Origin of the sequence: Sinorhizobium sp. FG01, assembly GCF_002531875.1 — a bacterium.
GTDB lineage: Bacteria > Pseudomonadota > Alphaproteobacteria > Rhizobiales > Rhizobiaceae > Sinorhizobium > Sinorhizobium fredii_C.
The window spans coordinates 1-56,188 of record NZ_NWTB01000022.1; the positions used below are offsets into that span (position 1 = coordinate 1).

At 62.1% G+C, this 56,188-nt stretch carries 57 protein-coding genes and 1 riboswitch (1 of these 58 cut by a window edge); of the genes, 25 read left to right on the forward strand and 32 right to left on the reverse strand.

Going from position 1 to position 56,188, the window contains the following annotated elements; genetic code table 11:
• Positions 1 to 185: 185 nt before the first annotated feature.
• From CO656_RS26115 to CO656_RS26130, 4 genes are all read right to left on the reverse strand, one after another.
• Complete coding sequence (locus CO656_RS26115) at positions 186 to 1,832, reverse strand: recombinase family protein (protein ID WP_158255702.1); 1,647 nt, start codon at positions 1,830 to 1,832, stop codon at positions 186 to 188.
• A gap of 173 nt (positions 1,833 to 2,005) precedes the next feature.
• Complete coding sequence (locus CO656_RS26120) at positions 2,006 to 2,365, reverse strand: hypothetical protein (RefSeq protein WP_097527698.1); 360 nt, start codon at positions 2,363 to 2,365, stop codon at positions 2,006 to 2,008.
• A 178-nt stretch (positions 2,366 to 2,543) separates the two neighbouring features.
• Positions 2,544 to 3,311, reverse strand: a complete 768-nt coding sequence (locus tag CO656_RS26125; RefSeq protein ID WP_097527699.1) for a hypothetical protein — start codon at positions 3,309 to 3,311, stop codon at positions 2,544 to 2,546.
• Between the two features lie 483 nt (positions 3,312 to 3,794).
• Complete coding sequence (locus tag CO656_RS26130; RefSeq protein WP_097527700.1) at positions 3,795 to 4,529, reverse strand: WYL domain-containing protein; 735 nt, start codon at positions 4,527 to 4,529, stop codon at positions 3,795 to 3,797.
• A gap of 72 nt (positions 4,530 to 4,601) precedes the next feature.
• Here CO656_RS26130 and CO656_RS26135 point away from each other — a divergent pair, with 72 nt between their 5' ends.
• Both CO656_RS26135 and CO656_RS26140 read left to right on the forward strand, forming a co-directional pair.
• Positions 4,602 to 4,925, forward strand: coding sequence for an antibiotic biosynthesis monooxygenase (locus CO656_RS26135; RefSeq protein ID WP_097527701.1), 324 nt, complete (start codon positions 4,602 to 4,604; stop codon positions 4,923 to 4,925).
• A 46-nt stretch (positions 4,926 to 4,971) separates the two neighbouring features.
• Positions 4,972 to 6,048: a DNA alkylation repair protein gene (locus tag CO656_RS26140; RefSeq protein ID WP_210421643.1), complete on the forward strand. Its 1,077-nt coding sequence runs from the start codon at positions 4,972 to 4,974 to the stop codon at positions 6,046 to 6,048.
• 449 nt (positions 6,049 to 6,497) lie between these two features.
• Here the strand turns inward: CO656_RS26140 and CO656_RS26145 are convergent, their stop codons facing one another.
• The 3 genes from CO656_RS26145 to CO656_RS26160 all read right to left on the reverse strand — a co-directional run bounded on the left by CO656_RS26145 (position 6,498) and on the right by CO656_RS26160 (position 10,966).
• Positions 6,498 to 8,189, reverse strand: coding sequence for an ISL3 family transposase (locus CO656_RS26145; RefSeq protein WP_097527755.1), 1,692 nt, complete (start codon positions 8,187 to 8,189; stop codon positions 6,498 to 6,500).
• Positions 8,190 to 8,933: 744 nt separating this feature from the next.
• On the reverse strand, positions 8,934 to 9,758 hold the full coding sequence (locus tag CO656_RS26155; RefSeq protein ID WP_097527704.1) for a phosphoenolpyruvate hydrolase family protein: 825 nt from the start codon (positions 9,756 to 9,758) through the stop codon (positions 8,934 to 8,936).
• Positions 9,755 to 10,966 (reverse strand): Tm-1-like ATP-binding domain-containing protein, encoded by a 1,212-nt coding sequence (locus CO656_RS26160; RefSeq protein WP_097527705.1) that lies wholly within the window; start codon positions 10,964 to 10,966, stop codon positions 9,755 to 9,757. The genes CO656_RS26155 and CO656_RS26160 overlap by 4 nt, the downstream gene beginning before the upstream one ends.
• A 132-nt stretch (positions 10,967 to 11,098) precedes the next feature.
• Here CO656_RS26160 and CO656_RS26165 point away from each other — a divergent pair, with 132 nt between their 5' ends.
• From CO656_RS26165 to ugpC, 7 genes are all read left to right on the forward strand, one after another.
• The gene (locus CO656_RS26165; protein WP_097527706.1) at positions 11,099 to 11,764 is read left to right on the forward strand and encodes a GntR family transcriptional regulator; all 666 of its coding nucleotides are present in this window, start codon (positions 11,099 to 11,101) and stop codon (positions 11,762 to 11,764) included.
• A 78-nt stretch (positions 11,765 to 11,842) separates the two neighbouring features.
• A complete protein-coding gene (locus CO656_RS26170; protein ID WP_097527707.1) occupies positions 11,843 to 13,096 on the forward strand; it encodes an extracellular solute-binding protein in 1,254 nt (417 codons plus the stop codon).
• A 59-nt stretch (positions 13,097 to 13,155) separates the two neighbouring features.
• The gene (locus CO656_RS26175) at positions 13,156 to 14,091 is read left to right on the forward strand and encodes a sugar ABC transporter permease (protein ID WP_097527756.1); all 936 of its coding nucleotides are present in this window, start codon (positions 13,156 to 13,158) and stop codon (positions 14,089 to 14,091) included.
• Positions 14,088 to 14,915 carry a carbohydrate ABC transporter permease gene (locus tag CO656_RS26180; protein ID WP_097527708.1) on the forward strand — a complete coding sequence of 276 codons (828 nt, stop codon included), beginning with the start codon at positions 14,088 to 14,090 and terminating at the stop codon, positions 14,913 to 14,915. The genes CO656_RS26175 and CO656_RS26180 overlap by 4 nt, the downstream gene beginning before the upstream one ends.
• 2 nt (positions 14,916 to 14,917) lie before the next feature.
• A complete protein-coding gene (locus tag CO656_RS26185) occupies positions 14,918 to 16,009 on the forward strand; it encodes a Gfo/Idh/MocA family oxidoreductase (protein WP_097527709.1) in 1,092 nt (363 codons plus the stop codon).
• A gap of 15 nt (positions 16,010 to 16,024) precedes the next feature.
• Complete coding sequence (locus CO656_RS26190; protein WP_097527710.1) at positions 16,025 to 16,405, forward strand: cupin domain-containing protein; 381 nt, start codon at positions 16,025 to 16,027, stop codon at positions 16,403 to 16,405.
• 22 nt (positions 16,406 to 16,427) lie between these two features.
• The gene (ugpC, locus tag CO656_RS26195) at positions 16,428 to 17,519 is read left to right on the forward strand and encodes a sn-glycerol-3-phosphate ABC transporter ATP-binding protein UgpC (RefSeq protein WP_097527757.1); all 1,092 of its coding nucleotides are present in this window, start codon (positions 16,428 to 16,430) and stop codon (positions 17,517 to 17,519) included.
• Positions 17,520 to 17,738: 219 nt separating this feature from the next.
• Here ugpC and CO656_RS26200 read toward each other — a convergent pair whose 3' ends face one another.
• Positions 17,739 to 19,484 carry an adenylate/guanylate cyclase domain-containing protein gene (locus tag CO656_RS26200; RefSeq protein WP_097527711.1) on the reverse strand — a complete coding sequence of 582 codons (1,746 nt, stop codon included), beginning with the start codon at positions 19,482 to 19,484 and terminating at the stop codon, positions 17,739 to 17,741.
• Between the two features lie 468 nt (positions 19,485 to 19,952).
• Between CO656_RS26200 and CO656_RS26205 the strand changes: the two genes are divergently transcribed.
• Entirely contained in the window at positions 19,953 to 20,207 is a 255-nt protein-coding gene (locus CO656_RS26205; protein ID WP_097527712.1) for a type II toxin-antitoxin system Phd/YefM family antitoxin, read from the forward strand.
• A complete protein-coding gene (locus CO656_RS26210) occupies positions 20,204 to 20,626 on the forward strand; it encodes a type II toxin-antitoxin system VapC family toxin (protein ID WP_097527713.1) in 423 nt (140 codons plus the stop codon). The genes CO656_RS26205 and CO656_RS26210 overlap by 4 nt, the downstream gene beginning before the upstream one ends.
• A gap of 201 nt (positions 20,627 to 20,827) precedes the next feature.
• Here CO656_RS26210 and CO656_RS26215 read toward each other — a convergent pair whose 3' ends face one another.
• From CO656_RS26215 to CO656_RS26330, 24 genes are all read right to left on the reverse strand, one after another.
• Positions 20,828 to 21,739, reverse strand: a complete 912-nt coding sequence (locus CO656_RS26215; RefSeq protein WP_097527714.1) for an ABC transporter permease — start codon at positions 21,737 to 21,739, stop codon at positions 20,828 to 20,830.
• Positions 21,736 to 22,836: an ABC transporter permease gene (locus CO656_RS26220; RefSeq protein ID WP_097527715.1), complete on the reverse strand. Its 1,101-nt coding sequence runs from the start codon at positions 22,834 to 22,836 to the stop codon at positions 21,736 to 21,738. The genes CO656_RS26215 and CO656_RS26220 overlap by 4 nt, the downstream gene beginning before the upstream one ends.
• Positions 22,833 to 24,368, reverse strand: a complete 1,536-nt coding sequence (locus CO656_RS26225) for an ABC transporter ATP-binding protein (protein ID WP_097527716.1) — start codon at positions 24,366 to 24,368, stop codon at positions 22,833 to 22,835. Before CO656_RS26225 ends, CO656_RS26220 begins: the two co-directional genes overlap by 4 nt.
• Before the next feature lie 3 nt (positions 24,369 to 24,371).
• Entirely contained in the window at positions 24,372 to 25,469 is a 1,098-nt protein-coding gene (locus CO656_RS26230; RefSeq protein WP_176536700.1) for a BMP family ABC transporter substrate-binding protein, read from the reverse strand.
• Positions 25,470 to 25,494: 25 nt separating this feature from the next.
• Positions 25,495 to 26,874 carry an amidohydrolase gene (locus tag CO656_RS26235; RefSeq protein ID WP_097527718.1) on the reverse strand — a complete coding sequence of 460 codons (1,380 nt, stop codon included), beginning with the start codon at positions 26,872 to 26,874 and terminating at the stop codon, positions 25,495 to 25,497.
• 1 nt (position 26,875) lies between these two features.
• Positions 26,876 to 27,535 carry a glutathione S-transferase family protein gene (locus CO656_RS26240; RefSeq protein ID WP_097527719.1) on the reverse strand — a complete coding sequence of 220 codons (660 nt, stop codon included), beginning with the start codon at positions 27,533 to 27,535 and terminating at the stop codon, positions 26,876 to 26,878.
• Entirely contained in the window at positions 27,532 to 28,362 is an 831-nt protein-coding gene (locus tag CO656_RS26245; RefSeq protein ID WP_097527720.1) for an aromatic ring-hydroxylating dioxygenase subunit alpha, read from the reverse strand. The genes CO656_RS26240 and CO656_RS26245 overlap by 4 nt, the downstream gene beginning before the upstream one ends.
• Positions 28,363 to 28,373: 11 nt before the next feature.
• Complete coding sequence (locus CO656_RS26250) at positions 28,374 to 29,027, reverse strand: Rieske 2Fe-2S domain-containing protein (RefSeq protein WP_097527721.1); 654 nt, start codon at positions 29,025 to 29,027, stop codon at positions 28,374 to 28,376.
• A gap of 118 nt (positions 29,028 to 29,145) precedes the next feature.
• Positions 29,146 to 29,430: an acylphosphatase gene (locus CO656_RS26255; protein WP_245428546.1), complete on the reverse strand. Its 285-nt coding sequence runs from the start codon at positions 29,428 to 29,430 to the stop codon at positions 29,146 to 29,148.
• 198 nt (positions 29,431 to 29,628) lie between these two features.
• Positions 29,629 to 29,763 carry a hypothetical protein gene (locus CO656_RS31325; protein ID WP_272938881.1) on the reverse strand — a complete coding sequence of 45 codons (135 nt, stop codon included), beginning with the start codon at positions 29,761 to 29,763 and terminating at the stop codon, positions 29,629 to 29,631.
• A gap of 22 nt (positions 29,764 to 29,785) precedes the next feature.
• On the reverse strand, positions 29,786 to 30,370 hold the full coding sequence (locus CO656_RS26265; protein ID WP_097527723.1) for a HupE/UreJ family protein: 585 nt from the start codon (positions 30,368 to 30,370) through the stop codon (positions 29,786 to 29,788).
• A 24-nt stretch (positions 30,371 to 30,394) separates the two neighbouring features.
• Positions 30,395 to 30,934 carry a hypothetical protein gene (locus CO656_RS26270; protein ID WP_097527724.1) on the reverse strand — a complete coding sequence of 180 codons (540 nt, stop codon included), beginning with the start codon at positions 30,932 to 30,934 and terminating at the stop codon, positions 30,395 to 30,397.
• A gap of 10 nt (positions 30,935 to 30,944) precedes the next feature.
• Positions 30,945 to 32,150: an agmatinase family protein gene (locus CO656_RS26275; protein ID WP_097527725.1), complete on the reverse strand. Its 1,206-nt coding sequence runs from the start codon at positions 32,148 to 32,150 to the stop codon at positions 30,945 to 30,947.
• Positions 32,143 to 32,949, reverse strand: coding sequence for an ABC transporter ATP-binding protein (locus CO656_RS26280; RefSeq protein WP_097527726.1), 807 nt, complete (start codon positions 32,947 to 32,949; stop codon positions 32,143 to 32,145). The genes CO656_RS26275 and CO656_RS26280 overlap by 8 nt, the downstream gene beginning before the upstream one ends.
• The gene (locus CO656_RS26285; RefSeq protein WP_097527727.1) at positions 32,946 to 33,770 is read right to left on the reverse strand and encodes an ABC transporter permease subunit; all 825 of its coding nucleotides are present in this window, start codon (positions 33,768 to 33,770) and stop codon (positions 32,946 to 32,948) included. The genes CO656_RS26280 and CO656_RS26285 overlap by 4 nt, the downstream gene beginning before the upstream one ends.
• A gap of 83 nt (positions 33,771 to 33,853) precedes the next feature.
• On the reverse strand, positions 33,854 to 34,936 hold the full coding sequence (locus CO656_RS26290; protein WP_097527728.1) for a putative urea ABC transporter substrate-binding protein: 1,083 nt from the start codon (positions 34,934 to 34,936) through the stop codon (positions 33,854 to 33,856).
• A gap of 94 nt (positions 34,937 to 35,030) precedes the next feature.
• Positions 35,031 to 35,139: riboswitch (guanidine-I (ykkC/yxkD leader) on the reverse strand.
• Positions 35,140 to 35,403: 264 nt separating this feature from the next.
• Positions 35,404 to 37,209, reverse strand: coding sequence for an allophanate hydrolase (gene atzF / locus CO656_RS26295; protein ID WP_097527729.1), 1,806 nt, complete (start codon positions 37,207 to 37,209; stop codon positions 35,404 to 35,406).
• Positions 37,210 to 37,213: 4 nt separating this feature from the next.
• Positions 37,214 to 37,561, reverse strand: coding sequence for a cupin domain-containing protein (locus CO656_RS26300; RefSeq protein ID WP_097527730.1), 348 nt, complete (start codon positions 37,559 to 37,561; stop codon positions 37,214 to 37,216).
• On the reverse strand, positions 37,554 to 38,222 hold the full coding sequence (locus CO656_RS26305; protein ID WP_097527731.1) for an isochorismatase family cysteine hydrolase: 669 nt from the start codon (positions 38,220 to 38,222) through the stop codon (positions 37,554 to 37,556). The genes CO656_RS26300 and CO656_RS26305 overlap by 8 nt, the downstream gene beginning before the upstream one ends.
• Positions 38,222 to 39,766: an ABC transporter ATP-binding protein gene (locus CO656_RS26310; RefSeq protein ID WP_097527732.1), complete on the reverse strand. Its 1,545-nt coding sequence runs from the start codon at positions 39,764 to 39,766 to the stop codon at positions 38,222 to 38,224. The genes CO656_RS26305 and CO656_RS26310 overlap by 1 nt, the downstream gene beginning before the upstream one ends.
• Positions 39,763 to 40,479, reverse strand: coding sequence for an isochorismatase family cysteine hydrolase (locus tag CO656_RS26315; protein WP_097527733.1), 717 nt, complete (start codon positions 40,477 to 40,479; stop codon positions 39,763 to 39,765). Before CO656_RS26315 ends, CO656_RS26310 begins: the two co-directional genes overlap by 4 nt.
• Before the next feature lie 12 nt (positions 40,480 to 40,491).
• Positions 40,492 to 41,418: an ABC transporter permease gene (locus CO656_RS26320; protein ID WP_097527758.1), complete on the reverse strand. Its 927-nt coding sequence runs from the start codon at positions 41,416 to 41,418 to the stop codon at positions 40,492 to 40,494.
• The gene (locus tag CO656_RS26325; protein ID WP_097527734.1) at positions 41,418 to 42,548 is read right to left on the reverse strand and encodes an ABC transporter permease; all 1,131 of its coding nucleotides are present in this window, start codon (positions 42,546 to 42,548) and stop codon (positions 41,418 to 41,420) included. The genes CO656_RS26320 and CO656_RS26325 overlap by 1 nt, the downstream gene beginning before the upstream one ends.
• A gap of 14 nt (positions 42,549 to 42,562) precedes the next feature.
• Entirely contained in the window at positions 42,563 to 43,705 is a 1,143-nt protein-coding gene (locus CO656_RS26330; RefSeq protein WP_097527735.1) for a BMP family ABC transporter substrate-binding protein, read from the reverse strand.
• Between the two features lie 337 nt (positions 43,706 to 44,042).
• Here CO656_RS26330 and CO656_RS26335 point away from each other — a divergent pair, with 337 nt between their 5' ends.
• The 14 genes from CO656_RS26335 to dhaK all read left to right on the forward strand — a co-directional run.
• The gene (locus CO656_RS26335; protein ID WP_176536698.1) at positions 44,043 to 44,720 is read left to right on the forward strand and encodes a GntR family transcriptional regulator; all 678 of its coding nucleotides are present in this window, start codon (positions 44,043 to 44,045) and stop codon (positions 44,718 to 44,720) included.
• 219 nt (positions 44,721 to 44,939) lie between these two features.
• Positions 44,940 to 46,265 (forward strand): ABC transporter substrate-binding protein, encoded by a 1,326-nt coding sequence (locus CO656_RS26340; protein ID WP_176536697.1) that lies wholly within the window; start codon positions 44,940 to 44,942, stop codon positions 46,263 to 46,265.
• Between the two features lie 81 nt (positions 46,266 to 46,346).
• A complete protein-coding gene (locus tag CO656_RS26345) occupies positions 46,347 to 47,315 on the forward strand; it encodes a sugar ABC transporter permease (RefSeq protein WP_179864843.1) in 969 nt (322 codons plus the stop codon).
• The gene (locus CO656_RS26350; protein WP_097527738.1) at positions 47,312 to 48,265 is read left to right on the forward strand and encodes a carbohydrate ABC transporter permease; all 954 of its coding nucleotides are present in this window, start codon (positions 47,312 to 47,314) and stop codon (positions 48,263 to 48,265) included. Before CO656_RS26345 ends, CO656_RS26350 begins: the two co-directional genes overlap by 4 nt.
• Positions 48,262 to 48,474, forward strand: coding sequence for a hypothetical protein (locus tag CO656_RS26355; protein WP_097527739.1), 213 nt, complete (start codon positions 48,262 to 48,264; stop codon positions 48,472 to 48,474). The genes CO656_RS26350 and CO656_RS26355 overlap by 4 nt, the downstream gene beginning before the upstream one ends.
• Positions 48,475 to 48,477: 3 nt before the next feature.
• A complete protein-coding gene (locus CO656_RS26360; protein WP_097527740.1) occupies positions 48,478 to 49,575 on the forward strand; it encodes an ABC transporter ATP-binding protein in 1,098 nt (365 codons plus the stop codon).
• Positions 49,568 to 50,575 carry an ABC transporter ATP-binding protein gene (locus tag CO656_RS26365; protein WP_097527741.1) on the forward strand — a complete coding sequence of 336 codons (1,008 nt, stop codon included), beginning with the start codon at positions 49,568 to 49,570 and terminating at the stop codon, positions 50,573 to 50,575. The genes CO656_RS26360 and CO656_RS26365 overlap by 8 nt, the downstream gene beginning before the upstream one ends.
• A gap of 40 nt (positions 50,576 to 50,615) precedes the next feature.
• Positions 50,616 to 52,250: a dihydroxyacetone kinase subunit DhaK gene (locus CO656_RS26370; protein ID WP_179864844.1), complete on the forward strand. Its 1,635-nt coding sequence runs from the start codon at positions 50,616 to 50,618 to the stop codon at positions 52,248 to 52,250.
• Between the two features lie 59 nt (positions 52,251 to 52,309).
• Entirely contained in the window at positions 52,310 to 52,933 is a 624-nt protein-coding gene (gene dhaL / locus CO656_RS26375; protein ID WP_097527743.1) for a dihydroxyacetone kinase subunit DhaL, read from the forward strand.
• On the forward strand, positions 52,930 to 53,328 hold the full coding sequence (gene dhaM, locus CO656_RS26380; RefSeq protein ID WP_097527744.1) for a dihydroxyacetone kinase phosphoryl donor subunit DhaM: 399 nt from the start codon (positions 52,930 to 52,932) through the stop codon (positions 53,326 to 53,328). The genes dhaL and dhaM overlap by 4 nt, the downstream gene beginning before the upstream one ends.
• Positions 53,328 to 53,672: an HPr family phosphocarrier protein gene (locus CO656_RS26385; protein WP_097527745.1), complete on the forward strand. Its 345-nt coding sequence runs from the start codon at positions 53,328 to 53,330 to the stop codon at positions 53,670 to 53,672. Before dhaM ends, CO656_RS26385 begins: the two co-directional genes overlap by 1 nt.
• Positions 53,656 to 55,260 carry a putative PEP-binding protein gene (locus CO656_RS26390; RefSeq protein WP_097527746.1) on the forward strand — a complete coding sequence of 535 codons (1,605 nt, stop codon included), beginning with the start codon at positions 53,656 to 53,658 and terminating at the stop codon, positions 55,258 to 55,260. Before CO656_RS26385 ends, CO656_RS26390 begins: the two co-directional genes overlap by 17 nt.
• Positions 55,261 to 55,671 carry a hypothetical protein gene (locus CO656_RS26395; protein ID WP_097527747.1) on the forward strand — a complete coding sequence of 137 codons (411 nt, stop codon included), beginning with the start codon at positions 55,261 to 55,263 and terminating at the stop codon, positions 55,669 to 55,671.
• Between the two features lie 124 nt (positions 55,672 to 55,795).
• Positions 55,796 to 56,188, forward strand: partial view of a dihydroxyacetone kinase subunit DhaK gene (gene dhaK, locus CO656_RS26400; RefSeq protein WP_097527748.1) — the 5' portion only. Its footprint extends 603 nt past the window's final position; the window shows 393 of its 996 coding nt (coding positions 1-393); its start codon is at positions 55,796 to 55,798; the stop codon falls past the right edge of the window.

Genomic DNA, 56,188 nt, shown 5'->3' on the forward strand with positions numbered 1-56,188 from the left:
CCTCAAAACGGCCCGCCAAGCGCGGGCCTTTTTGCGTTCGCCTCCCCGCGCAACCCCCGCTGAAGCCGGCACAAGCCTCGCAGCGGTTGAGGAATTTTGTTTTGTCGGCCAGCGACTTGAACGCGCCCGCTGAACGCATGCGGACGTACTCCGCCGATTGCTGATCCCGCAGTTCCCGTGAAACTTCACGCCAGGCTTCCTGGGCGGCCAGGATGGCTGCGAGGCGGCCATGGATGGTCAGCTCCGCCGATTTGCCGTCCGCCGATGGTGCGATCACCACTTTCTGGATAAGTTGGCGGGGCCAGAGATATCCAGCTCTCCTCGACACCGTTCTCCCGCGTTGACAGCATGGTCCTGACTGCCGCAATCGCACTTCTGAGCAGGCCGCCATTGAGCGCCTGCGTCGCAGTAGGGGAGTTAGTAGGTGGAGCAGTAGCCAACTGCTTTGATAGCGTCAGGCGTTGCTGTTCCAAGTCATCCAGCATCTGATCGAGGGCGGGGATGGCAGCGTGCCCGGCCATCAGACGTTCTGCGATCTTCTCACCGATGGCCTTTTGCTTTGTCTCGATCGTGCTGATCTCGGTACGTAGCCGATCTGGTTCCATTGTGGCTCGTTGCTGACCGTGTGTGACAGCCGCTTTGATCTCGCGGTTGATCCGATCGAGATTGTCGGTACCCAGAAGATTGTCGGGCAGGGCCGAGACGACCCGCTCTTCGAGTTCGAAGCGGCTGATCGTCTTGCTGTTCGTGCAGACAATCCCGCCGAGGTGGTCGACCGGCAACTTCTTCTGCCTGTTGGTACAACCGTATCGGTCCCGGGCCATGATCGCGTAGGGACCGAAGCAATGGGCGCATTCCAAGATACCGCTCAGCAAGTATTGCGGCCGGTGGCCTCTGTTCAGGCGGTTTGTGGTCGTCCGGGAAAAGCTCTGTTCGACCTCCATCTGCCGCTTCTTGACGGCGGTCCAGAGGGCATCGGAGACAATCCGCAGATCGGGCTGTTCAGTGACGATCCATTCATCGCGGGAGTTAGGACGCGCTACACGCTTCTCGGTATCTGGGTTCTTGCGGTATTCGCGCCGGTTCCAGACGACACGGCCAATATACAGTTCATTGTTCAAAATGCCGCTGCCACGGCTGACATGTCCACGGATCGCAGTATCACGCCACTTCGCTCCCCGTGGTCCGGGCACGGGGGGGACGCGACTGTTGAGTTCTATGGCCAGCTCCTTCGGCGAGCGGCCTTTGGCATATTCCTCGAAAATCCAGCGGATGATCCGGGCTTCGGCTTCGTCGATCTCGCGCAGACCCGGAATGCGGTCTCCGCGTTCATCATAGGCCTGCTTGACACGGTAACCATAGGCAATCCCGCCGGCAGCCTTGCCCTTCTGGACCGTCGTTCTCATACCTTCCCGGGTGCGGTAGCGCCCTTGTTCAACCATTTCCTGGCTAAGCACTGCGCCGATGTTCATCTCGATGTCGGAAATGCGGGCATTGGCTCTCGCGGTCCAAAGCTCGACATCGTGATAGCTCAGCTTCTTGCCGATCTGCGCGCTGTGGGCGACGTCACGCGAGAGACGATCCGTCGACAGGCATAGCACGATGTCGATTCCGCCATGTTCAACGCGCCGTAGCAGTTGCTGGATGCCGGGCCGCCGCTTGTAGCTCGTGCCGCTGACGGCGCTATCTTGATATGTCTCTACGAGGTGCCAGCCGTGCTGATCGATGGTCGCCTGGCAGCGTTCGATCTGTGTCTCGATCGACTGCTCATCCTGGCGATCGGTCAGCGTGCGTAAACAATGACGTTTTTGCTCATGTAGCCCCCTGATCACCCGGTACCTAGGGAGAAGACCGGGTGGATACAAGCGACAGGTCTTACGGCGGGTTCAAATACCGTCGCGTCGCGCCGATTCCATCGCAAACCCCGTTATATGAAGTAATGGGGGGAGCGATGGACTTTCCGTGAGAACGCCGTTTGGTCCCTGAGACAGGATCAAGAGGCCCCCTACATCGCAATATCGGCCACACCGCCTGCGACACGATTGCCTGAAAATAGATGTGGCTTTCGGCGGAAATCCCAGTTGCCTTCGACATACCTGTCGATGAGATCGCCCAGGACCCGGTCTGAGGCCGCTGGATCAAATCCCTGCTCAACCAGCTTCTCGAGTATAGCTTCCTCGACCTTATTCATCCGAGCCGGATTGCCTTCCCGCTCGGCGAGTTTCGCAGTGTTGACAATCAACCACTGCAACGCGATCCGGGCGATATCGTCGCGGCCGGGGCGGCGCAGTTGCTTCTGCTGGTCGCGATATTCCTGCTGCCGCGCTCTCTGTTCTCGCAGCCGTGTCGCTCTGGATTTAGCCATCACCGCTCCCCGCAAACGCCGTTCGACCGAGAATCGAAAGTATCGTTCGTTGAATCGGTGACTGTCGGTGTCGAGGCGGGCAATATTGCGTGGAGCACGGCAAACAAACGCGTCGACGCATGGCCACTGACGGGGCCCGCTGCACACCTATTGATGTCGAAAGCTGGAATGGTCTTCGTCACGGCCATTCAATCCCGTCCAAATGGCGTACAACGGCGATCTCAGCAAATCCCTGACGGAGGGCCTTGCTCATCCAATCGCAAGCTTCAGTCTCCGAAAAGCGACCAGGCTCATACGGCACGAAGAAGCTTCGACGATACCTCGCCTGCTGGACTGACATCCAGTAGAAGCCCTCAAACCAAACAGTGTTGTCTTCATTACGTAGATCTGATCGTATGAACGCTGCGGTAGCATCCCGGGTTATCGTCTGAATCGCTTTGGCCATATCTTTTGTGACGGAGACGACGAAGCGCGGAATGCGCCCGTAGTCCTCGTCGAAAATTTGCATCTGATACGGATAGTCGAGAATGCATCCGCGATCGTTGAACACCAGTGTTCTGTAGATGTCGATGTAACCGGCAAGGTCCGGATGGGGCTGCACCAATTTGCCCAGAAGTCGCATCGAACACGCATCGAAGCGGCTCAAGGTCCTTCTCGCGAGGCTCCGTAGCTCGGCCTCGTGTTCCTTGCACTGCGCGGAAACCCATTCGCGGTTAAACGGTTGATCGGTCCGAGCATCGACCTTTATGTCCGTCGGCGTGAGGGTCACGGTGACGTCCGTGCCGACAGGCACCGGCTGGCTGACGTAAATGACGGCCTTGTCACCTATAAGCGGCAGGATACGGTCGAACGAGGCTGAATGGTTGGGCGCATCGATGTGCGCCTGGTCGCGCAATTGATGTATGGAATTAAATGTCGACGAATTGAAGTCGCGGCTCAGTTCCATGGCGTGACCTCCATGCCGACCGAAAGATAGAGATTGGCAATTCTCTTCGACAAGGCACACGGAGTCTTATGCACGCACGCAGGCGTGACGGTGTTCAAGTTATTGTTCATGCTGGGGAAATTTGCGTTGATACTGATACTAGGCTGCGGCCAGTCCTTAAACCTGTCAAGCGAAAAAAGCCGCCGACAGGCTCGGTAGATCAGGAGCTGGCCTGCATACCCGACATCCAAATGATCGGATTCGAGTCTCCCCGAACGCCTATGTGACAATCCACATTGGCCACCAACAGCTCACGACCACCATAACGGAGTGGCTCTGCGGACAAACGCCGTCTCGCTCTGAATCGATGATATCGAGACGGGAGTCCACAGCGTTGCGTACGGCGTTTGAATGTGAATCCTCGCCGAGGGGTCACGCGAGGTCGCGCAACGCGATCGATGTGTTCGGCACCGAAGATGTTGGTCCAGACAGCTGCGGCCGATCCTACGGACTGATGGCTTTGATGCCTTCGACGGCGTCCGCGAAATCCTCCGAAGGGCGAAGCCTGAAGGTCTCTTCAGAAATTCTGGCTAGCCGAATGCGGTCGCACCGGAAGCTCCGTACTCCCTGGCGCGATCGATCCCATGCGATGACATACCAGACAGGATAGTTCAGGAGCAGGATTTGCGGTTCGATCTGGCGATCAGAGATTTGCCCTGCCGCGTCCTCGTAACTGATCTGCAGCGCCTTCAATTCCAGAAATGAGGAAAGCAGATCGCCGCTCTCCGGCGCGGGCATGGCGAAGCCTTGCAGGACCGCCGGAGACGCGGGGCCGCCGACGAGAATTCGTTTGCGAAGACCTGAAATCCTGTCCTTGAGGGACGGAGAGAACGAGGCCGTCAGCTTTCTTCTGATCGAACCGAGATTGGCGATCAGCCATGGCGATTGCAGTTGCTCCGCGATGGCGAGGCTCACGAGCAGATCGACGGCTTCCCGATATGTCAGCGACAGGCGTCCCACGCTCCAGTGGCGATCCAGCCGGACGCCGCCCCCTCGACCCCGATCTGTTTCCACAGGAAGGCCGCGTTCACGAAGGATCGAGAGGTCACGCGCCAGCGTCCTGACGCTTACTCGCAATTCGGATGCGAGCCCCCCGAGCGTCATCGGCTCGTCCGCCTTTAGACGACTTGCAAGCACGTCCAGACGTTCGAGGCGGTTTGGAGTTGAGGCACGACCCATTGATCAAATATGACACAAAATGACCTCTATTCCAGTAGGACCTTGGCCGGAAACAAGCAACAGGAGTTCAATATGTCCGACGCCATCGTCGAAATCGCCACCATCCGCCTCAAACCGGGCGTTACCGAACAGCAGCTGGTCGCAGCCTCCGACTCCTTCCAGCGCTTTCTCGCAGGGGTGAACGGGTTCTTGCGCCGCGAACTGCTCAAGCACGGAAATGGCGAGTATGCCGACCTTGTGCATTGGCGTGATCAGGCTGCAGCCGACGCCATGACGGCAATGGCAGGCACCTCGTCCGAATGCATGGCATATTTTGCGCTAATGGACATGGACGGCATGGGCCCAGCCGAAGGCGTCCGGCATTACGCGAGTCTCGCGGCGTACGGCGGGACCTGACATGGAGCCGTTGAAGAACCTATTCTCTCCGGAGCTCGTCGGCTGTATGGCAGGCCATCTCAAGAGACGGCATCCTAAGGCCGACGAGGTCACTTTCGCGGCTACGGTCCTGCAAGAGCTCCCGCCCCTCGAGCTAAAGGAGCGCGCGCAGCTCATCGCCGACCAGCTGATTCGGGTGCTACCGACGGATGCCGGAGAGCGCCACGCGAGCTTGTTGAGCATGTTGCACCCAGACGAGCACGAGCACGCCAACGCGGTATCGGACGCTGATGGCCTGTGTGGGTGGGCCGTCCTGCCGATGACCCTCGTGGTCGGCCAACATGGCCTTACCGACTTTCGCGGAGGTCTCGAAGCCCTGAGGGAGATGACCAAACGGTTCAGTTCCGAATTCGCAGTGCGGTACTTTCTGATCGAGGACCAGTCGACAGCCCTCGACATCATGTCGCGATGGATAGCCGACCCGAACCGCCACGTCCGGCGACTGGTGTCGGAGGGAACACGGCCGCGCCTTCCATGGGCGATGCAACTGCCTGCTCTGGTCCGCGATCCCGCTCCGGTGCTGCCGCTCCTGCAGTCGCTACGCGACGATCCCGAGCCCTATGTGCGTCGATCCGTATCCAATCACCTCAATGACATTGCCAAGGACCACCCGGGGCTTGTCGCGGATCTCGTCGAGAAGTGGATCGTGTCTGCATCACCCGACAGGCGCTCGCTTCTCCGCCACGCCTGCCGCACACTGATCAAACGCGGCGATTCTCGGGTCCTTGCGGCATTCGGCCAACATCCGCCAAGAGTGAGCTGCGGCGCGCTAGAACTCTCCTCCACATGCCTCGCCATGCCCGGAGTCCTCGGCATGTCGGTGGAGATTACATCGCTGGCAAAGGACGTCCAAGATCTCACCGTCGACTATGTCATTCACTTTCGCAAAGCCAATGGCTCCTTGGCACCTAAGGTGTTCAAGGGATCAGTCTTCTCCTTACGCCCGGGAGAAGCCCGCCGTTTTCGGCGCTCGCATCGATTTTCGCAGATCACGACACGCAGACACTACGGTGGAAGCCATGGCGTCAGCCTCCGGATTAATGGCGAGGACACAGACGTCGTGATGTTCGACTTGAGGGTGTAAGAGAATTGGACCTCCGGTGATTGGCACGCTCGACATCAGGCCGGAGCCGAAGCGCGTCGCGTCCCAGTGAGACGCGACTTCCTGAGAATTTCGGCAAACTCCGCTCACGCGTAGAGGGCGTTAACGCCGTGATATTGGCCTGACCCAATCCCGATGCGCTCGGCATACACAATCAGCTTGTCTGGGAGCTCGAACCCCGAATCCCGAGCCCAGCGAACCATAATGCAAAAGAACGCGCCGGCTGTGGGGAATGCACCGCCGATGAGATAGTCGCCGTCCAGCCACTCCGCGATCAGCGACAGCCGTTCGGTGATCGCCCGTCATTTTGCTGACGCAAAAGCCAGTTGAGGGCGAGAATGCTGCCGTTGAATCACAGAATTTGAGGATGAACCCTTAAACGTGAGATTGCGGCTGTTTCAGCCAGGTTTGGCATTTAAAGCGGGTCTTCCTCACTTTGTGTGGTGATGAGAATTGTTGAGCGGCAGCATGCGTGCTCTGAGGAGCTCCGGGCCTGCTCTGCCATACATCGCGCGTTTGATCGTCTTCAGGCGGTTGATCTGGCCTTCCGCCTGGCCGTTGCTCCAGGGTAGTTCGATGGCGTTGCGGACGGCGCCGATGTCACGATGCAGGACCCGCGCGAACCGGACAATCGTGGCGAGCCCGGAGTGGACGGCATCGCCGATCCAAGTGTCGAGCTTGCTCGATTCACGGCTCCGGAGAATGCCACGAAATCGTAGGGCAAGGCGGCGCCTCAGGGCAAACTCATGTGATCCCTGCTTCAGCGCATCGACCTTCCGCGCCTGATTGATCGTCAGCATGCCTCGCGGCTTCATGCAGAGGGCAGCTGCGACTACCGGCGAGATCACATGGCCGGTCTCCGGATCCCGTATCGGAACAGCATCGCGGACTGGTTCATAGTGTGTGATCGGAGCCGGCGACGCGCTCTCCTTGGCTGCCCTCCCGGCACGCCGCCAGCCTGCGAGAAGGCGCTCGAGATTTGAGAAACTGCCCGTGTAGCCGCGCTGTTTGATATCGTGAAACAGATGCCGTCCGCAGCGATTGCCATCTTTCCAGCACTGGGCGAGAAATGTCTCGAAATACAAGGGTGACGTCGGTTTCAGCGCTGCCCTGCGTCGGTCGGGTGGCGTTTCGAAAGTCAGCCATTTCGCGATGCTGCGCCGACCGTAGCCAGTTCGACGTGCGATCTCCGAACAGGACAGCTCTTCCTTGCGCAAGGCGTGCGCAGTATCGAACACCATCTGCCGCGATTGCCGATGGGCGTGCCGCACCCAACGCCGATGCGTTGCATCACCGTGCGGTTCATCCTCAATCGGGTCGACTTGCGCGCTGCCGATCTTCTCAGCCAGCAAGGCTCGTCCCGTGGCGCGGCCGGCAAGGCTCATCTGCTCCTCGATTGCGACCCGCAGATTCTGTAGGAGATGGAATCGATCAGCCACCTGGCGCGCTTGCGGCGCACCCTCGCGAACAGCCTGCGCGTAAAGCCCGCATCGGTCTCGGCTGACGATCTCGACAGAAGGGTGCCGTTCCAGCCATTGCGCCGTACTCGCCACGCTCCGGTCGTCGAGGATGTCGACAACCGAACGGCACTCCAGGTCTACGATCATCGTGCCGTAACGCCACGATCGCCGCCAGCTCCAGTCATCTATGCCGACGACGCGGATCGTGGAGTCGCAGTGAGCGAGCGCGGCATGCCGCTTTAGATGCCGCAGGATCGTATCGTCGCTGACCGGCATGCCAAGCCGTCGCATTAAGCGCTCGCCAGGACGGCCACCGGCGCTATGACCGAGCAGACCGACAATCTCCGCAACCCTCCTTGTCCTGCGCGCATAAGGGGAAGCAATCGTCGGCAGTCGATCGGCGAACGTTTGTCGTTCACATTGCTGATGCGCGCACCGCCAGCGGCTCAGCCGAAGCTTCACCGTCACGGTTCTGCCCTGAACCGGCAGATCCTGAAGGCTTCGGTTGGACCAGCCATGCCGATGCCGGGTCCGCCGTCCGCAGTCAGGGCAAATACCGAAAGCTGGTCCGGCAGCGGAAACAACCCAACTGCCATCATCAGCGAGCGCGATACCCAGAACTTTGACCCCTGGGCCGGGCGACCATTTCGTTTTCGTTTGCATGCCCGCCCATAGCGGCAGCATGTCTAACGGCAAGTGAACCACACAAACTGAGGAAGACCCCAATTAAATGCAAAGCGACAATACGCTCCGGCTTCACGTTGATCTTTTTCGCGACGACATCGAGCGGGATCTCGGCGCGGTCAACCGCCCAAGCCAGAACCTTCTCGTTCATCATTGCGTCGGTCATGTGCTGCGGAGCCTGCGGATATATGGCACTTCGTACATATTGGAATTTGGTAACGAAAGCTTATGCGAAACTTTCGCACAAGAATAATGCTTTCCCGAGGCGGCGACGCGAGACGGGGAGCTAGCACTTAGACGCGTTTGTAGAGCCCCCGACGCGATTGCTCGCCATCGGACGAAGCCGCTTCCGACAATATGTGTGGCGCTGCTTTCCTAAATTCAACGAGTATGCGGCTGGTCAGCATCGCGTCGGCAACGCCAGTGACTCAGGTCCATAGCTGCGCCCTATGCCGCCTTCCATAAATCATGGGGTCTGCGGATCGTATCCCTTCATTCCCGTCTATTTAGCTCCGATATGCTCCTTGTCTCGCGATTGACGTTGTCAGATCAAGTACTTCCACATATGGTACGTTCCGAGGACCTTAGAGCAGTGGATATGGCTGCCATAGGGTCGTTCCCCGGCTTGACGCTCGCGGCTTCCATGAAGGCGTTTGCCGACTTTATCTGCGACATTGCCCGCAACGTCGCCGGTTCCGGCTTGGCCGCGTTGCACCGCCACACCTATATCTTCGCGAAGTCCATGACCTGCGCCCTGATCGCGACTTCGGTCGGTAGACGTTCCATCGAGCTGGCACCATAAAAGCCGTTACAGCCCTTGCAGCGGGCAAGCACATAGGCCGCATCCGCCGGCATGGCGATCGGACCGCCATGGCAGAGCACGATGACATCGTCGCGCACCGACCTTGCGACATCCGCCCATACGTTGATCTTCTCAACGCACCCGTCGAGCGTCAGCGCCGATTCCGCGCCGATCGCACCTCCCGTGGTCAGGCCGAGATGGCAGACCACAATATCGGCACCGGCCTTGGTCATGGCGGCGGCGTCATCGCTGCTGAAGACATAGGGCGTCGTCAGCATATCCTTGGCGTGCGCACGGGCGATGATGTCGATTTCCAGATCGAAGCCCATGCCGGTTTCTTCGAGATTGGCGCGGAAGGTGCCATCGATCAGCCCGACGGTCGGAAAATTCTGGATGCCGGCAAAACCCATCGCCTTCAACTCGTCGAGGAAGTGATCGGGCAGCATGAAGGGATCGGTGCCGTTGACGCCGGCCAACACCGGCGTATGGCGCACGACCGGCAGAACCTCGCGGCCCATCTCCTTAACGATCTCATTGGCATTGCCATAGGCGAGCAGGCCGGCGAGCGAGCCGCGCCCGGCCATGCGGTAACGCCCGGAATTGTAGATTACGATCAGGTCGATGCCGCCGGCCTCCTCGCTCTTGGCGGAAAGGCCCGTGCCGGCGCCGCCGCCGATGATCGGCCGGCCCTCGGCGATCTTGCGGCGGAGCTTGCTCAGAATGTCGTTTCTGTCGATACGGGTCAAAATTCCCTCCTTGAGGCATGGATGTCACGGAAGTTGGCGACGAGTGCCGCGGCGAATTCCGGGCTGTTGATATGGGCGTCTATCTCGACGAGACGCCTGTTCGGCGCCTCGCGCCAGCCGTCGCGGATGGCGGCAAACAGCGCCGCGTCGGCTTCGGGGTCATGGAAGGGCTGACCGGCTGCGTCGATGGCCGAAACGCCCTGGAGCGGCAGCAGAAAGCAGACCGGGCCCCGCATCCGGTTGAGCCGCTCGACGATGAAGGCGCCGATCCTGCCGTTTTCCTCCGGCGTGGTGCGCATCAGCGTCACCTGGGCATTATGGACATGAAGCCTGCGGTCGCGGAAAGGCGCCGGCACGGTTTCCCGCGCGCCGAAATTGACCATGTCCACGGCGCCGACCGAACCGACATAGGGCAGGCCGGTGCGGATAATGGCGCCGAAGCGATCCTCGGTCGCTGGAAAGACACCGCCGACAAGGAGATCGGGAACCTCGGTCGTCGTCACATCGATCACGCCCTGCAGCAGGCCGGAATCGGCAAGTTTCTCCATCGACTGCCCGCCGACGCCGGTCGCGTGGAAGACGTAGATTTCATGCGTCTTGCCGAGCATCTCGCGCAGCTGAGTGACGCAAGCGGTGGTGACGCCGAACATGGTCATGCCGATGCCCGGCCGGTCATCGTTCGAGGCGGGGACGGGATGGCGGGCCATGCCGGCGGCCGCGTTCGCCGCATTGCCGATCACCGTGCGCGATATCGCATTCAGGCCGGCGATGTCGACGACCGAATACATCATAGTGAGATCGTTCGGCCCGACATAGGGCGCAACATTGCCTGAGGCGACCGTCGAAACCATCAGTTTCGGCAGGCCGATCGGAAGCGCCCGCATCGCCTCCGTCACCAGCGCGGTATTGCCGGTTCCGCCAAGACCGAGGACGGCGCCGATGTCATCACGCGATCTCAGGAACGCCGTCAGCGCGCTGGCCATGGCCGAGACCGCTGTTCCCCGATCGGTCTGCCCGAGCACGGCCGCCGCACCCTCGGGATGGAATTCCGCAATTTCGCGCGCCCGGAAATCGGCGCCGGCGCCTTCCCCAAGCGTGCCGACATCAACCAGGACAGCATCGGCGCCGGCCGAAAGAACCACTTCCTTGGCATATTTCAGTTCGGCGCCCTTGGTGTCGCACGTGCCAACGACATAGACCTTTCCCATTGGTTTTCTTCCTCTTTTTGATCTTCTCTGTGCGTTTCCGATAAAACTCCCCGATATTTTGTATTTTCCATATTGTATATTATTTCACATATTGCATACTTAAATAATGAACGCCAGACGGAAATGGAGACTATGAACGCACCGCGCCACCTCACCCTTCGCGAGCGGATCTATGAGGAGATCGTTCGGCTCATTGTCTCCGGCGAGTTGCCGAGCGGTGTGTCGATCGATGAAAAGGAGCTGACGGAGCGCCTGCAGGTCAGCCGTACGCCGTTCCGCGAAGCGATCGGCACGCTGGCCAAGGAGGGGCTGATCGAGATCAAGCCTTACCGCGGCTTCTTCGTGCGCAGCTTCACGCCGAAAGAAGTCGACGACCTCTACAATCTGCGCAAGACGCTCGAATGCTTCGCCGTCGAGCTCGCTGTTCCCGAGATGAGCGACCGGCATATCGCCAATTTCGAGCGCATCCTGGACGAGGCGGTGGCGGCGCTGCGCCGTGGCGACATGGCGACCTACGGCATCCGCGACAAGGAATTTCACGAGACCATTGCCGAGCTTTCGGGAAGCCTGCCGCTGATCGAAACGCTGGCGCGGCTCGCGCTGCAGATCCAGATCTGCCGCTCGATCGCCAATGAGAGCCGCGACCTCGCCGAAAGGGCGGCCGAGGAGCGCGATCAGATCCTGCAGGCCTTCCGGACGCGCGACATTGCCCGCGCCAAGGCGCTGATGCACGCGCATATCAGCGACGTCCAGCAGGCCGTCATGGCGCGCTTTCAGAAGGAAAATCCGGCGAGTTAACCGGATGCATGAAGGAGAGGGAGGTCTCCTCTTCAATAGCGAGAACGTGGCCGTGGAGCGGCCCAGGAGGAGGGAACGATGCTGAAATTTCTTGCCCGCAGCGCAGCGGTTGCGGCGATGGTCGCCGCAAGTACGCTGGCGCATGCCGAAACCTTGAAGATCTGGGGGCCTGAGCAGATCACGGAACCGCTGGTCGCGCAGCTCTGGAACGGTATCAAGGCCGATTTCGAAAAAGCCAATCCCGGCGTGACCGTCGAGTTCATGCCGCCGACCGGAACGATTAGCAATGGCGCGGTGCAGGGGGCGATCCAGTCGGATGCCGGACCCGACGTGATCCTCACCAATTCAGGCATCGGCCGCATCAGCGTCGTCAAGAACGCCAAGCAGGTCATGCCGCTGACCGAGCAATATGAAAGGCGCGGCTGGAAGGACCAGATCTATCCCTGGCTCTACACCGAGCTGAAGGGCCAGTTCGGCGGCGAGATCTATGAAGTTCCCGATGGCCTCGATGCACTCGGCATCTGGTATCACAAGGATATTTTCGCGCAGGCCGGCTGGAAGATCCCGGCAGGCTGGAGCCAATTCGAAACGCTGATGAAATCGATCGAGGAGACCGGCCTGCAGCCGATCGCCATCGGCCCGCGCACGCCGGGCAGTGCCGGCCATCTCTTCGGCAACCTGCTGCAATCGGCAAGCGGCAAGGAGGTGATCGGCAAGGCGCTGCGGCGCCAGATCGCCTGGGATGATCCTTCGGTCGCCGCCGGCGCGATCCGGCTGCAGAAGTTCGTCGAAGCGGGTTACATCAAGAAGGAGATGGCCGGCCTCGATCTCGACGGCGCATCGCGTCTCTGGTTCAACAAACACGCGGCCATGTTCGTCGCAGGCCCCTGGTTCACCGCCAATGCCCGCAAGGCCGGCTATGACCTCGCCAATGCCGGCTATGCGCCCATGCCGTCCGACATCAAGGGCGCGTCGATGCCGACGGGCGGCGTCGGCTGGAGCTGGCTGGTGCCGGTCAATTCCAAGCAGCCGGAACTCGCGATGAAATGGATCGACTTCATGCTGTCGGATGCGGTCATGACGAAACGCGCGCAGGATCCGGCGAGCACGATGATCTATCCGCGCGAGATCCCCGGCATCGAACCGCCGACGCCCGTGCTGAAGGAGATCTTCGCGGCTGCCGCAGGCGGCGTCGGCTACAATCCGAGTGTCTATCTCCCAGGCACCGTGCTCGACACCTACTTCCAGGTCATTCAGGGCCTGATCTCCGGCCAGATCGGCGGCGAGGAAGGCATGAAGCAGATCCAGGCCAAAATGGCAGAGGCGAGGTAGTGGTCATTCCAGAAACGCCCGGAAGCAAGGTCGTGGCTCCTCTCAGGGATGCGCCTGCCGTGGCAGTACATACGGGCGGCCTGTCCGCCCGTATCTCCAAGCGCCGTACGGGCAGGCCCGCTTCGCCCGATGGCGACGCCCGAACCGCATTCTGGCTGATGGCGCCGGCGCTCGGCCTCTATGCCGTGTTCACCCTGCTGCCGATCGCCGCCACCTTCTGGCTGAGCTTCAACAGCTCGGCCGGCTTCAACACCTCGGCGAGCTTCGCCGGCTTCGGCAATTATGCCAAGGCGGCGCAGGATCCGATCGTCTGGAAGAGCCTCGTCCATACCTTCATCTGGCTCGCCTATCATGTGGTGATGGCCGGCGGCCTCGGCCTGCTGCTGGCGCTTGCCGTCAGCCGCCTCAGGATCACCCAGGTCTTCTTCCGCACCGCGTTCTTCCTGCCGCATCTGGTGTCTCTGGCCGTTGTCGGCGTCATCTGGGCCAATATCTACGATCCGTTTTTTGGTCTGCTGAACACGGCGCTGACGCGGATCGGCCTTGGCGCCTTCACGCAGGGCTGGCTTTCCGATCCCGCGCTGGTGCTCTTTTCCGTCAACGTCGCAAGCTCTTGGCAGGGTTTCGGCCTTTACATGCTGCTCTTCATCGCCGGCCTGCAGAACATTGACCGCTCGCTTTACGACGCAGCCGAAGTGGATGGCGCCAACTCTTTCCAGAAGCTGATCTATGTGACGCTGCCTGGGCTTCGCGAAATCATGACCTTCGTCGTCTCGCTGGCGATGATCAACGGTCTCAAAGGCTTCGCAACGGTCTTCGTCATGACCAATGGCGGGCCGTTCTACCAGAGCGAACTGATCACCACCTATATCTACCGGCTCGCCTTCCAGTCCCAGGATCACGGACTTGCCGCGGTGCTCTGCATCCTGCTGAGCCTTCTGGCCATTGCGATCACCATCGTCTTCAACCGCTGGCGCGCGAGGCTGTCCCAATGAGTGTGCGCAATCGCGAATGGCCGGTGGCGCTGGCGCTGACCCCTGTCCTTATCCTGATGCTCGCCCCCTTCGCCTGGCTGCTGATATCAAGTTTCAAGACCGAGGCGGAGATCGGCAGAGCCGATCCCTTCACCTGGCCCGCCGACCTGATGTGGCGGAACTATCTGGACGCCTGGCAGATCGGCGGTTTCGGCGACCTCGTCGGCAACAGCCTCATCAACCTTGTCGGCGTCGTCGTCCTGTCGCTGATCACCTGCGCGTCTGCCGGCTATGCGCTCGCCAAGATCCGCTTTCCCGGCCGGGAATGGCTGTTCTACGCCTTCATCCTCGGCCTCACCGTGCCGGTTCAGGCAATCGTCATTCCGCTCTACCAGGTGCTTTTCGGACTGAACCTCGTCAACACCCTGACCGGCATCGTGCTGGTGCAGGTCAGCAACGGCATTCCCTTTGGGATATTCCTGATGCGGAGCTTCTTCATCGGCGTGCCGGATGATCTGATCGAGGCCGCCAAGATCGACGGCGCTTCGCATTTCCAGATCCTCACCAAGGTCTTTCTGCCGATCTCCACGCCGGCGGTGCAGGCGCTCGTCATCATCAGCGCGCTCTCCACCTGGAACGATTTCTTCCTGCCGCTGATCGTGCTGATCAGCCCTGAGGTCCAAACGCTGCCGCTCGGGCTGGTCCGTTTCGCCAGCACCTATGCCTCCGATTACCGCCTGGTCTTCTCAGGGACCGTCATTTCGTTCCTGCCGATCATTCTTCTCTACATCCTGATGCAGCGCCGCTTCACCGAGGGGCTGACGCAGGGAGCAATCAAGGGTTGACCATGTCGCATCACGTCCAGCGGGAAATCCGCTACAATTTCGAATTCGACCACCGCATCAAGGCCTGCTTCATCGGCGCCGGCGGACATGCCTATCGCAATGTCTATCCGGCGCTGCGTTACGCGCCGGTCGAGCTTGCCGGCATCTGCGATCTCGATCTTGGCCGCGCCGAGAAATTCGCCAAGCTCTTCGGGGCCGGGAAGGCTTACACCGATCATCGCGAGATGCTCACGAGCGAAAAGCCGGACCTGGTCTTTCTCGTCACCGCCTATGATCCCGACGGCCGGGTGCAGGCGACCGATCTCGCGCTCGACGCGCTTGCCGCTGGCGCTCATGTCTGGATGGAGAAGCCGACGGCGGCGAGCCTCGAAGATATTGGAAGGCTGCAGGCGGCAAGTGCCGCTGCCGGCCGAATGGTGATGACCGGTCTCAAGAAGACCTTCTTCCCAACTATCGAGAAGCTCAAAGATTTGATCGGCTCGCCCGGTTTCGGCAGGCTGACCTCGATCAATGTGCGCTATCCCCAGAGCCTGCCGAAGCCTGAAGAGCGCGCCGATCTCGTCAGGATGCAGAGCTTCCTCGATCATATCTATCATCCCGGCGCGATCCTCAATTTTCTCGGCGGAGAGATCGAACGCGCTGGTTATGAATGGGAAGCGCTGACGGGGGCCACCGTCACCAACCTGCGTTTCCGCTCCGGCGCTATCGGCACGCTGCACCTTGCCGCCGGCCAATCCGGCGGCAGCATCTTCGAGCGGGTGGAGATCATCGGCGAAGGCGCCAATGCCATCGCCGAAAACGGCAGCCGGCTGACCTATTTCCGAAAGGCAGACCTGCCGTCCTACGGCCGCGCCGCAAGCTTCATCCAGCCGGATGAGAACGCCGCGCTGTTCTACGAGCCGGAGCATTCGCTCGGCCAGCTCTACAACAACAACCTCTTCTATCTCGGTTATGTGCCCGAGATCCTGCATCTGACGGATGCGATCCTTTCCGGCACATCGATCACCCGGGGCACGCTCGAAATTGCCCGCGAGATCATGAAGCTCTTCGAATTCTACCGGCGCACGGATGCCGGCGTCACCATCAATCTCTGACGGGGAGGGACCGCCTTGAGCGAGACCGATATTATTTTCAGGAAAGCAGGCGGCGAATTCATGCCGACCACATGGGGCGAACTCAACTGGAAGATCACCGGCGAGGGTACGCCCGGCGCCGAGATGACCTTCGGCACCTGCCGCATCAATCCCGGTGCACGCAACCAGCTGCACTCGCATCCCGATTGCGAGGAGATCCTCTATGTGGTTTCCGGCCTTTGCGAGCACAAGCTCGGCGACGTCCTTTATCGGCTCGAAGCCGGCGACGCGATCCGCATTCCCCGCAATGTCCGCCATTGGGCCCGCGCACTCGGCACCGAACCGCTCTTCGCCCTGATCATGTTCTCCTCCGGCACCCGGACGGCGGTCAATCATGAAGGCGAAGGCGCGGCCTGAACACGACAGGGATGGAACCATCATGGCGTCGATCGCGCTTCACAACATCCGCAAATCCTACGGCACCCTGCCTGTCATCCACGGTGTTGACGTGGATATAGACGATGGCGAGTTCATCGTGCTGGTCGGCCCCTCCGGGTGCGGCAAGTCCACACTGCTGCGCATGATTGCCGGCCTCGAAACGATCTCGGAAGGCCGGCTCTCGATCGACGGCCGCATGGTCAACGACCTGCCGTCAAAGGATCGGGACATTGCTATGGTGTTCCAGAGCTACGCGCTCTATCCGCATCTGACCGTGGCCGAGAATATGGGCTTTTCCCTGAAGCTGCGCGGCACGGCCAGGGACGAGATCGGCCGGCGGGTGCAGTCCGCCGCCAGGATTCTTGCGCTGGAACCCTATCTCGACCGACATCCGCGCCATCTCTCGGGCGGCCAACGCCAGCGTGTCGCCATGGGCCGCGCCATCGTGCGCGATCCCAAAGTGTTTCTTTTCGACGAGCCGCTTTCCAATCTCGACGCCAAGCTTCGCGTGGCGATGCGCGCCGAGATCAAGGAGCTTCACCAGCGGCTGAAAATCACCACGGTCTATGTCACTCACGACCAGACAGAGGCGATGACCATGGCCGACCGCATCGTCGTGATGCGTGACGGCATCGTTGAGCAGATCGGAACGCCGCTTGAGATCTACGACCGCCCGGCGACGACCTTCGTCGCCGGCTTCATCGGCATGCCGGCGATGAACCTGCTCAAGGGCCGCATCCAGGCCGATGCGCCTTCGATCTTCCGCATCGATAGTGGCGTCGCCATGCCGCTGTCGCTGCACCCCGGCACAGCCAATCCCGGCGAAGAACTCATCTACGGCATCAGGCCGGAACAATTCGCCATCGCCGAGGAGGGGACACCGGCGAAGATCGTCGTTGTCGAGCCGACAGGGGCAGAGACACAGGTCGTCGCCCGGATCGGGGAAGAAAACGTCAATATGCTGTTTCGCGAGCGCATTGCCGTAAGGCCTGGCGACACCATCCGCTTCACCTTGCGGGCGGCCGGTGAACACCTGTTTTCGGCCGCCACGGGCAGGCGTCTTCCCGAAGTGGGAAGCAGACGTTTTCCTTAAGTTTTGCCGAGGCTCTGATGATTGGCGCGTCCTCGACCGGCGCCATAGATTATCGCAGATAGTCGCTGCGGGTCGCGGGTTCATATCTCCTCAAGGCGAGGAATAAGAGTCGACATCCCGGACGGGGGCATGTTGCCGGCTTCCGATCGTCTCAGTCGGGTGGTGAGCGGACCTTGAGCATGCTCGCCGGAGACGCAGAATTTAGCGATTCCTATATTCCTATTTCGGTAACCCGGCGACACACATAGCGTCGATGAGGCGATCAATGTCCGCCCTGTGTCGAAATTCAAAGAGGCGTCTTACGTGGCGGGCGTTCGGCTCCCCAGCAAAGTGCTGTGGATATTCCCGCATAAACTGGGCCATATGGCGCCTAGCATCCTCCAGCTCACCGACAAATACGCAACCTGCTGCCAAAAACGCTCGCGTTTCTGGTGTCGCATCTGGCACACGCTCCCAGATTGCGACTGCCTCGGGGTATTTTCCAGCACAAAGATAGCAACCAGCCAGGAAGCACTGGTACCAAGCGGGATAGTGGGGATTGAGCCTTATTGCTGTCTGAGCCAACTCTATCGAGGCCGTACCCTCGCCGGACCAGGCCAAAATCAGAGCTGACTTCGCCAGAGTGTCAGCATCATTAGGATTGATGGCCATGGCCAGCTCAAGTTGTTCCTTTGCACGGTTGAATTCCCTCCGGCCAAGATGAACCCATCCCAGAATCACATGCGGAAGAGGGTCGGTATCATCCAGGGCGACAGCTTTCTTCGCATGATCTTCAGCCTTCTCGAGCGAACCCATCGGATCGGTGCCCCAGGCTGAATAGAACGCACCACGATCATAAGTGAGGGCCAGTCCCGCATGAGCGCGGGCATAGTTCGGGTCAAGCGCCAAGGCACTTTCAAAGAGCCGGCGAGCCTCTGAATTGGCCTCGCGCGTGTAAAGGTCGAGGCTGTGCTTGCCGTGCAGCCAATAGTCATAAGCGCGCATGCTGCCCGGCGGTTTGCGGCCAGCCTTGGCCCAATCCTCATCCTCGACGCGTACGGCGAGGGCACCTACGATGCGTCGTGTTATCTCATCCTGTACTGAGAACAGGTCCGCCAGGCGGCTGTCGTAGCGGTCGGCCCAGACATGGATGCCGGTGGTTGCGTCGATGAGCTGCGCCGATATGCGAATTTGATCGTCGTTACGGCGGACGCTCCCTTCGACGATATACTGTGCATTTAGCTCGCGGCCAACGCGCAGGATATCGGCGGCCTTGTCACGATATTGAAATGAGGAATGGCGAGCGATGACATACAACTGCTGAAAACGAGCGAGCTCCGTAATAATGTCTTCGGTGACGCCATCGCTGAAATACGCCTGCTCGGGATCGCGGCCCATGTTGTCGAACGGCAGCACTGCGATGGACGGTTTCGCAGGAAGGAGGCGCGAGTTCTTTGACATCGCTGCCGTGGTCCCGGCGAACCGAGCTCGAAATACTTGAATTGGCTTGGCTATGTTCCTGAGTTCATGAAAGCCCAGGTCATCGAACCTCAAACGCAGCTTATCAACTATGTGTTCGTGAACATTTCCTGATATGCAAACGCCGCCAGGGTCAGCCAAAGCCTCTAAACGCGCCGCAATGTTGACGCCATCCCCGAACAGGTCATCGCAATCAACCATCACGTCCCCGAGGTTGATTCCGATGCGAAACTGCATCTTGTGTCCTTCTGGGAGATCGAGCGGGATTTTGTCAATGGCGTCTTGAATTTCGATCCCAGATCGCACGGCCTCCAAAGGGCTGGCAAATTCGGCGACGAGGCTGTCGCCTGCACCGCCGAAAATGCGGCCGCCGCGCTTCTCGATCACCTTCGCGATGGCGCTCCGGCAGGCGCGGAATGCGCCATATGTGCGTTCCTCGTCGAGCTCCATCAGCCGACTGTAACCAGCGACATCGGCTGCAAGAATGGTCGCCAGTCTGCGTTCCACAGCAACGCCTCCAGGACTCTTATTAGAGATCAGCGCGATCAGTCGGCTGCACGCGAGATCCTACTACAATCCACTGTCACTTAGGACAGGTCTGGCCGACGATGCCGATCAACTATCTTTATAAGGCCTGTTTATCTGTATAAGGCTGTTTATCTGTGTCTGGCAGGTCCGCTCGTACCGGGCGCATCGCGAAATCGCCGCAATCGACCAGTTGGCGGAATAGCCTGCGAGCGACCGCTACGGGTCTAAGGGCGCCGTTCTTCACCAGCCTTGTGCGCGGCTTGTTGCGAGGATGTTCACGTTCTGGGCTAAAATGATCGCATAATGTATCAATGGAAAGCTGGGCGTGTGCAGTATTCGGATAGGACAGGAGCCGCGCCATTCAACACGGTGGATCGGGATCGAAGGCCGCTTGTTATTTATGCCCCTCATGCTATATGTAGGTAAATACCTACATGGAGGCGTGCCGTGAACATCACGACCCTTTCCAGCCGAGAGCTAAACCATGACGTCAGCAGCGCTAAGAAGGCAGCAAAAAACGGTCCGGTTATCATCACCGATCGCGGCAAGCCTTCCCATGTCCTAATGACCTATGACGAATTCGAGCGCTTGAGCGGCAAGCACCGCAGCCTCGTTGACGCGCTCGCCATGCCCGGCCTGTCGGCGATCGAGTTCGAGCCGCACCGCATCGAAATCAGACCCCGGGATGTGGACTTCTCTTGAGGTACCTACTGGATACCAATGTCGTGTCCGAATTGCGCAAGATCGGTGACGGCAAAGCCGATGCCAACGTGGTAGCATGGATCGGAGCGGAAGATGCGGCGCGCTTCTTCCTTTCGGCGATCACGATTCTTGAATTGGAGCGCGGTGTACTCGGCGTGCAGCGCCGGGACGCCTCCCAGGGTGCCCGGCTGCGCTCTTGGCTCGATGGCCATGTGCGCCCGGAATTCGCAGGCCGCATTCTGCCGATCGACGATGCAGTTGCGACACGTTGCGCGCACCTGCACATCCCCGGCCGGCGCAACGAGGCCGATGCGCTGATTGCCGCGACCGCTCTGGTCCACGACATGACCGTGGTGACACGCAACACCAAGGATTTCGAAGGCACTGGCGTCGTTTTGGTCGATCCCTGGCAGAGCTGACGGTATCGCTCGTGCTCGGGTTCGAGGCCCATCGGTCTTGAGCACAGCTGGGCGGCAATTCTGTGGGGGTGCCGGGGTCAGTGTAAGCTCGACTAAATTGGGCGATCGACTGACATTCCCGCCGTCTATTGCGTCCGATTGCAGGGTCGCCTTTTCGATTCTCCTCAAGGGCGAGATTTTGCGTGGCACACCCGTGTTATACTAACGTTCGAAGGGTTCGCCGAGCGAGGCGACGCCGTTCAGCTTCAGCAGGCGGCGATCTGCCGAAATAATGCCGAGCACGAGGATGGTGACGAGGTAGGGCAGGCTCGCCAGCAGTTGTGACGGAACGTCCAGTCCGGACGCCTGGGCTGCGAGACCCATCAGCGATACGGCGCCGAAGAGGCATGCGCCGAGGAAGATCCGGCCGGTGAGCCACGTTCCGAACACGACGAGCGCGATCGCGATCCAGCCACGCCCGGCGATCATCCCGTCGGCCCAAAGCGGTGTGTAAACCACCGCCGCGTAGGCGCCAGCAAAGCCTGCCATCGTCCCGCCAAATGCAACAGCGGCGAAGCGGACGGTGATCACCGAATAGCCGATGGCGTGGGCGGCCTTGGGGTTCTCGCCGATGGCCCGGACGACGAGACCGATCTTGGTATAGGCAAACGTCGCCCATATGGCGAAGGTTGCTGCAAGGGAAAGCCATACGACGACGTCCTGGATGAAGAGGCCGCCGACTAGCGGAATTTCGGAAAGCCATGGAAGTCCAAGCTTTGGAAGCCCCTTGACCGTGAGGCTCTCATAGGACTTGCCGAAAAGCGCCGAGAGACCTTGGCCGAGGATGCCTATGGCAAGGCCCGTGGCCACTTGGTTCGCCCGAAATCCGAGCGCGATGACGGCAAAAACAAGGGAAAGGACGGCGCTGCCGAGGCCGGCGGCGATGAAACCCAGAAAATGTCCCCCGCCATGATGGACGATGACGAAGGCGAGCACAGCGCCAAACGCCATCAAGCCCTCCACGCCGAGGTTGAGGACCCCGGCTCGCTCGACCACCAGCTCCCCGAGCGCCGCCAGCAGAAACGGCGTCGCAGCCGCGAGCATGCCGGCAAGAATGAACTCGATGGCGTTCATGGTTGGCTCCGGTAGGCGGCACGGCGCCATTCGAGACGGTACCGCACGAAGGCGACGGCGACGAGGTAGGCGAGAAGAAGGCTGCCCTGAAAGACGCGCACTGCGGCGATCGGCAGGTTTGCCGATACCATGGCATTGTCCCCCCCGATATAGAGGACCGCCATGCACAGCGCCGAGACAACGATGCCGATCGGATGCAGGCCGCTGAGATAGGCGACGATAATGGCCGCATAGCCATAACCGGTCGAAATCGAGCGCTGCAACTGGCCGAGGGGACCGGCGACCTCGGCTGCGCCAGCGAGGCCGGCGGCGCATCCGCCGATGAGAAGGGAAAGCCAGATCGCCCATCCTTCGTTGAAGCCGGCGTAACTGGCGGCACGGGGCGCCAAGCCTCCGACCTGGAGCTTGTAGCCGATGAAACTCTTCTGCATCAAGATCCATGCCGCGATCGATAAGGCGATTGTCAGGAGCAGTGAGACGTTGACGCGCGTACCGGGGATCAGGATCGGCACCATCGCGTCATACTGGAACATCACCGACTGGGGGAAGTTGAAGCCGTTGGGATCCTTCCAGGGGCCGAGGAGCAGGTAATTGAGGAACTGCGCGGCAACGAGGGTCAGCATCAGGGAAACGAGTATTTCGTTCGCATTGAGCTTGACGCGCCAGAAGGCGGTAACCGAAGCCCATAGGGCGCCACCGAGAGCGCCAAGGAGAAGCATGACGGGCCAGACCCACTGACCTGTTGCTTGCGGAAACCATACGGGGATGGCGGAGGCGAATATCGCGCCCAGAATGAACTGGCCCTCGGCACCGATGTTGAAGACTTTCGCGCGAAAGCCGATCGCAAGGCCCTGTGCGATGAGGAGGAGGGGACCTGTCTTCAACAGCACTTCCGAGAACGAGGCCCAGGAGAGGAAGGGCTCGAGAAGCATGGCATAGACGACTGCCACGGGATCGCGGCCCATCAGCACGTAGAGCCCGAGATTGACAACGGTCGCCGCGGCGAGCGCGACCGGAGGCGCAATGAGGGTAGCGGCAAGCGAGCCGCGCTCCCGGCGGACAAGGACTGGAAGGAAGGCCGCGGAGAAAGCGCTCATGCCAAGGCCTTTCGGTCTGCAGTTTGGGATGCAGCATGTGCTCCCATCATATATCGGCCGATCTCCTCGGGTCGCGTGGCCTGCGTGACGAGTGGCGGGCCAAGCCGGCCGTGGTGCAGCACCTGGATGGAATCGCAAAGTTCGAAAAGCTCCTCGAGCTCCTCGGAAATGACCAGGATTGCCAGGCCTTCGTTGCGCAGCGTGATGAGCCGCCTGCGGATGGCGGATGCGGCCCCGATGTCGACACCCCAGGTCGGCTGCGCCACGAACAGCAGTTTCGGAGAGAGCATGATCTCGCGGCCAACGATGAACTTCTGCAGATTGCCCCCTGAAAGCGCGCCGGCTTCTGCTTCCGGGCCGGGCGTGCGGACATCGTATTGGCGGATGCACGCCTGGGTGAACGCCGTCGCCTTCGCCTTGTTGACGAGACCGCGCCTGAGAAGGTTGAGCGGATGCGCGGTCAGCAAGCTGTTCATGACGAGCGACATTTCCGGTACGGCGCCGCGTCCGAGCCGGTCTTCGGGAACGAACGCAAATCCCAACAGCCGACGGGCAGCCGCATGGAGCGTGCCTACGTCCTTGCCCATCATGTAGATCCGGTCGCGCTGTTCTCGCGGCAGCACCGCCTCACCGGAGATCAGCGCGGCAAGCTCGCTTTGCCCGTTGCCCGAAATCCCGGCTATTCCGAGGATTTCACCGGCACGCACCGTCAGGCTGATATCGGTGAGCGGCACGGCAAAGGGGTCGTCCGGCCGATAGTCCAGGCCGATGATTTCGAGGCACTTTTCGCCGCCAGACTGGGGCAGCGCCTCCATCGGTTCCGGCATGTCGCGGCCGATCATCATCCGTGCAAGGTCATGCGCATCGTGTTCGCGCGGGTCCACATCTCCGGTGACGCGCCCGCCGCGCAGGATGGTCGCCCTATCGCAGATCGCCCGAATTTCCTCCAGCTTGTGGGAGATGTACAGGATGGAAACGCCGCCGTCCCGCAGGCGACGCAAGGTGTCGAAGAGCTTGTCCACCGCTTGCGGCGGCAGGACGGAGGTCGGTTCGTCGAGGATCAGCAGCTTCGGATTGGTCATCAGGCATCGGATGATCTCCACCCGCTGCCGCTCGCCGACGGAAAGCGTATGCACATGGGCAAGCGCGTCGACCTCGAGGCCGAAGTCGCGTCCGAACGTCCGGATGCGTTGCACGAGATCGGCTTTCCGGCCCGGCACGACCAGCCGGATATTCTCCACGACGGTCAGGGTCTCGAAGAGCGAGAAGTGCTGGAAGACCATGCCGATCCCCTGGCGCCTCGCCTCCGCAGGGGAGGCAAGGCTCAAAGGCTCTCCGGCCCAGACGACGGTACCGCCGTCTGGCTGCTCGACGCCTGAGATCAGCTTCATCAGCGTCGATTTCCCCGCCCCGTTCTCGCCGAGGATCGCGTGGACCGACTGCGGGGCCACATCCAGATCGATATCCTGGTTGGCTCTAATCTGTCCGTAGCTTTTGGAAATGCCGCGGAGCGACAGCAAGGGCGCGGTCATGGCTCACTTTGGCAGAGGGGTGGCGACGCCCTTGACGTGCCAGTCCATCGCGACGATTTCGCCATCCGTGAGCGTTGCACCGGCGGCCACCCCTTGGTTGCCGGCGGCCTTGGTGATCGGCCCGATAAAGGGTGAGAAGCTGGCATCGGCAATCTTCGCCTCGATCGCCTTGATCTTGGTCATGACGTCGGCCGGGATATCCGGGTTCCAGTCGACGACCTCAACGACCGCGTCGGATACGCCGAGGAAGGCGTTGGCGCCCTTGAACGTGCCGGCGACATGGGCGTCGACCGAGGCCTTAAAGAAGGGCGACCAATCCGTCGCCACGCAGCCGAGATAGGTCTTGGGCGCGTATTTCTTCATCGACGAGTTGAGATTGAACGCATAGACGCCGGCCTCCTCGCAGGCCGAGATAACGGACGGCGTGTCCTGTGCGTTGGAGAAGATCACGTCGCATTTCTGCGCCATCAAAGCCTTGGCGGCCTCCTGCTCCTTGGCCGGATCGAACCACGAGTTCACCCATACGACCGACACCTCGACATCGGGGTTCACGGCTTGCGCGCCGAGCGTGAAGGCGTTGATGGAGGTGATCAGCTCCGGGATGGCGAAGGCGGAGACCGAGCCCAGCTTGCCGGTCTTGGAAAGCGCAGCGGCAGCCATGCCGAGCAGGTAGGTCCCCTGAAAATACTTGGCCGCGAAGGGCGAGAAGTTCGGAGCCACCTGGAAGCCGGACGCGTGCAGCACGGTGACGGCCGGATTGCGGCGAGCGATCTGCAGGGCGCCGTTCTGGTAGCCGAAGGAGCCGGCGATCAGGAAGTTGTTCCCGTCGGAGACCGTCTTGTTCATGATACGGTCGGCATCGGGACCTTCCGGGATGTTCTCGATGACGGTGACCTTCACCTTGTCTCCGTAGGCGGCCTTGACCGGCTCGAGGCCCGCGGCAAGAGCATGACCCCAGCCGACGTCGCCGACCGGCGAGGGGATCACGAGGGTGATTCCGAGCGGCTCTTCGGCGGCCATGGCGGCCCGACCGCCAAGCATGCCTGTGAGACCGGCGGCGGCAACGCCCTTCATCAGTGTTCTGCGAGTTACATTGTTCAGCATGTCAGTTCCCCTGTTTTGAATTCTAGAATTCCACCGTCGCGAGAGCGGCCTCGGCCTCGGCGAACAGCCGCGGCTCGTCGAGCCCGACGAATTCGCCCTTCGCCCAGACGATGCGGCCGTTGATCATTGTCATGTCAGTGGGCATGCCGATGCCGACCTTGGCAATCAGGCTCAGCGGATCATGCCGCGTGCCGACGTAGTCCATGCGCCGCGTGTCGATCGCAAAAAGATCGGCGGCCATGCCAGGAGCAAGGCGGCCGATGTCGCGGCGGCCGAGGAGGGCGGCGCCGCCGGTCGTCGCATAGCCGAGGAAATCCGCCGGGGGCGGCACGGGATGCGCGCGCGTCGATGCCGTCAGGCACTGCAGCATGTAGGCGGAGTGCACGCAGTGCATCAGGTTCGAGTTGTCGTTCGAGGCCGCGCCGTCGCAGCCGAGACCCACGCGCAGACCAAGGGCCGACATCGCCGGAATGTCGGTAATCTCGGCGCCGACCAGATAGACCGGCTCCGGGCAGTGCGAGACGCCGGTGCCGCTCGCCGCCATCGTCCGCAACTCGTCCTGGGTGAGTTCCCAGCAATGGGCATAGAAGGTGTCGGGACCGGCAAATCCGAGTTCCGCGCAGTAATCGACCGTCCGCATGCCGTGCCGGGCCTCAACGACCGGGCTCTCGCCTTCGCCCACATGCGTGTGCATCTGCACGCCGCGATCGCGCGCCAGTGCGACCGACTCCACGAAGGTCTCGCGGTAGCAATTGACGGGCTGGCAGGGCGCAACCACGAGCTGCCGCATGCTGAAGGGGCTGGCATCCTGGTAGGTGTCGATCAGCCGCGCGCAATCGGCGATGAACTCGTCCGTCGTTTCCAGCATGGCATCGGGGATCGTTGAGCCTTCGGATTTCGGCAGCGTGTTGCCGCCACGTCCGGCATGGAAACGCATGCCCAGAAGGTCGGCAGCCTCGAACTGACGGTCGATCAGCCGTTTGCCGGCGTGCCGCGGGAAGCAGTACTGGTGGTCGAAGGCCGTGGTGCAGCCGTGCTTGATCATCTCGGCCATCGCCGTAACCGAGGCGTGGTAGAAACAGTCCTCGTTGAGCCGCGAAAACATCGGATAGATGCGGTCGAGCCATTCGATGACCGACAGCTTCGTCCAATCGAGATCCGCACGGTTGCGGACGAAACACTGGAAGAAGTGGTGGTGGGTGTTGACAAGCCCCGGATAAACGAACCAGCCGGCGGCGTCCTGCGTGATCGTCCCGGCCGGTAGCGGTCCTTTGTGAAGGTTTTCGCCGATTGCCTCTATCGCGGGGCCATTCGTCAGGAGATCCACGTTCCGGTGGACGCTCGGACCCTTGCCCTCGTCGACGATGACGGCCGCGCAGTTTTTGAGAAGGTAACCGGCCATGTCACACCTCGTCCGGTTCGACGAGGGGGTCGGGCTTCAGCTCGTGTAGCCGATGGATTCCGGGCATCTCGATGAAGTTGTCGAGGCCGCGGATCGCGCGGGACCATAGCCTTATAGCGGGGTAGGGGTCGAGCGGGATGCCGCCGTCCGGCGCGAGCACCACGTAGGGGAAGCATGCGATATCGGCAACCGTCGGCCGGTCGGAGGCGAGGAACCGCATGCCGCGCAGGCGCTGTTCGACCAGCCCCGCCTCCAGCTCGCGAAGCGCCGCTATGCCCTGCGCCTGGAGCGCGCCGATGTCGCCCGACCGCAGGAGCATTTGGTGAAGGCGCGCGCCGCCGAGGCTGGCGGTCAGCCGGTGTGCGAAGGAAAGCCACTGCTGGATACGCGCCACTTCCTCCGGTGCGCCGCTGCCGAGCCATTCCGGCGCGGCCTTGGCGGCAAGATAGGCGAGCATGGCGGCGGATTCAGTCAGGATCAGGTCACCCTCCTCGAGGATCGGGATGGATCCCGCCGGATTGAGCGACATGAGCTCGGTGCCGCGATGCTCGGCGCCGGGATGAAAGTCGACCGCTCTGATTTCCAGCTTCACGCCGGTCAGTGCCGCCATCAGGCGCACCTTGTAGCAGCTCGGTGAAAGGACGTAATCGTAGAGCTTCATTGCGCCACCAGCTGTGCGCCGTAGGTATAGTTGTGGCGTTTCAGCCAGCGCCTGTAGGCGACCGAGGTAAGGTCGGCTGTCGTGGGGATTTCCATTCCGGGATCGAGCGGCAGGAGCCGGGGGATCTGGTTTTCGAGGATCGACCGGTCCTGCAGGAAGATCGTCTGCTGGAAGTGGATGAGGTCGGTCATCGGTGTGACATCGTCGAAGAGCGCCATCCACGGCCAGACGTCGCACAGGTCTTCGGCGAGCGGCTGGACGAAGAGGGTGATGACGTCCCATTCCCCGGGGCGGACCGGACAGGTCTTGTAGAGAACGGAGCAGGTCGGTGCCGGCACGCGGTACATGTATTCCGTCGTGATGCCGCCGCTTGCCGATTTGGCAGCCTGCGGCTGGTAGAATTTCACCTGTGTTGCCCAGACCTCATCCTCGTGCTGCCGGATTTCGACCTTGTAGTCCTGCACTTCCGTGTGCGGCTCTGCGCCCAGGATGTCGGTATGCACAAAGGGGAAATGCGCGATGTCGAGGAAGTTCTCGACCGCCCGCAGCGGCGAGCAGCGCACGCGGACCACGCCGACATCGACGAGCCGGCGGCCGGGCTGGTCAGCCTCGGGAATCGCGAAAAGATCCTTCCGAGGCTTGCCGAGAGAGGACCAGACATGGCCGTAGCGGACGCAAACGGGAAGAGTCCGCCCATCGCCGGACGTCACCCTCGCGTGGCCCTCGGCGTCGAGCACCACCTCGATGGGCTCTCCCATCAGGGCGGTCCTGCGTCCGTTCACGTCGAGCTGGCTGAAAAGGCCGACCGGATACCACTCGTCGATCATCGTGTCCTGGATTATGGCGCGGTCCCTTTCGTCTGAAGATCTTCGGCTATCCGCCGCAAGGTCTCAACGGCGCGTGACGCAGCGATGCGCTGGGGCGGAGTGCTTTTATTGTCCAACAGAACATGGATCAGCGTCTGTTCGTCTCCCTGCGGGACGAGCAGCAGCCGGATTTTCTGCGTATCCTGCGCTTGCCAGACAAGGCCGTCGGCACCCGCCTTTGCGCCGGCCGCGGCCTCGACCGCCGCAACACCGGCATGTGCTGTCAGTGAGCGCAGGGGAATGACGCCTTCAAGCCGCGGGGGCTGAGCGGTGGGTACTCCCACGGCAACCCAGATGACGCCGCCGGACTCTTCAACCTCATGCATTTCTACACGTATTGTTTCCGGCGGCGTGAGACCCGGATGGGCCGGGATACGCAAGCAGTTTCCGGTCCGGGCGTAACTCCAACCGTGATAGATGCAGGAAAGGGCCTCGCCACGCACGAAGCCATGGGAAAGGCGCATGCCGCGATGGGGACACCGGTCCGCCGAGGCGGCGGCGCGGCCCGACTGACTTCGCCAGAGGGCGATCGACCCGGCTGGTGTCCGTGCGGGCATCACGGTTCCCGCTGGCAAATCCGCGGAAAGGGCAACTGGTGTCCAAGAGCCCGTCTTGCCGGACAGCATGAATATACTTTCCAAATAATACCAACACCTTAGCCTAGCGAAGAACCCGAAGCCGACGGGATGACTTGCGGCTCAGTGTTGCCACGCTTGCATAAGTTTTCTGCATTTGCAACTTTGATTAAATAAGCGGCAGATATAGCTGTGGACGGTCAAGAGTCCGGTCGCGGCCCTGGTCGCCACCGCCGTCAACCGGTGTGCGGTGTATCGTCTCGACCCGGACGTCGAAGGGCCCGAGCGAACATCCGATCTCCATCATGTCGATCAGATCCACCGGTCCGGCGACCTCGAGTTCGATCCGGTTGGGACTGGTATGGGAGATGGACTGCGAGAGCCCGAGCTTGGCGGCATGGCGCCAGATCCAGGGGACGAAGGAGACGGCGTCAAGATCGCCAAGGATGGTCATCCGCTCCCGGGAGTGGCTCTGATGTCGCTCCGTCATAAGGCCTCGCGCTTGGTATATTGGCTTACAGCATAGCGCCTGAATGAACTTGCGAAAGGGTAATCGACGAACGGATAAGGCTTCACGGCGATGCAGAGAGTGTGCCCCCCGCCCTGAAAGTAATCCGTGCCCAGCTCTGCGTGACGTTTACGCACCGCGCTTTCAAGGCTCCTTCCGCGTGTTGAATGTGCGCCGAAGCAAGGCGCGGTCCAAGGCCTTAAGACCAGCAAAGCGGAAAGCCATGCCCGCGAAGACGAGCTTTCGCCAGTAAATCAAGATATTGGTAATGGCACGCATATCCATCTCCTCACGCGAAGCGTCACGCAATGAAGGCCAAGCCAATACCGGCGCCTATGATCCCCGTGCCGATGATGCGAAGCGCCGGCATGGGGCCGGTGCCGTGTCGGGCAAGTGCATGGCAGGCGGCGATGCCGGTGATGTGGAGGATCACCGTGCCGCCGGCGAAGCCGAGGATATGGCCGAGCGGCGCAGCGGCCGGACCCTCTGTCCCATGGGCAAAGCCATGGAAAAAGCCGAAGGTGGCGGCGCCGGTGACAGCGAGCGCAACAGGCATGTTCGCGTTGGCGATCAACGCCGCGCCCAAGAGGACGACGGAGGTGATGATCGCCGTTTCGACGAGCGGGACCGTACCGCCGGTCAGGGCATACACCGCGCCCGAAACCATGGCCGAGACGAAGGCGAGCGGCAGCCGCCAGAGCGCTGAGCCGCCGAGCCGTGCGGCAATCATCCCGACGGCGACCATGGCGAGCAGGTGGTCAAGACCCGAAAATGGGTGGAGGAAGCCGCTTTCGACACCGTAGAAATGATCGCCGGTATGAGCCAAAGCCTGGCAGGGCAGAGTGGCGAGAAGGGCGGCGAGCGCGGTGAGAATCCTGAAGTTCATGGCCTTGCCTTTCTAAAGCGAAATTCACTCGGTCGGTTCGATGTCGAAATGCGAGGCGTCGGTCCGGTCTTTGAGTTTGCGCGCCTCTGTGAAGTGCAACCGAACGACCGCCTGGCCGTCGTGATAGAGGAAGCTGAGGTCTTGGCGGCGCGAGGTCATGCGCGCCGGCAGCACGTCGTAGCGCACGCCATTGCCGCCGAGGAGCGGCACGACCGCGCCGACATCGGTGCGATCCGCGGCCTCGACGCGCAGCAGGTGCAGGAGTTTCCCCGAAGCGTCGAGCCCAACGAAGGGGATGTCCGCAAGCCTGAGGAAGCTCGTCGGATCGCTCGCACGGGCGAAGTTCTCTACGAAACTTGCCTCCACGAGATCGAGATCGCGTTCGCGCGGCGGCGAAATGTCCTCACTTTCCGGGCGGTGCGGCACCTGCCATTGCGCGGTGCCGCGCTGCCGATTGTGGCCGGGCCCCGCATGACGATGGCCGTGGTGGTGATGATCGTGACCATGCTCATGGTCGTGATCGTGATGGTGGTGGTCGTCATGATGGTGCTGTCCACCGTGCATAGCTGTCTCCTTAGAAGCTCACCGGCTTGTCGATCAGGTGCTTATGGGAGCCGAGTTTGCCATGTGCCAGCATCGACCCCAGCGCCTCCACCACTACTCGGACGCCGAAGAGCGCCGTGATGTCCGAAGTGTCGTAGGGCGGGCTGACCTCGACGACCTCTAGACCGCAGAGGCCCTCTGCCGCGACCAGCCCAAGGATCTTCAGCGCTTCACGCGGCAGGAATCCGCCCGGTTCCGGCCACCCGGTGCCAGGCACGAAGCCGCAATCGATGCTGTCGACGTCGAAGGAGATGTAGACGGCGTCGGCGTCTTTCCAGGCGAGTTCGAGCGCGATCTCCGCGGTCTTCTCCGGTCCGAGCTTTTCGATGTCGTCGATCGTCAGCACATTCGTGCCGCGCTCGCGCGCCACCTTCACCCCATCGCGGGGTACCTGCCAGCCGCCGATACCGAGCTGGACAAGGTTCTTCGGCGAGACATTCGGCAGATTGGTCGCCCAGTACCAGGGCGTCGTATGCATGCGCTCGTCGAGATCCTTTTCCTGGATGTCGATATGCCGGTCGAAATGGATGATGCCGATGCGTTTCGAGGTGCATTCAGCAATGCCGCGCACGCAGGGAAAGCCGATCGAATGGTCGCCGCCGAGCATGATCGGCAGCGCGCCGGAGGAAAAGACATGGGCGACGCCGCGGGTGATCTGGTCGAAGCTTTTTTCGAGATTGGCCGGAATGGTGAAGACGTCGCCGGCATCGCAGAGCGTCATCTGCTCGCGCAGGTCGACGCCCATCTCGTAGTTGTAGGGCGTATAGAGTGCGGAGATGCGGCGGATGCCCTGAGGTCCGAAGCGCGTGCCGGGACGATAGGTGGTGCCGCTGTCGAAGGGAATGCCGAGCACGGCGGCGTCATACTTGCCGACGTCACGGACATTCTCGACATAGGGCGCCTTCAGGAACGTATTGATCCCGGCAAAATGCGGCAGCTCGCCTCGCGCAAACGTCGGGATCGACTTGTCCGTCAGGCTTTCAGAGCCCGGCAAGCCCATGTCGAGCGCCCATTTCTTTTCCCGTCCCCAGCCCTTGCCGGAAAGCGTCGCCTCCGCCTCGAGCGCCTTCCATCCCTGGCTGTCGAGGATGTTGAAATCCGGGTGGTGGCGGCGCTCGCGAACTGGCGTCGCTATTGGGCCAGCGCAGCGGGACTGGCGGCTTGGGGGTTCACGCATCGGGCATGCTCCTTTTTGTTTCCTGGAATGTCGTGTTGGCTTCGATCGGCCGCGAAAAGCCGAGGATCGGGACGGGGCCGTCGCGGCTCAAATCGAGGTCGTAGATGATGCGGGCGCCGTAGCGCTCCGGCGCTTGCGGATCGATGCGCGGCTTGTCGAAGGCAAGCACTCGCGTGCCGAGGCCGAAGGCTTCCTTGAGATCGTGGGTGACCATGATCACGGTCATGCCGCGCTCTCGCCAAAGCGGCTTGATCAGCGCGTGCATCTGCGCCCGCGTGCCGGGGTCGAGCGCGCCGAAGGGCTCGTCGAGCAGCAGAACCTTCGGTTCCCTGGCGAGCGCCTGGGCGATCGCCAGCCGCTGCTGCTGCCCGCCCGAAAGTGTACTTGGATACTTCCGAGCGTGCTCGCTGAGGCCAACGCCCTCAAGAAGCGCTTCCGCCCTCTCGGTGGCCGCCTTTCGCTTCGCTCCAAACAGCTTGGCCATGAACAGGCTTTCGGCGAATTCGAAGGCCATCAGGACGTTCTGCAGAACGCTCAGGTGCGGAAAAACCGAATAGCGCTGGAAGACCACGCCGCGGTCAGGACCCGGTTCGCCCGGCAGCGCCGCTCCATCGAGCGTGATGACGCCGCGCGTCGGCCGTTCCTGTCCGAGAATCATCCGGAGAAAGGTGGATTTGCCACAGCCCGAGGGGCCGACGACCGAGACGAAGGCCCCGGAGGCGATGTCGACAGAGATGCTTTCGAGCACGATCTGGTCGCCATATTCCATCCAGACATTGTGGACGCGGATCTCGCTCATCGACGCGTCTCCCGGACATAGGCCCAGGGGAAGGCGCGCCGGGAGAGACGCGCCAGCAGCCAGTCGAGAAAATAGGCGATGAGGGTGATCCAGGCGACGTAGGGCAGGATCACGTCCATGGCTAGATAGCGCCGGACGAGGAAGATACGATAGCCGAGGCCGCTCTCGGCGGCGATCGCTTCCGCCGAGATGAGGAAGAGGAAGGCCGAACCGAGTGATAGCCTGAGGGCCTCGATGAGCCGCGGCATCGCTTGAGGCAGTGCTACGCGCAACATCAGTTGCCAGGTGGATGCGCCAAGCGTCTGCGCCTTGACGATCTGCTCGCTCGGGATGGCGGCGACGGTCATGGCGAGGTCGCGAACGAGGAACGGTGCGATGCCGATTACGATCAGCACGACCTTGGAGAGTTCACCAAGACCGAAGACGATGAAAAGCACCGGCAGGATCGCCATCGGCGGGATCATCGACACGACGGCGACGAGCGGCGACAGCCCGGCGCTTGCCACCGGAAGCAACCCGAGCGTCAGCCCGAGCACCAAGCCGATAGCGGCAGCCGCACCGAGGCCGATGAACAGTCGCTGGAGGCTCGCCGTGGTATCCGACCAGAGGGTTAAATGTCCCGACCGGCGGTCGGGCTCGGTCGCCAGCCGGTCCATGCTTGTCGCCATTTCGGTGATCGGCGGCAGCAGCTTGTCGCCCGGATTTGCTGCCCGCCGTTCGGCCGAGACGACGACATAGAGGCAGGCGATTAGCAGGAAGGGCAGGAGGGCAAGCAGGATCCGCGTTCCCGATCCCGGGACGACATTGACGGCGCGTCGCATGAGTCTTCCCATCTTCTGGAGAACATCTCGGGCCGAAGGCGACAGGGCAGGGGGCAAGCGCCAGTCCGTGCCCTGCAGCAGCGTCAGAGGGAGCCTTCGGCAGCGAGCTTCATGTAACTGGCGTCGAAGCGCAGCTTCACGTTGTCGGTCGAGCCGAGAACCTGCCCGCCCGGGAACGCGATGCCGACGGCGTCCTTGTCCGCGGCGCCGGCGCCGAGCAGGCCATGGTCGAAGGAGAAGGTCCTGACGAGGTCCATCGTCTTGATGAGGTCCTCGCTCTCGGTGAAGGCGACCGCCTCCTGAGGTGTCGCGAACAGCTTGGTCGCCGCAAGCTGGGTCTCGAAGCCGGCAAGGTCGGTGCCGGACATCACGCCCATCGCGGCGCGTGCGGTCTTGCCCTTCTCGCCCGGGTCCGTCAGGACCGACATCGTCTCGTACCAGATGCCGGCGAGGGCCTTGCCGAAGTCGGCGTTGTCCTTGAGCACCTCGGTGTTGACCATCAGCGTGTCGATGATCTCGCCGGGGATCTGCATAGAATCGAACAGCGCTGCGGAGCCGGGTTCGGCCATGACCTCGGCGAGCAGCGGGTTCCAGGTTACCACCGTCGAGGTATCCGGCGACTTGAAGGCGGCGACTATGTCGGCGTCGGAGGTGTTGATGATCGTCACGTCCTTTTCGGAAAGCCCGGCCGCTTCGAGAGCGCGCGCAAGCAGGTAGTGCGAGACCGACAGTTCGACGAGATTGATGCTCTCACCCTTGAGATCGGCGGGCGTCTTCGCGGTCTTGGAGACAATGCCGTCATTGCCGTTGGAGAAATCGCCGATGATCAGGATCGTCGTGTCGATGCCGCCGGCGGCAGGAATGGTCAAGCCATCCATGTTCGTGGCCGTCACGCCGTCGAAGCCGCCGGCGGTGTACTGGTTGATCGACTCGACGTAGTCGTTGACCTGCTTGACGTTGATGGTGATGCCGTATTTGTCGGCCCATTTCTTCACGATCCCGGCATCCGCCGCGTAGGGCCATGGCATCCAGCCGACATAGATCGTCCAGGCGATATTGAATTCCTTCTTGGGCTGCGCCTGCGTCCCGCCCGCGAGTAGCGCGAGAGAGAGGCCGAGAGCGGCCGAGAGGGCACGAAAACCGAATCTGCCATTTCCGAAACGCATCGTCTGTTCCCCTTGTTCGACTTGGGGCTCAAGCTGCGCTCATTTCTCGGAAATCACGAGGCGGGATTCCCAAAGCAACGACATCGCCGCATGAGCCTCCCGGGCTTTTATCCCGCCGTGGACCCGGTGGATGTCTCCCCACCGGAGGTTTCTCTCGGTCCAGTCATGTCTGTTTCGGCATCGGAACCCTAGAAACATGTCAAGTATAGTTCCATCCATGCTAAAGTAAAGAGGAAGTTTTGCCAAATTAATGCCTTTAATTTGCGCGTCAACTGCTTACAAATTGAGCAAATCGACCAATATTTATTACGAGAACATTTGGGGCGAACTTGTCGTCTCGGCTTTCGTGCGTTGAGACGTGGTCACGAGCCGCGAGTTCGGCGGGGGTCTCCCGAAAGTTATCTTGAGCAGAATCGAGGTTCAAGGCCGCTCTCCCTTACCACTCGCCCATCAGCACGGGGAAAGCTTCAAGACGCCAAGCTGGCGATGTAGGCACGCCATCCGCCATAGCGGCTGATGTCTGCAGCTCCGGCAAGGCCGGCGGGCTCGACTAAAAAGCCCTTGCAGGCCGTTCCGTCGGCAAGCTGGACGGTGCCAATCGCAAGTGGCGATGGAACTGCTGCGACGAAGCGGCCGAACGCTTCTGCCCCCAGCTTCCAGACCTCAACCTCAATCAGGGCACCTCCACTCTCCTGACAACGCACGAGGCCGGGCTTCGCGGGCTCGGTGCCCGAAAGAGCATAAAGCCTGTAGCATTTGGCCGTCAGCGCCCGCCGGGAAAATCTGGCGCCCAGGTCTCGCAACTGGCCGTTCAAGGGCATGCCGGAAAGATGCGCGCCGACGACAACCAGTTCTGTCAGATCGTCCTCGTCGGTTTCGGCTGGAAGATAGTTCGCCGGCTGCGGCCATCCCGTGGCGCCGAGCGGCAGGGCGCTAAGGCGATGCAGTTCGGCAGCGAGCGACGCGGTCAGGTGATCCTTGCCGGCAGGCGCGAGCAAGGTGACGCTCGCCGGTCGACCGTCGGATCTGAGACCGGTCGGCACTGCCATGCCGCACATGTCCAGGAGGTTGACGAAATTGGTATAGGTGCCGAGCCGCGCGTTTTCACGGATCGGTTCCGCTTCGACCCCCGTACGTGTGAAATGCGTCGGCGCTGTCGGAACGCAGATCATGTCGACGGAGGCGATGAGCGGCGCGACCTTTCGTTTCAGCGCCTGCAAAGCATAGAGACCCTCGAAGGCATCCGCCGCCGATAGTGCCTTGGCAGCGCCATAGATCTTTCGCGTCACAGGGTGGAAGCTCGGCTCGTTCGCATTGAAGAAGTCCTTGACCGCCGCATAGCGTTCGGCCACCCAGGCACCCTCGTAGAGAAGCGCGGCCGTGGCATAGAAATCGGCAAAGGGGAGTTCGACGGTCTGATGCCCCACTGAGCGCAGTGTTTCAAGCGCCGCATCATAGGCGCTCTCCATGAGTGCATCGCCGAAGAAGCGTCGGTCCGCCATTGTCGGAACGCCGATTTTGAGGACTGGTGGCGAGGAGAGACCGCCCCTCGGCGCAATGTCCCGGGAATAGGAGTCCGTCGCATCGGGTCGCGCGGCGACTTGGAAAACTCGATAGGCGTCCGCGACGGCCAAGGCGAAGATCGAAACGCAGTCGAGAGTACGGCAGGCCGGCACGACGCCCGTGGTCGACAGGACACCGATACTCGGCTTGAGGCCGACAATATTGTTAAGTCCGGCCGGGATGCGCCCCGAGCCGGCCGTGTCGGTGCCGAGCGCGAAGCTGACGATACCGTGGGCAGTCGCCACCGCCGATCCGGAGCTCGATCCGCCGGGCACGAGCCCTGGATCGATGGCGTTGCGCGGCACCGGATAAGGGGTCCGCACGCCAACGAGACCGGTCGCGAACTGGTCGAGATTGGTCTTGCCGATGACGAGGGCGCCGGCCTCGCGCAGCAGCCGTACAACGGTGGCGTCCCTTTCGGCCAAGTAAGAATAATCCGGGCAGGCGGCCGTCGTCGGCATGCCTGCCACGTCGATATTGTCCTTGACGGCGAAGGGAATGCCCCACAACGGTTTGGCGACAGGATCGAATGCGCCGAGAGCGGTGGCCTCATCGAGGAGTTCGCTGCGATCGGCGAGATATAGAAAGATGCCGGGATCGTCGACGGCCACGATGCGCGCGAAAACACTCTCGATCGTCTCGGCCACGCCCCAACCCGACCGATAAGCGGCGTGAAGAGAAGCAATGTCGAAAGCCTGTCCGTCTGTCATAGTTTCACTTTCCTTGAAGCATTGTTACCGGCCGATCCCATTGAATCAGCACGGCACAGCCGGTATCGCTCCAGACGGAATGTTCCGTGCCGGCGGCATTGACGATGTAGGTTCCGGCCCCATAGTCGCCGCTTTCGTCGGACTGCGTGCCGGTAAGCACCAGGATCGTCTCCAGGCCCTCATGCCGGTGACGCGGCACGGAAGCGCCGACCTCGTAGCGGAGCAGGGCCACGGCCGGCTGGTCGCCTTCGAAGTGCTTGATCCAGTGAATCATAACGCCGTCGCGGAACGGCTCGAATTCGAGTTCGCGCCAGCTTCCCTGGGTCAGGCTCTCGCGTGTCGTTTCAGGCATGGGCAACCCCCTTGAGCACATCCGCAAGGTGCGCCGTCCACCCAACGATGGCGCCCTGGGCGCGGATCATCGCCATGGTTGCGGCCCTGAACTCGGGGAAGTAGCTTTCCGTCGCCTCGTCGACGAGCAGGCACTCGTAGCCGCGGTCGTTTGCCTCGCGCATGGTCGTCTGCACGCAGACTTCCGTCGTGACACCGGCGAAGACGAGCTGGGCGATACGCCGCTCCTTGAGGATGTCGTCGAGCGGAGTTGCATAGAAGGCGCCCTTGCCAGGCTTTTCGATGACCGTCTCCCCATCGATGGGCGCAAGCTCCGGCAGGATCGCGGTGCCCGGTTCGCCAGCGATCAGGATGCGTCCCATCGGACCCTCGTCGCCGATCCTCAAGCGCGGGCTGCCGCGCTCGCGCTTGGCACGCGGCAGATCGGAAAGGTCGGGATGGTGACATTCCATGGTGTGGATCACGGGCAGGCCGGCGGCGCGAAAGCCCTCGATCAATCGCTTGACGTCGGGCACGATCTTCATCAGCTGCGAGACGTCATTGCCGAGGCTGGCGCCGAAGCCGCCTTCCTCCATGAAGTCTCGCTGCATATCGATTACGACAAGGGCGACGGCCTTTCGGTTGAACCGGAACGGAAAAGGTTCTGCCTTGATCTCCTCCATCAGTGGTGCCCCGCCATGTGCGCGCCGATGATGGCGACGTCCGCCTCGCGGATCGGCGTCTCGTAGACGAGCTTGCCGTCCGACATGACGATGATCCGGTCCGACATTTCCATCAATTCATCGAGATCCTCGGACATCAGCAGCACCGCAGTGCCGGCATTGCGGGCCTTCATGATACGGGTGCGGATTTCCGCGACCGCTGAGAAGTCCAGGCCGAAACAGGGATTCGACACGATCAGGAGATCGACCTCGCCCGACAGTTCGCGCGCCAGCACGGCTCGCTGGACATTTCCGCCCGAAAGGGCTGCAATCGGCGAGGCGGGTGAGGCGGTCTTCACCTTGAATTCGGAAATCAGCGCCGTCGCCCGCTTCTTCATGCCGCGTGCGTCGAGCCAGATCGCGTCGCTGCCGTTCTTTGCAAGGTCGAAGGTGCGGAAGGCGAGGTTCTCCGTCACCGTCATCTTCTGGGCGCAGGCATTGTTGAGCGGCTCTTCCGGGATGAAGCGGACGTTGTTTGCCCTGGTCTCGAGCCGCGTTGCGCCGTAGCGCTTTCCCTTGACGATGACCGCCCCCTCGGCCGTGCGCTGGCCGGCGAGAACCTCGGAGAGCTCCTTCTGCCCATTGCCGGAAATGCCCGCGATACCGACGATCTCCCCGGAGCGAACGACCAGATCATCGATCTCGATCGGCTTCAGGCCGGTCCGGTCCGGTGCCTTGACCTTCTTGACCGCGAGCACCGGAGCGGCGTCCGGGGAAACGGGCAGGCGCGTGTCCAGTTCGGCGAGCTTGACGTCACCGATCATCATCCCCGCCATATCCGCGGTGGAGAGCTCGGATACCCTGCCGGTGCCTGAAAGTCTACCGCGTCGGAGTACGGACACCGCGTCGGCGAACTTCGTCACCTCGTGGAACTTGTGGGAAATCATCAGGACCGTCAGCTCACCGCGCTCGGTCATGCCGCGCACGAGGCCCAGCATGTCGTCGGCCTCCGCCGGAGTGAGAACAGAGGTCGGCTCATCGAGCACCAGGAACCGGCGCCCGAGATAGAGCTGCTTGATGATCTCGAGCTTCTGCTTCTCGCCGGCGGCGAGTTCGCTCACTGGACGGTCGAGCGGGATGTCGAAGGGCATCGTCTCCATGAAGGCGGAGAGCTTTTTCTTCTCCTTCGACCAGTTGATGATCGCCGGCACCTGCGCGCGGCTGATTGCCAGATTCTCCGCCCCTGTCAGCGACGGGACCAGCGTGAAATGCTGATAGACCATGCCCAGGCCGTGAGCCGCCGCGTCGCGAGGCGAGGCGATCGCCACTTCGAGGTCATCGACCTGTAATTGTCCGGAGGTCGGGTGATAGAAGCCCATGATGCACTTGACGAGCGTTGACTTGCCGGCACCGTTTTCGCCGAGAAGCGCATGGAAGGTGCCGGCCGGCACCTTGATCGACACGTGGTCGAGCGCGGTGAAGGAGCCGAAGCGCATCGTCATCTCGACGGTCTCGATGCCGACGGCGGGCACAGCCTTTGGGGCATGGATTTCGCCGATGATCATGGCAGTTGGCTCACGAGTGTTGCGGAGTTGGAGACGGAGCCGAAGACGCCGCCCTGCATCTTCACCATCCTGATCGCGGCAAGATGGTTGCCGTAGTCGGTCGCCCCGCAGCAATCCTCGAGCAGCAGGCATTCGAAACCGCGGTCATTCGCCTCCCGCATTGTCGTGTGCACGCAGACATCGGTAGTGATGCCCGTCAGGATGATGTTCCCGATGCGCTTCTGATTGAGGATCAGCTCGAGGTCGGTGGCGCAGAAGGAGCCCTTGCCCGGCTTGTCGATGATCGTTTCGCCCTCGATCGGCTTCAGCTCGTCGATGATCTCCCAGCCCGGTTCGCCGCGGACCAGGATGCGCCCGCATGGGCCGGCATCGCCGATCCCTGCCTTGATGCGGTGGGAACGCCAGCGCTTGTTGGCGGGAAGGTCGGCCAGATCCGGCCGGTGGCCCTCGCGCGTGTGGATGATGTGGTAGCCCTTTGCCCGCATCGCCGCGAGCACGGTCGTGATCGGCTCGATCGGCGCGCGCACCAACGAGAGGTCGTAGCCCATGTGGTCTACATAGCCGCCGGGACCGCAGAAATCGGTCTGCATGTCGATGACGATCAGCGCCGTGTTCTCAGGCCGGAGATCGCCGTTATAGGGCCAGGGATAGGGATCGGCATCGATATGGCTGAGCTTCTGGCTCGTGACCGGCAGGGGGGCGAGGCTGTTCATGACGGATCGCTCCTATTTGGTGATCGACAGCGCGCCGGGCGCACCGGCGAGCGAGCGGGTGGGAGAGGATGTGGCGATCATGATGACGAGGGTCAGCACGTAAGGGGCGGCGTAGAAGAGGTAGTAGCCCTTCGTGATGCCGACCGATTGCAGTGCCGGCCCAAGCGCGCCCGCACCGCCGAAGAGAAGGGCGGCGAGGAAGCATCCGATCGTGTTCCAGCGGGCGAAGATGACGAGCGCCACGGCCATGAGGCCCTGCCCGGACGAGATGCCCTCGTTCCAGGAGCCCGGGTAGTAGAGCGAAAGATAGGCGCCGCCGATCGCCGCCAGCGCTCCGCCGACCGCCGTTGCGAGGAGGCGCACCGTGTCCGGGCTCAGGCCCATCGCGCGGGCGGCGTCCGAGCTGTCACCGACGACGCGCAGGATGAGGCCGGCGCGGGTATTGCGGAAGGCCCACCAGAGGAAGAGGGCAAGGGCCGCACCGATCAGAAAGAGCACGTTGATGTTGAGCGCGGCCTGGATCTGCGGCAGGTCCGACCAGCCACCGAAGGGGATGGAAGGAAGCTTCGGTGCGGCGGGTTGGATGAAGGGCTTCCCGAGAAAGAAGGCGAGGCCAACGCCGAACTGCATCATCGCGATGCCGATGGCGATGTCGTTCACCTTCGGGAACTTGCAGATGAAGCCGTGGGCGAGGCCGAAAGAGGCACCCACCGCCATTGCCGCCAGCACGCCGAGCCAGGGCGAGCGCGTCATCACCGCGACGGCATAGGCCGTCATCGCGCCGAAGACCAACGTGCCTTCGAGACCAAGATTGATCCGGCCGGAGCGCTCGGTGATCGCCTCGCCGAGGCTCACGAAAATGAAGGGCGTGGAGACGCGGATCGCGCCGGCGAAAACCGCAAGGGGCACGCCCCAGATGCCGATACTGATCCCGTCCATCATGGGCTCCTTTTCCAGAGGTCCGGATTGAAGATCCTGAAGCGACCGTAGAAGGTCTCGCAAAACAGGATGACGATGAAGAGCGTGCCCTGAAGGACGAGGACGGTCGCGTCCGGCAGGCCCATGCGGCGCTGGATCAGGCCGCCGGAGGCATCGATGCCGCCGAGGAGGATGGCGACGGGGATGATCGCCAGCGGATTGTGGCGCGCGAGGAATGCGACAAGGATGCCGGTGTAGCCGTAACCTGCGGCAAGGGAGCCGTTGGCGCTGCCCTGCACGGCGGTGACTTCGATCGTGCCGGCAAGACCGGCAAAGGAGCCGGCGAGCGCGGTGAAGCCGACGATCAGCTTGCCGACGGCGAGCCCTTGGATCTGCGCGGCGCGCGCGTTGCCGCCCGCGATGCGGGCCGCGAACCCGAAGCTCGTCTTCTCGATCAGGACCCAGGAAACGACGCAGGCGGTCACGCCGATGACAAGGCCCCAATGCACGTCCATGCCGGGGATGCTGCCGAGTATGTAGTCGGGAGGCAGCGGCGCCGTCGAGGGCTTGTTGAGGCTGGCGGGATCGCGCAGCGGCCCCTCGATCAGGTGGTTCATCAGGGCGATCGCGATATAGGCGAGGAGCAGCGAGGCGATTGTCTCGTTGACGCCGCGATAGTGTCGGAGCAGGCCTGCGAGCCCGATCCAAATGGCGCCGACGATCATGCCGGCAAGCGCCATGATGAGCCAGACGAGCAATGCGGGTGCGCCGCCGACGAACGGCAGGGCGATCCCCGCCCCGGCAAGTCCGCCGAGAACGACGGCGCCCTCCGCGCCGATCACGATGAGACCGAGTCTGGCAGGAAGGGCGACGCAGAGCGCAGTCAGGAGGAGCGGTGCGGCTCGGCTCAGGGAATTCTGGATCGAGAACCAGCTACCGAAGCCGCCGGCATACATCAGCTGAAGGAGCGCCACCGGCGGTTTGCCGATCAGCGCGATGAAGATCGAGAAGAGCGCGAGCCCGATGAGGATCGCAAGGATCGTAATTGCCAGGGGTTCTGCGCGCCTTGCCAGCCATTCGAGGAGGGGCCGGACGGTGCCGGCCCGCTCGCCGAGCGCGGGCACAGGGTGAGAGTTGGCTTCGAGGGTCATGACGCCGACGCTCCTCAAGCGGTCGAGCCGACGACCCCCTCGACCAGATAGTCCATACTTTCGAGTTCGATCGCGTCCTCCGCGAAAGCCTGCCCTCCGGCCACGACGACATTTCCCTTGTTGTCCTTGATCGAACCCCTGAAGACCGAGAAGCCGCCCGCCATCATTTCGGCGAGCGTCGCCTCGAACTTCTTGCGCGCCTCTTCCGAGACCGCCGGGCCGAGCGAGCTCATCTTGACGAAGCCTTCCTTGAGTCCGCCGCGCACGAAGTTGCCGAGCTTTTCGCCGGCCTGGGCCTTCTTCACGAAGTCCGTGTAGACGTTGCCCCATGCCCATTCGGCGCCGGTGAGATATTTCTCGGGAGCGAGCGGACTCTGGTTGGCGTGGTAGCCGCAGATGAATGCGCCACGACCGGCGGCCGTCTCGACCACCACCTTCGGACTGTCTACGTGGCAGGTCACGACGTCCGCGCCCTGATCGATCAGCGCGTTGGTAGCTTCCGCCTCCTTGACGGCGAGCGACCATTCGCCGGTAAAGATCACCTGGCAGGTGATTGCCGGATCGATGGAGCGAGCGCCGAGCAGGAAGGAATTGATGTTCTGCAGCACCTGCGGAATGGGCTTGGCGGCGACGAAGCCGATCTTTTTGCTCTTCGTCGCATAGCCAGCGGCGATGCCGTTGAGATATTGCCCCTGGCCGATATAGCCAAAATAGGAACCGGTGTTCGCCGGATGCGTTCCCTCCTGCCATAGGCCGCCGCAATGGCGGAACTGGGCGTCGGGATATTTCTTCGCCATCTCCAACATGTGGGGATCGAAGTAGCCGAAGGAGGTGGGGAAGAGCAGTGCCGCTCCATCAAGGTTGATCATCGACTCCATCGTCTTCTGGACGTCGACTGTTTCCGGGACATTCTCCTCCTCGACGACGGTAACGCCCGACAGAGCCTTGATCGCGGCCGCTCCCTCCGCGTGCGCCTGGTTGTAGCCGTAGTCGTCCTTGGGGCCGACATAGATGAAGCCGACGGTCAGTGCGCTCTGGGCCGCGGCGGGCGAAAAGACCAGGTCCGGCGCGAGGCTCGCCACGGCGGCACCTGCCACGGACGATTGGAGAAATGCGCGGCGGGACAGGAGACGGGAGGAAAGAAGTCGCTTGGTCATCGGAATGCTCCCTGCGAGCGGCGGAGGTTGGTTGGAAAGTCAGTACATGAAAGTGCATGCAATGCGCGTGCCAACATATAGGTTATTGATATTGCTGGTTCTTGTGCCGCGTCTAAATGAGCACTGAGGAAACTGTATGCAGTTGACAGGCGAGTATGGTGTTTTTTTACGCATGCCTAGGAAATGGCCTGCGAATAATCGTTCATGGAACTCAATCAAACGCAGGCCGGGTCTTGTGTCTGATAAAATAGGAGACGTTTCAGTGCGTTATGCTGCAGTTTGACTTGTGAAGCATGTGCGTGCATCTGTATGCAGATCCCAGAATATCGAGTCGCGCGTGAAACAGCCAAGAAGAAGAGAGATCATCCGGGCAGGTACAACCGTCGAACAGATGGTGCGGGCGATCGCCGACATGATTGTCACCGGCGAGATGCAGCCGGGCGAGAAACTCGACGAATTTTCCCTCGCCGGCCGCTTCGAGGTCTCGCGGACCCCGGTGCGCGAAGCGCTGCGGCAACTCTGTGCGATGGGCCTCGTCGACCGGCAACCCAATCGCAGCGCAGTGGTCACGAACGTGACCAGTGGATATCTCGCCTCGATGTTCGAGGCCATGGCTGAACTCGAGAGGATCTGCGCCAGGCTTTCCGCCGAGCGCATGTCGGTCGAGGAGCGCCGCGCGATGGAGAAAATGCACCGAGAGTCGATGCGCCTCGTCCATGCGGGTGCCGACGAGGACTATGCCGCACACAATATCGAATTCCATACCCGACTTTATCGCGGCGCCCACAACGATCACATCTTCGAACTGGTGACGCAGACGCGGGCACGGCTTGCGCCCTTCCGCCGTGCCCAGTTCCGCCTGCCGGGGCGACTGGCGAAGTCTTACGAAGAACATCAGGGCATTGTAACCGCAATCCTTCGTGCCGATGCCGAAGAGGCGGGAAACGCCGCCTATTGGCATGTTTCAAACGTCAGCGACGCAAGCACGGTTTTCGTGAGCGACAACAAAGGCTGACCGGGACGCGGCGGACACGCCTTCTCTTTCTCTCCCCAGTTCCTTCAGCGTCCTGGCGCCCATGCTGCGCCGCAGCGACGAATTGCACTTGATGTGTTTAGTAAAACGTATATCACTAAACATATTGCTCAACATGAGGGAGTGAGACGGTTTGGGCATGTGAGCAAGAGAGATTTTTCCGAAGCCGGCTTCGGTCGGTTCTGTATCTGGGAGGAATACATGCGGAAGATGACGAAGGCCCTGATGGGCATGTCGTCGGCGCTCGTGCTGTCGACGGCGATACCGGAACTGGCGAGGGCCGATGAATTGACCCTGTGCTGGGCGGCATGGGATCCGGCCAACGCGCTGGTGGAGCTCTCCAAGGATTTCACCGCGCAGACGGGCACCGCAATGAAGTTCGAGTTTGTGCCGTGGCCGAACTTCGCCGACCGTATTCTCAACGAACTCAATTCCGGCGGCAAGCTCTGTGACCTGCTGATCGGCGACAGCCAGTGGATTGGCGGTTCCGCCGAAAACGACTACTACGTGAAGCTCAACGATTTCTTCGATAAAGAAGGAATCAAGATGAGCGACTTCGCCGAAGCGGCGGTCAACGCGTATGCCACCTGGCCGAAAGGCACGCCGAACTATTGGGCCCTGCCGGCCATGGGCGACGCCAATGGCTGGTTCTATCGCAAGGACTGGTTCGCCAAGCCGGAGTTGCAGGCGGAGTTCAAGCAGAAACACGGTCGCGATCTCGGCCCGCCGCAGACCTGGGACGAGTTGAAGCAGGTCGCCGAATTCTTCACCGGCCGCGAAATCGACGGCCAGAAGGTCTATGGCGCGGCGATCTTCACCGAACGCGCCTCCGAGGGCATCACCATGGGCGCGACCTCGGCGCTTTATCCCTTCGGCTTCAAATACGAGCAGACGAGCGGCAAATACGACATGGAGGGCGCCGTCAATTCGGCGGACGCGGTGGCAGGGCTCGAGGCCTACAAGGCGCTCTACAAATGCTGCCAGCCGCCCGGTTATACGGACAGCTATATGGGCGAGGGGCTCGATGCCTTCAAATCCGGCCAGGTCTCGATGGCGATGAACTGGTTCGCCTTCTTCCCGGGCCTCTACAAGGACGAGAAGGTTGGCGGAGACAAGATCGGTTTCTTCGTCAATCCCAAGCAGAAGGTTGCCGCCTCGACGCTCGGCGGCCAGGGGATTTCGGTTGTGGCCAACACCGACAACATGGACGGCGCGCTCGCCTATATCAAATGGTTCGCCCAGCCCGACGTGCAGAAGAAATGGTGGGCGCTTGGCGGCTATGCCGTTCACAATGCCGTCTTGAACGATCCCTCCTTCAAGGACAGCCAGCCCTTCGCGGCCGACTTCCTCGTCGCGATGAACCAGGTGCAGGATTTCTGGCAGGAACCCTCCTACGCGATCCTGCTGCAGGCGATGCAGAAGCGCCTGCACGACTACGTCGTCGCCGATAAGGGGACGGCGCAGGAGGCGCTCGACGCTCTCGCGAACGACTGGAAGGAAATCTTCGAGGACGAAGGCAAGCTCTAGACTTGCTGGAACACGGCCCGGGTTGTGAAGCGCCGGGCCGTGGCGGCCGCCCGAAGTCCTTTTCAACGCCAGGTGACGTCAGTGACCGATGCCCCTTCCACCATCGCGGAGCGATCCGCCGAGATGCTTGCCCGCGCCACGCCCGTACCGATGGCTGCGAGAGTGCGCGGCCTTTCCGATCGCGCGATCGCATGGCTGTTCATAACGCCGACGATCGCCTTGCTACTTGCGATCAATATCTTTCCGCTGATCTGGGCGGTCTATCTGTCATTCACGAATTTCCGCGCGAACCGCCCGAACGCCGAAGTCGCAAGCGTCGGCTTGCGCAACTATCAGCGCGTGCTGAACGATCCGGACATCTGGATCGCCATGCAGACGACGGCGCATTTCGTCTTCTGGACGATCCTTCTGCAGACGCTCATCGGCTTCGCGCTCGCCTATCTGATCGATCGCAAGTTCCGCGGCCATGCCTTCTGGACGACGGTCATCCTCATCCCAATGATGCTGTCGCCGGCGGTCGTCGGCAATTTCTGGCGCTTCCTCTACCAGCCGCAGATCGGGCTCTTCAATTATATAGTCTCGTTCTTCTCAGGGATTCCGCCGTCGTCCTTCGAGATGCTCGGTTCGGTGACGCTCGCACCCTGGGCGATCATCATCGTCGACACATGGATGTGGACGCCCTACGTCATGCTGATCTGCCTTGCCGGCCTTAGATCCATTCCTGACTATATCTACGAGGCGGCGGAGGTCGACCGCGCCTCCGCCTGGCGGCAGTTCTGGTCGATCACCGTTCCGATGGCCTTGCCCTTCATCATGCTCGCGGTGCTCTTCCGCGGCATCGAGAACTTCAAGATGTTCGACATGGTGATGCTTTTGACCGGCGGCGGGCCCGGCTCGACCACCGAGGTCGCGTCGATCACCCTGAAACGTGAAGCCTTTGAAAGCTGGCTCACGGGACGATCCTCCGCCTTTGCGATCATCCTTTTCGTGGCGGTGTTCGGCCTCGCCAACATCTACGTCAAAGCGCTCAACAAGGTGAAGCAACGATGAGTTCGGTCAACACCGCCCATTCCGTGGTCGAGCCGACGCCGACCGTGAAGCGCATCGCCAGTGCGATCGTCATCCTTTATGCGCTGGTGACGATGATCCCGCTCGCCTGGATCTTCCTGACCAGCATAAAGTCGCCGCCGGATTCGATCAGCTACCCGCCGAAGATCGTCTTCACGCCGACGCTCGAGGGCTATTGCAATCTCTTCACGACGCGCACGCGGCAGACGCCGGACTATATCCAGTCGCTCCCCTCCCCGACCGGTACCTGCGACGAGATCACCCGCAGCCGCAATATGGTCATCGCCGGACCGTCGAATTACTGGCCGCGTTTCGGCAATTCGCTCCTGATCGCCTTCGGCTCGACCTTCCTCGCCGTCTCGCTCGGCACGCTTGCGGCCTATGGCTTCTCGCGGTTCCGCGTGCCGCTTGCCGACGATCTCCTGTTCTTCATTCTCTCGACGAGGATGATGCCGCCGATCGCCGTCGCGATCCCGATCTACCTCATGTATCGCCAGTTCGGCCTTTCCGACACGGCGCTCGGCATGATCCTGCTCTATACCGCCGTCAACGTTTCGCTCGCCGTCTGGCTCCTCAAGGGCTTCATCGACGAGATCCCGCGCGAATACGAGGAAGCGGCGATGATCGACGGCTATACGCGCCTTCAGGCCTTCTGGAAGGTCGTGCTGCCGCAGGCCACCACCGGGATCGCCGCGACGGCGATCTTCTGCCTAATCTTCGCCTGGAACGAATATGCCTTCGCGGTGCTGCTCACCTCGGGCTCGGCGCAGACCGCGCCGCCGTTCATACCGACGATCATCGGCGAGGGCGGGCAGGATTGGCCGGCGGTCGCCGCCGGCACGACGATCTTCCTGGTGCCGATCCTCGTCTTCACCATCATCCTGCGCAAGCAATTGCTGCGCGGCATCACCTTCGGAGCGGTACGCAAATGACGAACCCGCAAGAACTGACCCGTGCGCCCCGGCAGAGGCGGCTGTTCTTCCTCAGGCGCGGCCCGATGGAGAACATTGCGACGGCGCTGATCGCGGCCGGCTTCCTGATGCTGTTCCAGCCGTTCCTGCTGACGCTGTACACCTATTCACTCGCGATGCTGCTGGCCGGCACCTTCATGTTCATCGTCGTCTCGAAATTTCCGGAGTAAGCGATGTCCGAGATCAAGATCATAAACCTCCGCAAGCAGTTCGGCGATTTCATCGCCGTCGAGGATTCAAGCTTCACCGTCAATGACGGCGAGTTCCTGGCGCTGCTTGGGCCATCCGGATGCGGCAAGACGACGACGCTCCGGATGATCGCCGGGCTTGAGCTTCCGACCAGCGGCAAGATCCATCTCGACGGCGAGGACGTCACCTTCAATCGGGCGAGCGCCCGCGACATCGCCTTCGTGTTTCAGCTCTTTGCTCTCTATCCGCACATGAATGTGCGCAGGAATATCGGTTTCCCGCTCCTGTCGCAGGGCGTGTCCAAGACGGAAATCCGCGCCCGCGTCGAAGAGACCGCGAAGCTCTTGCGGATCGACCACATCCTCGACCGGTCGGTCTCGGGCCTGGCTGGCGGCGATCGTCAGCGCGTGGCGCTTGGACGGGCGATCGTCCGGCGGCCGAAATGCTTCCTGATGGACGAGCCGCTCGGCACGCTCGATGCGGAATTCCGCGAGGTCATGGTCCATGAGTTGCGCGAACTGCACAATCGCATTCATGCGACCACGGTCTACGTCACGCATGACCAGCACGAAGCCATGGCGATGGCCGACAAGATCGCGGTCATGAACCACGGAGTGGTCGAGCAGTTCGGCACGCCGCAGGAAATCTACAACAGGCCCGCCTCGATGTACGTCGCCGACTTCATCGGCTCGCCGCCGATGAACTTCATGCGCTTCCATTCGGGACTCGAACGGGGGACGCGATCGATCCTGCTTGACGGCATCGAGGTCGTCGTGCCTGAGATCGGCGAGGATGTCTTGCCAGGCGAACTGGCGCTCGGCGTGCGTCCCGAACATATCCGCTTCAACGACGAATCCGGTCTTCGCGGTGCTGTCTATGGCAGCGAGTACCTCGGCACGAACCAGATCGTCGCCGTTGAAACCGCCTCCGGCATCGTCAAGGCCCGCATTTCGGCCGACCGAAGCTTCAGGCTCGGCGAGACCCTCGGGCTCGAATTCGATCCAGCAAAACTTGCGGTCTTCGACTGTGCCTCGGGCAGGGCGATCGCCTCGTCCCTCCACGCGGGAACCTGCCATGGCTGAGGTCGCTCTTCACGGTATCGGTAAGACGTTCGGCGACACGGCGGCGGTCGACGATCTTTCGCTCACGATCAGGGACGGGGAGTTCGTCGTCCTCCTCGGGCCGACGGGGGCCGGCAAGACCACGGCGCTGCGCCTGATCGCCGGCCTTGAAAGACCGGACAAGGGGCGGGTGACGATTGCCGGCCGCGATGTTGGCGGGCAATCGCCGGCCGAGCGGGACGTCGCCTTTGTCTTCCAGCAATATTCGCTCTATCCGCACTTAAGCGTCTACGACAATCTTGCCTTTCCGCTGCGCTCTCCGGCGCGCCAGCTGGGTGCCGAGGAGATCGACCGGCGTGTGCGCGATGTCGCGCGCATGGTTCGGATCGATCACAAGCTCGAAAATCGCTCGACCCGGCTTTCGGGCGGCGAGATGCAGCGCGTCGCGATCGGCCGCGCGCTCGTGCGCCGTCCGGCGATCTATCTGATGGACGAGCCGCTGTCGTCGCTTGACGCCAAACTCCGTGCCGAGCTTCGGCTGGAGCTGAAGCGGATCCAGGGCGAATTGAGTTCCACGCTGCTTTACGTCACCCATGATCAGGTCGAAGCGATGACGATGGCGGACCGCATCGGCATCCTTTCGGAAGGCCGGCTCGTGCAGATCGGCACGCCGCGGGAGATCTACACGGACCCGGCCAATCTGCACGTCGCCGCGCGCCTGGGCCAACCGCATATAAACCTGCTTCCCATAGACCTCCTGCCCGGCGCCGCACCACCTTCCGGCGCGCTGACGATCGGTGCGCGGACCGAACATCTGGAGATCACCACACATGCTCGGGGCAACGCCGAAGTGGACTGGATCGAGCACCTCGGCGATCAGAACCACCTGCACATCCGGGTGCAGGGCCACAAGCTCGTGACGCTTGCTGACCCTTATCTCTCCATCAAACCAGGCGACCGGATCAACCTTTCGCTGAGACAGCCCCTTTATTTCGGGTCGGCCGGCGAGCGGCTGCGCTGATGCTGCGGGGATTAATCGACAAGGTAATTGGATGAGCACGATGAAGCACTTTTTCAACCGCAAGGAAAACATCGTCACCGAGGCGCTGGACGGCCTGCTCCAGACCGCGCCACCTGGCACCCTCGCGCGCCTCGACAGCTATCCCGATATCAAAGTCGTCCTGCGCGGCGACTGGGACAAGGCGAAGGTTGCGGTCGTTTCCGGCGGCGGGGCCGGCCATGAGCCGTCGCATGCGGGCTTTGTCGGAAAAGGCATGTTGACTGCGGCGGTTTCCGGCGAGATCTTCGCCTCGCCGAGCGTCGATGCGGTGCTGACCGCAATCCGCGCGGTGACCGGGCCGAAGGGGTGCCTGCTGATCGTCAAGAACTATACCGGCGATCGCCTCAATTTCGGACTCGCGGCGGAAAAGGCGCGCGTCGAAGGCTTTCGCGTCGAGATGGTGATCGTTGCCGACGACATCGCGCTGCCGGATATCGCTCAGCCGCGCGGCGTCGCCGGAACGCTCTTCGTCCACAAGCTTGCGGGGCATTTGGCCGAGCAGGATGCGGATCTCGAGACCGTTGCCGCTGCCGCCCGCACGGCCGCGCGCGACATCGTTTCGCTCGGCGTGTCGCTCTCCTCCTGCTCCATCCCTGGCCAGGCCCATGCGGAACGGCTCGAGGCGAACGAGGGGGAACTGGGGCTCGGCATCCACGGCGAACCCGGCGCCGAACGGATCGCCCTACAGGAGGCGCGCAGCATTGTTGCCACCATGTCCGAGCGGCTCTCCAGAGCTTTGCCGCGAGACGGCGGCTATGCGCTTCTCATCAACAATCTCGGTGCCGTGCCGCCGATCGAGATGGGATTGATCGCCCACACGGTCCTTTCCACGTCACTCGCAGCACGTGTGAAACTGACGATAGGCCCCGCGCCGATGATGACGGCGCTCAACATGAACGGCTTTTCGCTTTCGCTCATCCGGCTTGATGGCGAGCGTGAGGCGGCATTGAAATCGCCCGTCGGCCCACATGCCTGGATACCCGCCGTCGAGCGGCATGATGTCTCCGTTCTGCCGGCAATTGCTTTGCCCGCGACTGAGGCCGTCGCGGCCAGTCACGATCCGGCCGCCGATCGGCTGATCGCGGCGATCTGCGATCATCTGCTCTCGCTCGAAGCGGAGCTCAACCATCTCGACGCCCGGGCCGGTGACGGCGATACCGGCTCGACTGTGGCGACGGGTTCGCGCAGCGTTCTTGCCCAGATCGAAAGGCTGCCGCTGAGGGACATCGCAGCGACTTTGTCGTCGATCGGCAGCATTCTCAGCACCAGCATGGGCGGATCGAGCGGCGTGCTGCTGTCGATCTTCTTCACGGCGGCGGCCAAGGCCTATTCGGACACGAATGACATGGCAGGCGCGCTTTTGGCGGGACTCGAACGGATGACCTTCTACGGCGGGGCGGCCCTCGGCGACCGAACGATGGTGGATGCTCTGGATCCGGCGCTGCGCGCGCTTAGGGCGGGCGGCCTTGCCGCTGCGGCGTCCGCGGCGCGCGCCGGCGCCGATGCAACTCGGGCGATGAAGAAGGCGAAGGCCGGCCGCGCTTCTTACATCGGCGAAGGGGATCTCGACGGCGTACCAGACCCGGGAGCCATCGCGGTGGCGGCGGTCTTCGAAGTCGCAGCAGGGCTTCGTTAAGCACATGCTCTGACGATGGCGGCCGATCGCGAGTATGATCGAGCGAGGTTGGTAAAGGGGTGTTGGTCGTGGTGGCACATGCAGCGCTCATAGGCGGGTTGATCGAAGCCTGTCGCGAGGTGATTGCCGCCAATGCCGATCATCTGTCGGAACTCGACAGGGCGATCGGCGACGGAGACCATGGCACCAACATGCGTCGCGGCCTGGAGGCGGTCTACGCCGACCGAAACCGGCTCGCGCACCTGCCTTTGCCGAACGCACTCCAGGAGATTGGCCTGGCTCTCGTCATGAGCGTCGGCGGTGCGGCCGGTCCGCTCTACGGAACGCTGCTGATGGAGACCGGCCGTCAATTGGCCGGTCCGGACGGACAGATCGAGTTTGCACGCGCGCTCGAGCTTGCCATTGAGGCCGTTGCCCGTCGCGGGCGGGCGAGTCCCGGCGACAAGACGCTGCTCGACGTGCTTTACCCGGTGCATGCCGAAGTGGTAAGGCGCGCGGGTCTGACGGGCATCGCCGAAGAGGCGGAACGGGCGGCAAGCCTGACCTTCGGCATGAGGGCGATGCGCGGGCGCGCCGCCTTTCTCGGCGACCGGTCGGTCGGACATGTCGATCCGGGGGCCAGGAGCTGCGCGCTGCTGACGGTCGCGATCTGTCGTTTTTTGGAGGAGCAACGTCCGGCATGAACCCGAAATCCGCAAATGTCGGCATCGTCATCGTCTCGCATTCGCCGCTCGTCGCCGAGGGTGCCGCCGATATGGTGCGCCAGATGGTCGGAGATTGCGTGCCGCTCGCGTGGTCGGGCGGCAATGCGGAGGGTGGGCTCGGCACTCACGCCGCCGGCATCCGCGCCGCGATCGAAAAGGCCTGGTCGGATGCGGGGGTCGCCGTCTTCGTCGATCTCGGCGGGGCGGAGACGAACAGCGAAATGGCGATAGAAATGCTCGGAGAGCCGCGTTCGGGAAGAGTGATCATCTGCGACGCGCCACTCGTCGAGGGGGCGGTGATGGCCGCGGCCGAAGCATCGGGCGGAGCGGCACTCGCGCGCGTCGTGGCGACCGCGGAGGAGCTGTCACCGTGATGGACAACAGGCCGCGACGAGAAGCGACGGAGGCAGTCGAGACGCAGGGTTACTGCCAGGCGAAGATCGAGGTGACGTACGGCTTCGGGCTGCATGCTCGCCCGTCGGTCATCTTCACGCGGCTAGCGAAGTCGTTTCCGTGCACCGTCGAGATCAAGGTCAATGACAGCAGCGTTTGGCTGAACGGCAAGAGCATTGTCAAGATCATGGGGGCGAGGATTCGAAGGGGTTCGATTCTGAAAATCCGAGCCCGAGGATTGCGCGCCGCCGAAGCGATCCATGCCCTTAAAGCGCTCGTCGAGCGCGACTTCGATGAAGACAAGAAGCATGGCCGAAACGCTTGAAATCTTCGGGATATCCGCCTCTCCGGGTGTGGGGGTCGGGCCCGTCCATCTCGCCGCCGAATTTACGGCGGAGGCGCCCGCGCCCGGCGACACCGTGGCCGCTGAAGGCGACAAGCTGCGACGGGCCGTCACCACCGCCGTTGCGGAGCTCGAGGCTCTGGCGTATCGGTCGGACGAGGAGAGCGCCGGCATTCTCGACTTCCAGATCGAGATGCTGCTCGATCCGGCTCTCGTCGAAATGGCCGAGGAACGGATGCTGGCCGGCGATGGCGCCGCACTCGCCTGGTTCGGCGCGCTCGACGACTATATCGCCGGTATCGAGGCGGCGCCCGATGAGCAGCTCGGCGCCCGCGCGGTCGACATCGTCGACATCCGCAATCGCGTCCTCAGTGCGCTCACGGGCCGCCCCCTGGAAGATTTTGCGCCCGGTTCGGTCTTCGTCGGCAAGGACCTCGAGCCCAGCCTCTTCCTCGCGCATGACTGGACCACGGGCGGCGGCATCGTCCTCTTCGAAGGCAGCGTCTCCAGCCATGTGGCAATGCTCGCTCGCAGCCGTTCGGTACCCATGCTGGTGGCGACGGGACGGTTCGAAATCGCACCCGGCGCGCGCGTTCTTGTCGATGGGAATGACGGCCGAGCCGTTATCGCGCCCGACGATGAGCATGTTCGCGAGGCGAAATCGAGGAAGCCTGCAGCAAGGCCGACCGCCTCGCGCGCCGGCGGAGCGATCGAAACCGCCGACGGCGTCGCGATCCGGCTGTCCGCCATCATCAACGATCCGCTCGAGCTCAGGGCCGTTGATCCAGCCTCCTTCGCGGGCATCGGTCTGATGCGGACCGAATTTCTGGTGACTTCGCCCGCGGATGCCGTCGATGAGGAAAAGCATTACGACATATATCGGCATGCATTGGACTGGGCCGGCGAATCGCCGGCGATCGTGCGCATGCTCGATCTCGGCGGCGACAAGACATTGCCCGGAGCGAGGAGGAGTGAATCCTTCATGGGCCTCAGGGGCATCCGGTTGCTCCTGGCGCGGCCGAAGCTGGCCCGCGCCCAGGCGCGCGCGCTGCTGCGGGCCGCCGTACATGGCAATCTCGGCGTCCTCTTGCCGATGGTGACGGTCCCGGATGAACTCGAAGCTATGCGGGCGATCTTCGAAGAGGAATCGACCGCGCTTGGCAGGAGGGGCGTGCAAACGCGCATGCCGGAGATCGGCATGATGGTGGAGGTCCCGGTGGCGGGGCTGATGCTCGATCGTTTTTCGCGGTCGGACTTCTTCTCTTTCGGGACAAACGATCTGGCGCAATATCTTGCGGCGGCGGCAAGGGACGATCAAAGTGTCGCCGCACTTTACGACGCCGCCACGCCGGCGGTCTTAAGGGTAATCGCGCAGGGCGTGGCGCTTGCCGAGGCGATGAAAAAACCAATCGGGATCTGCGGCGAGATGGCCTCCGACCCGCGGCATATACCGGCGCTCATGGCTGCGGGCCTTCGCCATTTCTCGGTGGCGCCCAATCGCTTGGCGGACATCAGAACTATAATCGGCGGCATGTGCTCGGACGGCCGGGCCGCGGCGGAGATGAAATGAATGTCGCGCGAGACAGTTGAAGACGCGATCATCGCCTACAAGACGGTCCTGGCGCAAATCATCGACAATCGGCCATCGGGAACCCGCCAGCGGCTCGCCGCGGCACTCGGCAAGCATCGCAGCTTCGTGACACAGGTGACGAGTCCAGCCTATTCGACCCCGCTGCCGGCGCGTCATCTCGCGACGATCTTCCGTGTCTGTCACTTCAGCCCGGGCGAGCAGGAGCGCTTCCTTCAGGCCTATCAATCCGCGCACCCCGGCAAGCTGCCAGATTTCGGGAGCGCGGAAAAGCTGCGCCAGCTCTCGCTGATCGTTCCCGATCTCGGCGACGAAAAGAAGAACCGCCTCTTCGACGAAGCGATCGAGGAACTCGTCCGGAACATGGCGAAACTGGTCGGAACGATGGATTAGAGGGTCGTGATGTGTTTCAGTACATCGCTGCTCCGTCAGGGCCCTGTTCGAGCACCCGGTGCCAAGTTGGAGCGTTGCGGCGATTTGCGGGGCAGGAGAGCACGGCGTCGTGGGGAGGGGCACGATGAAGAAATTCATGAATCGAGCCGAGACGCTGGTGGCCGAAAGCCTCGCGGGATTCGTTACGGCCCACGAACGGCTGGTGACCTTCGGAGCGAACAGGAGGTTCGTTCGCCGACTCAGTCTTCGTCCGGACAAGATCGCGCTCATTTCGGGCGGCGGCGCCGGACACGAGCCGATGCACGTCGGTTTTGTCGGCAAAGGTATGCTGGACGCGGCCTGCACCGGACATGTCTTCACCTCCCCGACGCCGGACCAGATCATTGCCGCGATCCGGGAAACCGACGGCGGCGAGGGGTGTCTGCTGATCGTCAAGAATTATGACGGCGACGTCATGAATTTCGAGATGGCCGCCGAGCTCGCGGCGGCCGAGCACCGGATCGCCACCCTGATCGTG

What these genes read in the sequence shown, in the direction of transcription:
- CO656_RS26120 (WP_097527698.1), bottom strand. Translation starts at nt 2,365, where the DNA reads ATGGCTAAATCCAGAGCGACACGGCTGCGAGAACAGAGAGCGCGGCAG.
- CO656_RS26125 (WP_097527699.1), bottom strand. Translation starts at nt 3,311, where the DNA reads ATGGAACTGAGCCGCGACTTCAATTCGTCGACATTTAATTCCATACAT.
- CO656_RS26130 (WP_097527700.1), bottom strand. Translation starts at nt 4,529, where the DNA reads ATGGGTCGTGCCTCAACTCCAAACCGCCTCGAACGTCTGGACGTGCTT.
- CO656_RS26135 (WP_097527701.1), top strand. Translation starts at nt 4,602, where the DNA reads ATGTCCGACGCCATCGTCGAAATCGCCACCATCCGCCTCAAACCGGGC.
- CO656_RS26140 (WP_210421643.1), top strand. Translation starts at nt 4,972, where the DNA reads ATGGCAGGCCATCTCAAGAGACGGCATCCTAAGGCCGACGAGGTCACT.
- CO656_RS26145 (WP_097527755.1), bottom strand. Translation starts at nt 8,189, where the DNA reads ATGCAAACGAAAACGAAATGGTCGCCCGGCCCAGGGGTCAAAGTTCTG.
- CO656_RS26160 (WP_097527705.1), bottom strand. Translation starts at nt 10,966, where the DNA reads ATGGGAAAGGTCTATGTCGTTGGCACGTGCGACACCAAGGGCGCCGAA.
- CO656_RS26165 (WP_097527706.1), top strand. Translation starts at nt 11,099, where the DNA reads ATGAACGCACCGCGCCACCTCACCCTTCGCGAGCGGATCTATGAGGAG.
- CO656_RS26170 (WP_097527707.1), top strand. Translation starts at nt 11,843, where the DNA reads ATGCTGAAATTTCTTGCCCGCAGCGCAGCGGTTGCGGCGATGGTCGCC.
- CO656_RS26180 (WP_097527708.1), top strand. Translation starts at nt 14,088, where the DNA reads ATGAGTGTGCGCAATCGCGAATGGCCGGTGGCGCTGGCGCTGACCCCT.
- CO656_RS26185 (WP_097527709.1), top strand. Translation starts at nt 14,918, where the DNA reads ATGTCGCATCACGTCCAGCGGGAAATCCGCTACAATTTCGAATTCGAC.
- ugpC (WP_097527757.1), top strand. Translation starts at nt 16,428, where the DNA reads ATGGCGTCGATCGCGCTTCACAACATCCGCAAATCCTACGGCACCCTG.
- CO656_RS26215 (WP_097527714.1), bottom strand. Translation starts at nt 21,739, where the DNA reads ATGAACGCCATCGAGTTCATTCTTGCCGGCATGCTCGCGGCTGCGACG.
- CO656_RS26220 (WP_097527715.1), bottom strand. Translation starts at nt 22,836, where the DNA reads ATGAGCGCTTTCTCCGCGGCCTTCCTTCCAGTCCTTGTCCGCCGGGAG.
- CO656_RS26225 (WP_097527716.1), bottom strand. Translation starts at nt 24,368, where the DNA reads ATGACCGCGCCCTTGCTGTCGCTCCGCGGCATTTCCAAAAGCTACGGA.
- CO656_RS26235 (WP_097527718.1), bottom strand. Translation starts at nt 26,874, where the DNA reads ATGGCCGGTTACCTTCTCAAAAACTGCGCGGCCGTCATCGTCGACGAG.
- CO656_RS26240 (WP_097527719.1), bottom strand. Translation starts at nt 27,535, where the DNA reads ATGAAGCTCTACGATTACGTCCTTTCACCGAGCTGCTACAAGGTGCGC.
- CO656_RS26245 (WP_097527720.1), bottom strand. Translation starts at nt 28,362, where the DNA reads ATGATCGACGAGTGGTATCCGGTCGGCCTTTTCAGCCAGCTCGACGTG.
- CO656_RS26250 (WP_097527721.1), bottom strand. Translation starts at nt 29,027, where the DNA reads ATGCTGTCCGGCAAGACGGGCTCTTGGACACCAGTTGCCCTTTCCGCG.
- CO656_RS26255 (WP_245428546.1), bottom strand. Translation starts at nt 29,430, where the DNA reads ATGACCATCCTTGGCGATCTTGACGCCGTCTCCTTCGTCCCCTGGATC.
- CO656_RS31325 (WP_272938881.1), bottom strand. Translation starts at nt 29,763, where the DNA reads ATGCGTGCCATTACCAATATCTTGATTTACTGGCGAAAGCTCGTCTTC.
- CO656_RS26265 (WP_097527723.1), bottom strand. Translation starts at nt 30,370, where the DNA reads ATGAACTTCAGGATTCTCACCGCGCTCGCCGCCCTTCTCGCCACTCTG.
- CO656_RS26270 (WP_097527724.1), bottom strand. Translation starts at nt 30,934, where the DNA reads ATGCACGGTGGACAGCACCATCATGACGACCACCACCATCACGATCAC.
- CO656_RS26275 (WP_097527725.1), bottom strand. Translation starts at nt 32,150, where the DNA reads ATGCGTGAACCCCCAAGCCGCCAGTCCCGCTGCGCTGGCCCAATAGCG.
- CO656_RS26280 (WP_097527726.1), bottom strand. Translation starts at nt 32,949, where the DNA reads ATGAGCGAGATCCGCGTCCACAATGTCTGGATGGAATATGGCGACCAG.
- CO656_RS26285 (WP_097527727.1), bottom strand. Translation starts at nt 33,770, where the DNA reads ATGCGACGCGCCGTCAATGTCGTCCCGGGATCGGGAACGCGGATCCTG.
- CO656_RS26290 (WP_097527728.1), bottom strand. Translation starts at nt 34,936, where the DNA reads ATGCGTTTCGGAAATGGCAGATTCGGTTTTCGTGCCCTCTCGGCCGCT.
- atzF (WP_097527729.1), bottom strand. Translation starts at nt 37,209, where the DNA reads ATGACAGACGGACAGGCTTTCGACATTGCTTCTCTTCACGCCGCTTAT.
- CO656_RS26300 (WP_097527730.1), bottom strand. Translation starts at nt 37,561, where the DNA reads ATGCCTGAAACGACACGCGAGAGCCTGACCCAGGGAAGCTGGCGCGAA.
- CO656_RS26305 (WP_097527731.1), bottom strand. Translation starts at nt 38,222, where the DNA reads ATGGAGGAGATCAAGGCAGAACCTTTTCCGTTCCGGTTCAACCGAAAG.
- CO656_RS26310 (WP_097527732.1), bottom strand. Translation starts at nt 39,766, where the DNA reads ATGATCATCGGCGAAATCCATGCCCCAAAGGCTGTGCCCGCCGTCGGC.
- CO656_RS26315 (WP_097527733.1), bottom strand. Translation starts at nt 40,479, where the DNA reads ATGAACAGCCTCGCCCCCCTGCCGGTCACGAGCCAGAAGCTCAGCCAT.
- CO656_RS26320 (WP_097527758.1), bottom strand. Translation starts at nt 41,418, where the DNA reads ATGGACGGGATCAGTATCGGCATCTGGGGCGTGCCCCTTGCGGTTTTC.
- CO656_RS26325 (WP_097527734.1), bottom strand. Translation starts at nt 42,548, where the DNA reads ATGACCCTCGAAGCCAACTCTCACCCTGTGCCCGCGCTCGGCGAGCGG.
- CO656_RS26330 (WP_097527735.1), bottom strand. Translation starts at nt 43,705, where the DNA reads ATGACCAAGCGACTTCTTTCCTCCCGTCTCCTGTCCCGCCGCGCATTT.
- CO656_RS26340 (WP_176536697.1), top strand. Translation starts at nt 44,940, where the DNA reads ATGCGGAAGATGACGAAGGCCCTGATGGGCATGTCGTCGGCGCTCGTG.
- CO656_RS26350 (WP_097527738.1), top strand. Translation starts at nt 47,312, where the DNA reads ATGAGTTCGGTCAACACCGCCCATTCCGTGGTCGAGCCGACGCCGACC.
- CO656_RS26355 (WP_097527739.1), top strand. Translation starts at nt 48,262, where the DNA reads ATGACGAACCCGCAAGAACTGACCCGTGCGCCCCGGCAGAGGCGGCTG.
- CO656_RS26360 (WP_097527740.1), top strand. Translation starts at nt 48,478, where the DNA reads ATGTCCGAGATCAAGATCATAAACCTCCGCAAGCAGTTCGGCGATTTC.
- CO656_RS26365 (WP_097527741.1), top strand. Translation starts at nt 49,568, where the DNA reads ATGGCTGAGGTCGCTCTTCACGGTATCGGTAAGACGTTCGGCGACACG.
- CO656_RS26370 (WP_179864844.1), top strand. Translation starts at nt 50,616, where the DNA reads ATGAAGCACTTTTTCAACCGCAAGGAAAACATCGTCACCGAGGCGCTG.
- dhaM (WP_097527744.1), top strand. Translation starts at nt 52,930, where the DNA reads ATGAACCCGAAATCCGCAAATGTCGGCATCGTCATCGTCTCGCATTCG.
- CO656_RS26385 (WP_097527745.1), top strand. Translation starts at nt 53,328, where the DNA reads ATGGACAACAGGCCGCGACGAGAAGCGACGGAGGCAGTCGAGACGCAG.
- CO656_RS26390 (WP_097527746.1), top strand. Translation starts at nt 53,656, where the DNA reads ATGGCCGAAACGCTTGAAATCTTCGGGATATCCGCCTCTCCGGGTGTG.
- CO656_RS26395 (WP_097527747.1), top strand. Translation starts at nt 55,261, where the DNA reads ATGTCGCGCGAGACAGTTGAAGACGCGATCATCGCCTACAAGACGGTC.